Annotated in this window: 43 protein-coding genes and 1 pseudogene (1 of these 44 running past the window's edge); 16 read left to right on the top strand and 28 right to left on the bottom strand. The window is 61.4% G+C overall.

All coding sequences use genetic code 11. The annotated features are described in order from the left end of the window. The 5 genes from AC3WJE_RS14990 to AC3WJE_RS14970 form a co-directional block, all read right to left on the bottom strand. Positions 1–9 carry the beginning of a hypothetical protein gene (locus AC3WJE_RS14990; RefSeq protein ID WP_493731615.1) on the bottom strand. 645 nt of this gene lie to the left of the window's left edge, so 9 of the gene's 654 nt are visible here — the first part of the coding sequence; it begins with the start codon at positions 7–9; its stop codon lies off the left edge, out of view. 104 nt (positions 10–113) lie between these two features. Beyond that, complete coding sequence (locus AC3WJE_RS14985) at positions 114–989, bottom strand: peptidylprolyl isomerase (protein WP_493731614.1); 876 nt, start codon at positions 987–989, stop codon at positions 114–116. Between the two features lie 62 nt (positions 990–1051). After that, complete coding sequence (locus AC3WJE_RS14980) at positions 1052–2161, bottom strand: glycerophosphodiester phosphodiesterase family protein (protein WP_493731613.1); 1110 nt, start codon at positions 2159–2161, stop codon at positions 1052–1054. A 439-nt stretch (positions 2162–2600) separates the two neighbouring features. Next, entirely contained in the window at positions 2601–4262 is a 1662-nt protein-coding gene (locus AC3WJE_RS14975; RefSeq protein ID WP_493731612.1) for an MFS transporter, read from the bottom strand. Positions 4263–4395: 133 nt separating this feature from the next. Continuing rightward, positions 4396–5844 carry a hypothetical protein gene (locus AC3WJE_RS14970; RefSeq protein ID WP_493731611.1) on the bottom strand — a complete coding sequence of 483 codons (1449 nt, stop codon included), beginning with the start codon at positions 5842–5844 and terminating at the stop codon, positions 4396–4398. A 237-nt stretch (positions 5845–6081) separates the two neighbouring features. On the opposite strand from AC3WJE_RS14970, the gene acs reads away from it, so the two are divergent. The 8 genes from acs (at position 6082) to cas6f (ending at position 17377) form a co-directional block, all read left to right on the top strand. Continuing rightward, complete coding sequence (gene acs, locus AC3WJE_RS14965; RefSeq protein ID WP_493731610.1) at positions 6082–8025, top strand: acetate--CoA ligase; 1944 nt, start codon at positions 6082–6084, stop codon at positions 8023–8025. Between the two features lie 127 nt (positions 8026–8152). Next, positions 8153–8818, top strand: a complete 666-nt coding sequence (locus AC3WJE_RS14960) for a response regulator transcription factor (RefSeq protein WP_493731609.1) — start codon at positions 8153–8155, stop codon at positions 8816–8818. A gap of 184 nt (positions 8819–9002) precedes the next feature. Further along, positions 9003–9977 carry a type I-F CRISPR-associated endonuclease Cas1f gene (cas1f, locus tag AC3WJE_RS14955; RefSeq protein WP_493731608.1) on the top strand — a complete coding sequence of 325 codons (975 nt, stop codon included), beginning with the start codon at positions 9003–9005 and terminating at the stop codon, positions 9975–9977. Then, a complete protein-coding gene (gene cas3f, locus AC3WJE_RS14950; RefSeq protein WP_493731607.1) occupies positions 9974–13339 on the top strand; it encodes a type I-F CRISPR-associated helicase Cas3f in 3366 nt (1121 codons plus the stop codon). The genes cas1f and cas3f overlap by 4 nt, the downstream gene beginning before the upstream one ends. A gap of 70 nt (positions 13340–13409) precedes the next feature. Beyond that, on the top strand, positions 13410–14750 hold the full coding sequence (gene csy1, locus AC3WJE_RS14945; protein WP_493731606.1) for a type I-F CRISPR-associated protein Csy1: 1341 nt from the start codon (positions 13410–13412) through the stop codon (positions 14748–14750). Beyond that, the gene (gene csy2, locus AC3WJE_RS14940; protein WP_493731605.1) at positions 14747–15742 is read left to right on the top strand and encodes a type I-F CRISPR-associated protein Csy2; all 996 of its coding nucleotides are present in this window, start codon (positions 14747–14749) and stop codon (positions 15740–15742) included. Before csy1 ends, csy2 begins: the two co-directional genes overlap by 4 nt. Before the next feature lie 26 nt (positions 15743–15768). Then, complete coding sequence (gene csy3, locus AC3WJE_RS14935; protein WP_493731604.1) at positions 15769–16806, top strand: type I-F CRISPR-associated protein Csy3; 1038 nt, start codon at positions 15769–15771, stop codon at positions 16804–16806. A gap of 4 nt (positions 16807–16810) precedes the next feature. Next, positions 16811–17377: a type I-F CRISPR-associated endoribonuclease Cas6/Csy4 gene (cas6f, locus tag AC3WJE_RS14930; RefSeq protein ID WP_493731603.1), complete on the top strand. Its 567-nt coding sequence runs from the start codon at positions 16811–16813 to the stop codon at positions 17375–17377. A gap of 1225 nt (positions 17378–18602) precedes the next feature. Here the strand turns inward: cas6f and AC3WJE_RS14925 are convergent. From AC3WJE_RS14925 to AC3WJE_RS14840, 18 genes and pseudogenes are all read right to left on the bottom strand, one after another. Then, the gene (locus tag AC3WJE_RS14925) at positions 18603–18800 is read right to left on the bottom strand and encodes a hypothetical protein (RefSeq protein WP_493731602.1); all 198 of its coding nucleotides are present in this window, start codon (positions 18798–18800) and stop codon (positions 18603–18605) included. Positions 18801–18844: 44 nt separating this feature from the next. Next, a complete protein-coding gene (locus AC3WJE_RS14920; protein ID WP_493731601.1) occupies positions 18845–19084 on the bottom strand; it encodes a hypothetical protein in 240 nt (79 codons plus the stop codon). A gap of 345 nt (positions 19085–19429) precedes the next feature. Next, positions 19430–20113 carry a hypothetical protein gene (locus AC3WJE_RS14915; RefSeq protein ID WP_493731600.1) on the bottom strand — a complete coding sequence of 228 codons (684 nt, stop codon included), beginning with the start codon at positions 20111–20113 and terminating at the stop codon, positions 19430–19432. A gap of 1 nt (position 20114) precedes the next feature. After that, positions 20115–20423 carry a hypothetical protein gene (locus AC3WJE_RS14910; protein WP_493731599.1) on the bottom strand — a complete coding sequence of 103 codons (309 nt, stop codon included), beginning with the start codon at positions 20421–20423 and terminating at the stop codon, positions 20115–20117. Next, positions 20423–28081, bottom strand: coding sequence for a host specificity factor TipJ family phage tail protein (locus tag AC3WJE_RS14905; protein ID WP_493731598.1), 7659 nt, complete (start codon positions 28079–28081; stop codon positions 20423–20425). Before AC3WJE_RS14905 ends, AC3WJE_RS14910 begins: the two co-directional genes overlap by 1 nt. After that, entirely contained in the window at positions 28072–28242 is a 171-nt protein-coding gene (locus AC3WJE_RS14900) for a hypothetical protein (protein ID WP_493731597.1), read from the bottom strand. Before AC3WJE_RS14900 ends, AC3WJE_RS14905 begins: the two co-directional genes overlap by 10 nt. 224 nt (positions 28243–28466) lie before the next feature. Next, positions 28467–28931 (bottom strand): DUF1833 family protein, encoded by a 465-nt coding sequence (locus tag AC3WJE_RS14895; RefSeq protein WP_493731596.1) that lies wholly within the window; start codon positions 28929–28931, stop codon positions 28467–28469. Next, positions 28928–29284, bottom strand: coding sequence for a hypothetical protein (locus tag AC3WJE_RS14890; protein ID WP_493731595.1), 357 nt, complete (start codon positions 29282–29284; stop codon positions 28928–28930). The genes AC3WJE_RS14895 and AC3WJE_RS14890 overlap by 4 nt, the downstream gene beginning before the upstream one ends. Next, complete coding sequence (locus tag AC3WJE_RS14885) at positions 29281–31770, bottom strand: phage tail tape measure protein (RefSeq protein WP_493731594.1); 2490 nt, start codon at positions 31768–31770, stop codon at positions 29281–29283. The genes AC3WJE_RS14890 and AC3WJE_RS14885 overlap by 4 nt, the downstream gene beginning before the upstream one ends. Before the next feature lie 411 nt (positions 31771–32181). Beyond that, on the bottom strand, positions 32182–32529 hold the full coding sequence (locus tag AC3WJE_RS14880) for a hypothetical protein (protein ID WP_493731593.1): 348 nt from the start codon (positions 32527–32529) through the stop codon (positions 32182–32184). A 3-nt stretch (positions 32530–32532) separates the two neighbouring features. Beyond that, complete coding sequence (locus AC3WJE_RS14875) at positions 32533–32985, bottom strand: hypothetical protein (RefSeq protein WP_493731592.1); 453 nt, start codon at positions 32983–32985, stop codon at positions 32533–32535. A 339-nt stretch (positions 32986–33324) separates the two neighbouring features. Beyond that, positions 33325–33522 (bottom strand): hypothetical protein, encoded by a 198-nt coding sequence (locus AC3WJE_RS14870; protein WP_493731591.1) that lies wholly within the window; start codon positions 33520–33522, stop codon positions 33325–33327. Positions 33523–33936: 414 nt separating this feature from the next. Beyond that, positions 33937–34455 carry a hypothetical protein gene (locus AC3WJE_RS14865; RefSeq protein ID WP_493731590.1) on the bottom strand — a complete coding sequence of 173 codons (519 nt, stop codon included), beginning with the start codon at positions 34453–34455 and terminating at the stop codon, positions 33937–33939. Continuing rightward, entirely contained in the window at positions 34452–34868 is a 417-nt protein-coding gene (locus AC3WJE_RS14860) for a lysozyme (protein WP_493731589.1), read from the bottom strand. The genes AC3WJE_RS14865 and AC3WJE_RS14860 overlap by 4 nt, the downstream gene beginning before the upstream one ends. A gap of 58 nt (positions 34869–34926) precedes the next feature. Then, entirely contained in the window at positions 34927–35259 is a 333-nt protein-coding gene (locus tag AC3WJE_RS14855) for a hypothetical protein (RefSeq protein ID WP_493731588.1), read from the bottom strand. A 432-nt stretch (positions 35260–35691) separates the two neighbouring features. Next, positions 35692–36210: a hypothetical protein gene (locus AC3WJE_RS14850; RefSeq protein WP_493731587.1), complete on the bottom strand. Its 519-nt coding sequence runs from the start codon at positions 36208–36210 to the stop codon at positions 35692–35694. Between the two features lie 735 nt (positions 36211–36945). Further along, positions 36946–38115, bottom strand: a complete 1170-nt coding sequence (locus AC3WJE_RS14845; RefSeq protein ID WP_493731631.1) for a methyl-accepting chemotaxis protein — start codon at positions 38113–38115, stop codon at positions 36946–36948. Beyond that, positions 38089–38583 (bottom strand): annotated as a pseudogene (locus tag AC3WJE_RS14840) (HAMP domain-containing protein); the annotation flags it as partial. The pseudogene AC3WJE_RS14840 and the gene AC3WJE_RS14845, both read right to left, overlap by 27 nt. Before the next feature lie 1150 nt (positions 38584–39733). On the opposite strand from AC3WJE_RS14840, the gene AC3WJE_RS14835 reads away from it, so the two are divergent. The 5 genes from AC3WJE_RS14835 (at position 39734) to AC3WJE_RS14815 (ending at position 44797) form a co-directional block, all read left to right on the top strand. Beyond that, a complete protein-coding gene (locus AC3WJE_RS14835; RefSeq protein ID WP_493731586.1) occupies positions 39734–40789 on the top strand; it encodes an aldo/keto reductase in 1056 nt (351 codons plus the stop codon). Beyond that, positions 40786–41637: an amidohydrolase family protein gene (locus AC3WJE_RS14830; RefSeq protein WP_493731585.1), complete on the top strand. Its 852-nt coding sequence runs from the start codon at positions 40786–40788 to the stop codon at positions 41635–41637. The genes AC3WJE_RS14835 and AC3WJE_RS14830 overlap by 4 nt, the downstream gene beginning before the upstream one ends. A gap of 79 nt (positions 41638–41716) precedes the next feature. Next, positions 41717–42460, top strand: coding sequence for an SDR family oxidoreductase (locus AC3WJE_RS14825; RefSeq protein WP_493731584.1), 744 nt, complete (start codon positions 41717–41719; stop codon positions 42458–42460). A 27-nt stretch (positions 42461–42487) separates the two neighbouring features. Further along, positions 42488–43342, top strand: a complete 855-nt coding sequence (locus tag AC3WJE_RS14820; RefSeq protein ID WP_493731583.1) for a fumarylacetoacetate hydrolase family protein — start codon at positions 42488–42490, stop codon at positions 43340–43342. A 135-nt stretch (positions 43343–43477) separates the two neighbouring features. Then, positions 43478–44797 carry an L-fuconate dehydratase gene (locus AC3WJE_RS14815; protein ID WP_493731582.1) on the top strand — a complete coding sequence of 440 codons (1320 nt, stop codon included), beginning with the start codon at positions 43478–43480 and terminating at the stop codon, positions 44795–44797. Between the two features lie 132 nt (positions 44798–44929). On the opposite strand, the gene AC3WJE_RS14810 is transcribed toward AC3WJE_RS14815, so the two are convergent. Continuing rightward, entirely contained in the window at positions 44930–45325 is a 396-nt protein-coding gene (locus tag AC3WJE_RS14810; RefSeq protein WP_493731630.1) for an L-fucose mutarotase, read from the bottom strand. After that, positions 45309–46607: an L-fucose:H+ symporter permease gene (gene fucP, locus AC3WJE_RS14805; RefSeq protein WP_493731581.1), complete on the bottom strand. Its 1299-nt coding sequence runs from the start codon at positions 46605–46607 to the stop codon at positions 45309–45311. The genes AC3WJE_RS14810 and fucP overlap by 17 nt, the downstream gene beginning before the upstream one ends. Positions 46608–46805: 198 nt before the next feature. Between fucP and AC3WJE_RS14800 the strand changes: the two genes are divergently transcribed. Further along, the gene (locus AC3WJE_RS14800; protein WP_493731580.1) at positions 46806–47573 is read left to right on the top strand and encodes an IclR family transcriptional regulator; all 768 of its coding nucleotides are present in this window, start codon (positions 46806–46808) and stop codon (positions 47571–47573) included. Positions 47574–48163: 590 nt separating this feature from the next. Beyond that, positions 48164–48745: a manganese efflux pump MntP gene (locus tag AC3WJE_RS14795; RefSeq protein ID WP_493731579.1), complete on the top strand. Its 582-nt coding sequence runs from the start codon at positions 48164–48166 to the stop codon at positions 48743–48745. 163 nt (positions 48746–48908) lie between these two features. Here AC3WJE_RS14795 and AC3WJE_RS14790 read toward each other — a convergent pair whose 3' ends face one another. The 3 genes from AC3WJE_RS14790 to AC3WJE_RS14780 form a co-directional block, all read right to left on the bottom strand. Next, entirely contained in the window at positions 48909–52355 is a 3447-nt protein-coding gene (locus AC3WJE_RS14790; protein ID WP_493731578.1) for a hybrid sensor histidine kinase/response regulator, read from the bottom strand. A gap of 837 nt (positions 52356–53192) precedes the next feature. Next, positions 53193–55589, bottom strand: coding sequence for a GH36-type glycosyl hydrolase domain-containing protein (locus AC3WJE_RS14785; RefSeq protein WP_493731577.1), 2397 nt, complete (start codon positions 55587–55589; stop codon positions 53193–53195). Continuing rightward, entirely contained in the window at positions 55586–56971 is a 1386-nt protein-coding gene (locus AC3WJE_RS14780; protein ID WP_493731576.1) for an MFS transporter, read from the bottom strand. The genes AC3WJE_RS14785 and AC3WJE_RS14780 overlap by 4 nt, the downstream gene beginning before the upstream one ends. A gap of 112 nt (positions 56972–57083) precedes the next feature. On the opposite strand from AC3WJE_RS14780, the gene AC3WJE_RS14775 reads away from it, so the two are divergent. Next, the gene (locus tag AC3WJE_RS14775; protein WP_493731575.1) at positions 57084–57617 is read left to right on the top strand and encodes a gluconokinase; all 534 of its coding nucleotides are present in this window, start codon (positions 57084–57086) and stop codon (positions 57615–57617) included. Positions 57618–57671 lie beyond the last annotated feature (54 nt).

Genomic DNA, 57671 nt, shown 5'->3' with positions numbered 1-57671 from the left:
ATCCGGCATGCGGGCGGCTGCAGGCGGCTGCCCGGTACTTCCCCGCATCGCCAGCAGTCCAGCGATCGCCAGCCCAAGCAGGGCCATCGCCCCCCAAAGCAGCCGACGATGCATCACGGCGCCGACGTGCCGGGCGGGGCCTTATCGGTACTCCCGGGCGATACGACGATCGGATTCGCCTGTCGTAGCGCGGCCAGGGCGCGATCGCGTGCTTCCTCGCGCAACTGCGCTTCGATGAGAGGACGAGCGCGATCGAGCGTGGCGACGTGGCGTGCTTCGAGCCGGATCAGGTGATAACCGCTTGGACCGCGCACCGGCGCGGACACCTGTCCCGGTGCCAGGGTGCGTACCGCCGGGGCGAACGCATCATCCAGATACTGGCCGAACACGGCCGAGACGCGCCCGCCGTCCTCGGCACTGGCGCCATCGTCGGATTCCTTGCGCGCGAGCTGCACGAAGTCTTCGCCGGCATCCAGGCGATGTTTCAGCAGCTGCGCGCGTGCCAGCGCCTGCGCATCGTCAAGCGGTTGACCGCGCCGGGCATCGCCTTGCGGGTCGAGCGCGACGAAGATGTGGCTGAGTTCGTATTCGTCGAAGTCACCCGGGCGCTCGGCGAAGCGGTGCGCGATATCGGCCTCGCTCACCGGCGCACTGCGGAAAAGTCGCTCGCGCTCGGCGTCGGCAAGGACGCCGTCGACCGCCAGCGCCACTCGCGCTGCGACCACCGGGTCCGCATCCAGGTGCGCCTGTTGCGCCTGCCGTGCCAGCAGGTAGCGCTCGCCGAATTCCTGCAGCCGTTCCGGGTCATCGGTGAGCGACGCTGCCCCGGGAGTGCGTTGCATTGCCGCGTCCAGTGCTTCGACCTGCGCGGCGTCAAGCCGGTATGGCCCGATATTCAGCGACACCGGAGCGGCCGCGATGGCGCCACCGGCCCAGGCCACGCCCAGCAGCACCGGAAAGACGCGACCGAAAAACTTGATTGCTTGCATGGGACAACCTCAAGAACGCCGGCGCGCGATGCACGCCGGCGGAACCACGGGAAAGATGCGGATCAGCGCGGGCTGTAGTGGCTGACACGGCGGCCGTTGGTTTTCAGCGTCCGCATCGCCGCCTTCGGATCGTCGGTGGTGATCAGGCCGAATCCCTGCGACATCAGATAGCCCATGTCGCCGCGGTGATCGGCGGTGTCACGACCGCCGGAATAGCTGAAGTACAACTCCGACAGCTTGTAACAGCACGCGCCGGTGTTCTGGTAGAACTCACCCGCGCGCGGGCCATCCGGGATCGCCTGGAACACGCCGATGCGGCGGCCTGCGTTGTGCGCCTCGTTCATCTGCCCCTGCAGCAAGCCGTTTTCCTGCTTGACGTTGATCTCCAGCGTGTCGACATAGCCCTGCCAGGCGCGGCGGCTTTCGGCGACGTCGATCTTGGACAGCATGTTGGTGGTGTAGACCGGGATCGCGGTGATGTAACGCCCGTCGCCGACGAATGCGGTCGGGTGCGGGTACAGCGTGGCGTTGACCTTGACCGCGACGATCTGCCCGGGATTGTGCGGGAACGCCTTCAGCGCGGTGGCCTGGACGGCGCGCACCGCACCGGTGGTCTTGGTGTCGAACACCATCGGCGTGGTCATGCCCGACTGTTTCCAGTAAGCGAACAGGCCATCCAGGTCCGGCACGTGGTAGCCGGTGTCGACCGAACGGTCCGGCGTCAGCAACAACAGGCTCTGCACCACCGACCACGGCAGTGTGGATACCGCCGGATTGGTGCCCTGGTTGGTCATCGGGTTGTACTTGGCACCACCGCGCACCTGCCAGACGTTGGTGGTGCGGCCCAGGTTGAAGTCGTGCATGAGCACCGGCACGCCGTCGCTGGTGACCTTGATGTCCAGTTCGACGCCGTCCATGCACTGCACGTCGGCCTGGTTCAGCGCGCCACGGGAGTTCTCCGGCAGCGTTGTGTCGCCGGCGTACTTGCCCCACAGGCCGCGGTGCGCCAGCACCAGCGTGTCGGCGGTGTAACGGGTGTTGAGGATCTCCGCCATCTTGGTGGCGACATTGCCGCACGAGGCGGCGGCGAATTGCGGGGCGCAGGCGGCGGCCAGGGCCAGCAACAGCGCCTGCGGGAGGTGGCGGGATTTCGGGATCGGAGAAGTCGGCATTGACGAAGCTCTCGAAACAAGGGGGCGTGAGGGAACAGGACTCCCCCGCCACCGCCCGCGACGCGGTGGCGAAAGGGACAGGGGGAACACAGGCACCTGGCGCCGGTGCCGTTGACCAGCCAATGGCCGGAGCGTCGCCAGACTAATTACTAACTGTTAATGAATTATTTCATTGCCGGGGATTCCCGGGACTTCGCCATCAGGCCGGATCCGCAGGTTCAACGCGGCAGTGAGCGGATCGGCTCACCGGCGGGATCGGCCCGGTGCCTGCGCGGGCGACTGATCCCGGCGGACACGGCAAGGGATTCGCCAGGGCGTGTCATCAATTCCCGAACAGGCCGCGAGGCCACGCGACGGCACACGCAAAAAAAGCGCCGGCCCTTGTCGGGGCCGGCGCCTGGAGATGGCCGGATCGCTCCGGCCGCACATCTGTCCTCGCTTACTTGCTGATATCGACGTCCTTGGTCTCGCGCAGGAACAGCCCGCCGATCACGAAGGTCAGCAACGCGATGCCGATCGGGTACCACAGGCCGTAGTACATGTTGCCGGTGGCCGCGACCAATGCGAACGAGATGGTCGGCAGGAAGCCACCGAACCAGCCGTTGCCGATGTGGTACGGCAGCGACATCGAGGTGTAGCGGATGCGGGTCGGGAACAGCTCGACCAGGTAGGCGGCGATCGGGCCGTAGACCATGGTCACGTAGAGCACCAGGATCCACAGCAGCAGCAGCGTCATCGGCTTGTTGATGCGCGCCGGATCGGCCTTCTCCGGATAACCGGCGGTGGTCAACGCGCCCTTCAGCGACTTGCCGAACGCGTCGGCCTTGGCCTTCACCTCATCCTTGCCCAGGCCGGCGCCCTCGTAGGACGCGACCTCGGTGCCACCGATGCTGACCTGCGCCAGCGAGCCCGGCGCAGCCGCCTGGATCTCGTACGGGATACCGGCCTTGGCCAGCGCCGCGGCGGCGATGTCGCAGGAGTTGGTGAACACCTTCTTGCCGATCGGATCGAACTGGAACGAGCAGGTGGCCGGATCCGCGACAACCAGTGCCGGTGACTTCGCGCGAGCCTCCTCGACGCCGGGATTGGCGAAGTGGGTCAGGCCCTTGAAGATCGGCATGTAGGTGATCGCCGCCAGCAGGCAGCCGGCCAGGATGATCTTCTTGCGACCGATCTTGTCCGACAGCCAGCCGAACACCACGAAGAACGGCGTGGCCAGCGCCAGCGCACCGGCGATCAGCAGATTGGCGGTGGTGCCATCGACCTTCAGCGTCTGGGTCAGGAAGAACAGCGAGTAGAACTGGCCGCCGTACCACACCACGGCCTGGCCGGCGGTGGCGCCCAGCAGCACCAGCAGCATCAGGCGGAAGTTGCCGTCCTTGAGGCTGTCGCGGAACGGCTTCTTGGAGCCCTTGCCCTCCGACTTCATCTGCTGGAACAGCGGCGACTCGCTCAACTGCATGCGGATCCATACCGACACGCCCAGCAGCACGATCGACACCAGGAACGGGATGCGCCAGCCCCAGGCCTCGAACGCCTCGGTGCCCAGCGTCATGCGCGTGCCCAGGATCACCAGCAGCGACAGGAACAGGCCGAGCGTGGCGGTGGTCTGGATGAAGCTGGTGTACAGGCCACGCTTGCCCTGCGGGGCGTGCTCGGCGACGTAGGTGGCCGCGCCGCCGTACTCGCCGCCCAATGCCAGGCCCTGCGCCAGTCGCAGCACGATCAGGATGATCGGCGCAGCGATACCGATGCTGGCGTAGTTGGGCAGGATGCCGACGATGAAGGTCGACAGGCCCATCAGCACGATCGTCACCAGGAAGGTGTACTTGCGCCCGATGCGATCGCCGATGCTGCCGAAGAACGCCGCACCGAACGGACGCACCGCGAAACCGGCCGCAAACGCCAGCAACGCGAAGATGAAACCGGTGGTCTCGTTGACGCCGCTGAAGAACTGCTTGGCGATGATCGCCGCGAGCGATCCGTACAGATAGAAGTCGTACCACTCGAACACGGTGCCCAGGCTCGACGCGAAGATGACCTTCTTGTGGCCCTGGGTGAGTGAGGCCGGCTGGCCGGTATTGATGGTCGTGCTGGACATAAGGGGCTTCCCCTCCGAAGCATGGATGCGGCAATGGGATGACGGGCTGGAAACCCGGTGGGTGCAGTGGTGGCCGGAGCGGTGCGGCATCCCTCCCAGGCGCCGCGCCGGCTCCGACCGTGAAACGGGTCGATCAGAAGCTGTACTGGGCGCTGACGCTGACCTGGTTGCCGCTGATGGTCTTGGTCGTGACGCCGTCGCTGGTGGTGTCGAGCTTGTCGTGCATCGCCTCGATGCCGAACTTGTACGGCCCGTTGGCGTAGATCAGGTCGAGCGCGAGCTGCTCGTTGCGCAGCAGGCCCACCGCGGTGCCGCGCCAGGCCCGCACGTCGTCCTCGTCGGGCCGGTCGGTGGCATAGAAGGCACTCAGGCTCCAGTTCTTGTTGAAGTTGTAGCCCACCTGCGCGAAACCGCCGAACTCGGAGATGTCGCCGAACTGCGACAGCGCGCCGAAGTTCTGGCCCATGCCGTTGCCGCTGAACACGTAGGCCTTCAGGTTCCACGGGCCGGGCTTGACGATGCCGCCCAGCGCGAAGGCGGTGCTCTTGATCTTGGACTTGATCGCGGTGGAGCCGTTGCCGTCCACGCCACTCAGGTCGATCTCCGAGTAGTGGCCGGTGGCGTAGGCGATCCAGTTGCTGCCGGCCACCCGCAGGCGCGCCTCGAACTGCGGGCGGAACCCGGCATTGCCGGCGGTCAGGTAGTTGGTGGTGCTGTCGGTGCTGCTCCTGCTGGCCCAGTTGCCGCTGAAGGCCGCCATGTCCAGCCGCCACTTGGCCGACTCGGTGGCGCCGCGGTTGAGGTCCTGCATCACCACCACGCCCGGATAGCGCCAGCCGACGATGCCGGTGCCGAAGCCCAGCGGGAACGCCACGTGCGCGACCGAATCGGGCACGTTGTCGAGTGGGAACATCAGCGTCCACTGCTGACCGACACGGACCTTGGTGCCGGTCGCGGCGTTGTCCAGGTCCATGTAGGCCTGGCGCAGGCGCGGGATCGGCTGCTGCCCGGCGTAGGCACCGGTGCCGTTGTTGCCGCCGAAGAGGTCGAACTCCAGGCGACCGCCGCCGGTCCAGTTATTGCCCATCTTCGCGCCGGTGATGTCCAGCCAGAACCGGGTGTTGCGGATGTCCACGCCGCTCAGGCTGCCTTTCGAGCCGGGCGTGGGCCATTCCGCGTTCTGGCCGTTGCCGTAGTTGAACGGTCGCGACTGCTCGAAGGCCGTGGCATTGATGAAGCCGTGGAACGCGACCGACATGCCGGGGGCGGTGGTGAAGGTCGGGGTCGCAGCCTTGGCCGCGGTGACCTTGACCTGGTCCAGCTGCGCCTGGGTATCGGCCACCGCGCTCTGGGCCTGGGTGACCTGGCTCTGGGTCTGGCTCACCTGCGTCTGGGTCTGCTGCTGCGCGGACAACAGCAGATGCACCTGGCGTTCCAGCTCGGCCACGCGCGCTTCCAGCGCCTGCTCTCGAGCGGTATGCCCCTTCGCGGTCTCGGCGAATGCGGCTCCCGGGGCGATCAGGGCGAACAACAACGCGGCGGCCAGCGGCCGACGTGCACGCGATGCGATGCGGATGTTCATTACTCCCTCCCGAATAATGGCTCATCACCGCGCGGGGCGCGGCTGGACGGAGCGTGCGGCCCGTCCCGGTCCGCGCCTATTCGCCTTTGGTCGAAACAAACCCCGTCAGACCGCGCTTTACGACCAAGGTCTAACGACTTCTTCGCTCCGGCCCCGGGGCGATACGGCAAACTGAATGCCTGAGCCGGCCGCACAGCGGCCACCCGTTTTCCATAAAGCAGTGCGAGTGAGAGTGCCATGGCTGATCTGTTTCCCGTTCCGCCCGATTTCGCCGCCAAGGCACGTGTGGACAAGCCCCATTACGAAAAGCTCTACCGCGAGTCGGTGGAAGACCCGGATGGCTTCTGGGCCAGGGCCGCCGAGCGGCTGGACTGGTACGTCAAGCCGACCCGGATCAAGAACGTCAGCTACCAGCTCGACGACTTCCGCATCAAGTGGTTCGAGGACGGCGAGCTCAACGCCTCGGTGAACTGTCTGGACCGGCAACTGGCCACGCGTGGCGACAAGATCGCGCTGCTGTTCGAGCCGGACAGCCCGGATGCGCCGAGCTACGGCGTCACCTACCGCGAGCTGTACGAGCGCGTGTGCCGGCTTGGCAACGCGCTGCGCAAGCTCGGCATCAAGAAGGGCGACCGCGTCACCATCTACCTGCCGATGATCCCGGACGCGGCCGTCGCCATGCTCGCCTGTGCACGCATCGGCGCGATCCACTCGGTAGTGTTCGGCGGCTTCGCCCCCAACTCGATCGCCGACCGCGTGATCGACTGCGGCACCAAGCTGATCATCACCGCCGACGAAGGCCTGCGCGGCGGCAAGAAGATCCCGCTGAAATCCAACGTCGATGCCGCATTGAAGATCCCCGGCACCAACTCGGTCGAAACCGTGCTGGTCGTGCGCCACACCGGCGGCCCGGTCACCATGCAGGCACCGCGCGATCGCTGGTTCCACGACGTGGTCGACAGCCAGCCGTCCGAGTGCGAGCCCGAGCGCATGAACGCCGAGGATCCGCTGTTCATCCTCTACACCTCCGGCTCGACCGGCAAACCGAAGGGCGTGCTGCACACCACCGCCGGCTACCTGCTGTTCGCCGGCTACACCCACGAAACCGTGTTCGACCTGCGCGAGGACGACATCTACTGGTGCACCGCCGACGTCGGCTGGGTCACCGGCCACAGCTACATCGTCTACGGACCGCTGGCCAACGGCGCCACCTCGCTGATGTTCGAGGGCGTGCCGAACTACCCGAACGTCTCGCGCTTCTGGAACGTCATCGACAAGCATCAGGTCACCATCTTCTACACCGCCCCGACCGCGATCCGCGCGTTGATGCGCGAGGGCGAGGAACCGGTGAAGAAGACCTCGCGCAGTTCGCTGCGCCTGCTCGGCAGCGTCGGCGAACCGATCAATCCGGAAGCCTGGCGCTGGTATTACGAAGTGGTCGGCGACAGTCGCTGCCCGGTCGTGGACACCTGGTGGCAGACCGAGACCGGCGGCATCCTGATTTCGCCGCTGCCCGGCGCCACCGACCTCAAGCCCGGCTCGGCTACGCTGCCGTTCTTCGGCGTGCAACCGGCGCTGGTCAATCCCGAAGGCCAGATCCTCGAAGGCGCCACCGAGGGCAACCTGGTGCTGCTGGATTCCTGGCCCGGCCAGATGCGCAGCGTCTACGGCGACCACCAGCGCTTCATCGACACCTACTTCCGCACCTACCCGGGCAGCTACTTCACCGGTGACGGCTGCCGTCGCGACGAGGACGGCTATTACTGGATCACCGGGCGCGTGGACGACGTCATCAACGTCTCCGGCCACCGCATCGGCACCGCCGAAGTCGAGAGCGCGCTGGTCTCGCACCCGAAGGTCGCCGAGGCCGCCGTGGTCGGCTTCCCGCACGACATCAAGGGCCAGGGCATCTACGCCTACGTCACCCTGATCGCCGAGGAGCAGCCCAGCGAGGCCCTGCACAAGGAACTGATCGCCTGGGTGCGCAAGGAGATCGGCCCGATCGCCTCGCCCGACCACCTGCAATGGGCGCCCGGCCTGCCGAAGACGCGTTCGGGCAAGATCATGCGCCGCATCCTGCGCAAGATCGCCGAGAACGCGCCGGACCAGTTGGGAGACACCTCCACGCTGGCCGATCCTTCGGTAGTCGATTCGCTGGTCAACGAGCGACTGACGCGCTGACGCGCGCCGGGATTGGGGATTCGGGATTGGGGATTCGCAAAAGCGGTCTCCATCCCACCGCCCCTCCGCTGTTGCTGTTGCCTTTACGAATCCCGAATCCCGAATCACGAATCCCGGCTTCTCCCCCATGCCCACCCTGCTGATTGCCGACGATCACCCGCTGTTCCGCGAGGCCCTGCGTGGCGCCGTGCAGCGGGTCATGCCCGGTGTGCAACTGTTCGAAGCCGACACCGTCGATGCGCTGTACCTGCTCGCCGACGCGCATGCTGATGCCGACCTGCTGCTGATGGATCTCAACATGCCCGGCGCGCAGGGTTTCTCCGCGCTGGTGCACCTGCGCGCACTGCATCCGCAACTGCCGGTGGTGGTGGTCTCCGCACGCGAGGAACCGACCGTGATGCGTCGCGCGATCGATCACGGCGCATTCGGCTTCATTCCCAAATCAGCTGATTCGGACACCATCGGCCAGGCACTCTCCACCGTGCTCGACGGCGAACGCTGGATCCCCGCCGAAGCGCAGAACCTGCCGCCGACCGACCACGAAGAACGCGAAGTCGGCCAACGCCTGCGCGAACTCACCCCGCAGCAGTTCCGCGTACTGCAGATGCTCGGCGCCGGCCGCCTCAACAAGCAGATCGCCTACGACCTGGGCGTATCCGAAGCGACCATCAAAGCCCACGTCACCGCGATCCTGCGCAAGCTCGGCGTCACCAACCGCACCCAGGCGGTATTGATGGCAGGAAAATTAGCGATCGACGCCGACGGCATCGTGCTGCCGCCGGAAGAGGATTGAGGCAGCTCCACCGCAAAAAGCGCCGGAGTGCACTGTGGGAGGGACTTCAGTCCCGACACTTTGCCGGCAGCGCCTGTCGGGACTGAAGTCCCCCCACAAGAGCGGCGGGCGATTGCCCGATGTTCGGACGGTACTGTGCCGAGCTGCCGATGCCGGTCTATGATCGGCGGACAGGGGGAACATCATGGAAGATCTGTCGCCTTCGGATCTGAAGACGATCCTGCATTCCAAACGCGCCAACATCTACTACCTCCAGCACTGCCGCGTGCTGGTCAACGGTGGCCGCGTCGAGTACGTCACCGACGCCGGCAAGCGCTCGCTGTACTGGAACATCCCGATCGCCAATACCACGACGATCCTGCTCGGCACCGGCACCTCGATCACCCAGGCAGCGATGCGCGAGCTGGCCAAGGCCGGCGTGCTGGTCGGCTTCTGCGGAGGCGGCGGTACGCCCTTGTTCTCGGCCAACGAGATCGACGTGGAAGTCGCCTGGTTTTCCCCGCAGAGCGAGAACCGCCCCACCGAGTATCTGCAAGCCTGGGTCAGGTTCTGGTTCGACGACGACCTGCGCCTGTATGCCGCCAAGGCATTCCAACGCGCGCGTACCACACGCCTGCGTGAGCAATGGGCACACCGCCATCTGCGCGAAGCCGGCTTTGCAGTGGATCTCGCCCGCCTGGATGAGTTGTTGCAGCGCACGTCGCGACAGATCGATCTGGCCCAGGACAACACCGCGCTGTTGACCGAAGAAGCGCGCCTGACCAAGGCGTTGTTCAAACTCGCTGTGGACACCGTCGGCTACGGTGATTTCACCCGCGCCAAGCGCGGCAGCGGCGGCGACCCGGCCAATCGCTTTCTCGATCACGGCAATTACCTCGCCTACGGCCTCGGCGCCACTGCCACCTGGGTACTCGGTTTGCCACACGGGCTGGCGGTGCTGCATGGCAAGACCCGCCGCGGCGGTCTGGTGTTCGATGCGGCCGATCTGGTCAAGGACGCCAGCATCCTGCCGCAGGCATTCGTCTCTGCGATGCGCGGCGATGACGAACAAGCCTTCCGCCGCGCCTGCATCGAAGCACTGACGCGCAGCGAATCATTGGATTTCATGATCGACACGCTCAAAGCGGTGGCGCTGGAGACCGCAGGCAAGACCGCATGAACATCCTGCTGATCTCGCAGTGCGACAAGCGTGCACTGACCGAAAGCCGGCGCATCCTCGACCAGTTCGCCGAGCGACGCGGCGACCGCACCTGGCAGACGCCGATCACCCAAGCTGGCCTGGACACCCTGCGTCGGCTGCTACGCAAAAGCGCGCGCAAGAACACCGCCGTCGCCTGTCACTGGATCCGTGGCCTGGACCACAGCGAGCTGCTATGGATCGTCGGCGACGCCCGCCGCTTCAACGTCGAGGGCGCGGTCCCGACCAACACCACCGTGCGCAATGTGCTGCGGCGCGAGGACGAGAACGATTGGCATACCGCCGAGGACATCCGCCTGCTCGCGCAACTGGCCGCACTGCTGCACGACCTGGGCAAAGCCAGCGTCGCGTTTCAGGCACGCCTGCGCGGCGAGTTGCAGGAGAAAAACCTGTACCGCCACGAATGGGTTTCGTTGCGACTGTTTCTGGCCTTCGTGGGGCAGGACGAAGACGAAGGCTGGCTGCAAAGGTTGGCCGATCCGGATGTTTCCGATGAGCAGGCCTGGATCGCCCCCGACCGCTATCAACGCGATGGGCTCGATGCCACCTCCCCATACCCGTTCCGCGATCTTCCTCCGCTGGCCGCCGCCATCGCCTGGCTGGTCGCTACCCATCACCGTCTGCCGGTGGTCCCGGTCGAGGACAAGGAAAAAGGCACGCAAGCGTGGCTCGGCAAGCGTTCCCCCGGATTCAGCCAGACGTGGCTTGAAACTCCGCTGACGCAGGTCACGCACGCCTGGAACGAAATCCACCAACACGCCGAACGCGGCCGGATCGAGCCTTACTGGCAACTCGCCGGTCCACTCCCGGTGATCGAACCGAAGTGGCGCGCGCAGGCCGCGCGGCTGGCACGACGACTGCTTGAGCTGCGCCAACGTCGTAGCTGCAGCGGGCTCGACAATCCTTATGTGATGCATCTGGCCCGGCTCAGCCTGATGCTGGCCGATCACCACTATTCCAGCTTGGCAGAGGACTCACCCCAGCGCGTCCGTGGTGATGGCAACACCCGGCTATACGCCAACACCGATCGCGACGGCAAACCCAAGCAAGCGCTGGACGAACACCTGCTCGGTGTCACCCGCGATGCCGGGCTCATCGCCCACGCCCTGCCCGGCTTCGAACGCCACCTGCCGCGTCTGGCCAACCATCGCGGCCTGCGCAAACGCAGCGCCGACCCCAGATTTTCCTGGCAGGACAAAGCAGCCGATGCCGCCACCGCGCTGCGCGAAACTGCCCGCGAGCACGGCGCCTTCATCGTCAACATGGCTTCCACCGGCTGCGGCAAAACGCTGGCCAACGCCCGCATCCTCTACGCGCTCGCCGATCCTCAGCAGGGCTTGCGTGCCACCTATGCACTCGGTCTGCGCACCCTCACCCTGCAAACCGGCCGCAGCTATCGCACCGACCTGCATCTGGGCGAGGACGAACTCGCCATCCGCGTCGGCGGCTCCGCCAGTCGCGCCCTGTTCGAATACTACGAACACAAGGCCGAAGCACATGGCTCGGCCTCGGTACAGGATCTGATCGAGGAAGACAGCCACGTCCTGTACGAAGGTGTGGTCGCCGACCATCCACTGCTGTCGCGCGCGATGCACGACCCCGATATCCGCAACCTGCTTTCGGCACCCATGCTGGTGTGCACCGTAGACCACATGGTCCCCGCCACCGAAGCCCTGCGCGCCGGCCGCCAGATCGCCCCGATGCTGCGGCTGATGAGCGCCGATCTGGTACTCGACGAACTGGACGACTACGACCTCAACGACCTGCCCGCATTGACCCGGCTGGTGCACTGGGCCGGGATGCTTGGCACACGCGTGCTGCTGTCATCGGCGACGCTGCCGCCGGCACTGGTCGAAGGCATGTTCCTGGCCTATCGCGCCGGTCGCATCCAGTACTGGCGCAATCGCGGCGCGAATGGCGGAGAACGCGCGGTGCAGGTCGAAGTGCCTTGCTTGTGGATCGACGAATTTGGCGCGCAGACCGCCACATGCATCGACGAAGTGGCGTTCGCCGAACAGCACATGCAGTTCGTCGGCAAGCGTGCATCCAGGCTGGAAAAGGCCGAGCCGCTGCGACGGGCCGAGCTGGTTCGGCTAGACATCGCCAGAAATTTGCCGGAAGCGAAGGTCCGTATCGAATTTTCCCAGCACGTGCTCGAAGCCTGTACGCGTCTGCACGACTGGCATGCTGAAACCGACCCCGTCAGCGGCAAGCGGGTAAGCTTTGGACTGGTGCGCATGGCCAACATCGACCCGCTGTTCGATGTAGCGCAAGCGCTGTTCGCACTCGGCGCACCGGTGGATACCCGCATCCACCTGTGCGTCTACCACGCCCGCTTCCCTCAGCTGCAACGCTCGGCCATCGAGCACCAACTCGACACTACGTTCAACCGGCGCGACGACGGACAGGGTGTCTACCGCCTGCCGGTCATTCGCGGCGCGCTCGATGCCCACCCGGAACGCAACCATCTGTTCGTTGTCCTCGCTTCGCCCGTGTGTGAGGTCGGCCGCGACTGGGATGCCGACTGGGCCGTGGCCGAACCCTCGTCGATGCGTTCGCTAATCCAGCTCGCCGGTCGCGTGCAGCGCCACCGCGGCAAGCGCGCAGACAAGCCCAACGTGCTGGTTTTCGACACCAACCTTCGCCATTTCCTTCCCACTACCGGCCCCGATGGGAGACCGGCTGCGATCTTCGTACGCCCTGGCTTCGAGAAGGAACACGCAGCGGCCGACCACCCGTTCCGCTTGGTCGCGCACCGGCTGGGCAAGCTGATGTCGCCGGAGGAATACCGCGTTCTCACCGCGCTGCCGCGCATCCGCCCGCGGGTCACCGATGACTGGCAGCCCAAGCAACGCATCGTTGATCTGGAACAAGCGCGCATAGCTGATTGCATGTTGCCTCGCAGGTACCCCTCTGGATTGAACGCCACCAGCGGCTGGGGGCATCCACAAGCGGCCTTGACCGGCATACTCCCGCAGCAACTGCCCTTTCGGAATGCCTCCATACCGACGGAGACGCTGGTGTTTCTTCCCGACGAGGAACAAGAAGGCCTCATCCTACATCGCATCGAGAACGACAAGCTTCGACGTAGCCATGCCCTTTATATCCCCATTGATCGCAGTCAATGCCGCCACGTGAAACTGGAGGTCGGCAGACGCATCGGCCCATGGGGCCAGTCCGATCCGCTGACGCTGTTGTTGTTTGAGTACGCGGAACTACTCGACCTCTCAACACGTACATGTGCCGAACGATTGGCAACGGTGGAAGTTCCCCAGTACGAGCAAGGGTGGCGCTATCACCCTTGGCTTGGATTCTCCAGATGAGGGCTTGTCCGGCGCGAATGGACGCTGATATGACCGCAACAAAAAGGAGGCTTGACCATGGAGACAACCAATGACGCAACTAACTGACCGAGGGAAAGCTTTCCACTCGGCAATCGCTACCTTCATCGAAGCGCGGCGCGAAGCCAAGCTGAAGGGCATGCAAGACGATGCCAACCTGGCATCGAAGTACGACTACACCACTTGGCTGGCCGATGCCGCGCGCCGGGTCGGCCAGATCCAGGCCGTTACCCACATACTTAAGGCCACCCATCCCGACGCCCGTGGTAGCAGCCTCTACGCCCCCCCGCACAAGCTGCCGCAGCACACTGAGGTCGGCACCCACATCCTCGGCGACAACTACGCCGAGGATGTGGTCGGCAATGCCGCTGCACTGGACGTATTCAAGTTCCTCAAGATTAAGATCGATAATCGCCGACTACTGGACTGGATGCGGGCCGGCGATACTGATCTTCGCTGTGCCCTGCATCCGAATGCTAATGTCGCCGCGGGTTGGATGAATGCGTTCAGCCATCTGATACGTAACGACCCGATACCCAGTTCGCATGAGGCCGCTAAGCAGGTCTACTGGCTGGTTGGCGAACAACCTTCGAACGATTCCGACTACCACCTGCTGCAACCACTGTTCTCCAGCAGTCTCGTCCATGCGATCCATGCAGACATCCAGGATGCCCGTTTTGGCGAGACTAACAAGTTAGCGCAGCAGGCATTCCGGGCTAAGGAATCGTATGGCACCCCTTATCGATATTATCGTGATCTGGTTGTACGTAAACTCGGGGGAGCCAAACCACAGAATATCTCCCAGCTCAACAGTGAACGCGGTGGCGTGAATTATCTGCTCGCCTCCCTCCCGCCGAAACGGACCAACGAATCACCATTAAACCTACTTCACTTGCAATCAGTACTGGATAGATTTTCCAATTTCAAAAGCGTACGACTACTAGTGAAGACGTTGGCCGATTTCCTACTGGCCGATCCAAATCGGAACCTCAATACGCGGGACAGGCTCGAAGCCATCGAACAAGCGCTAGTATCTCTGCTCGTGGTATTCGCCGCAGACATCCAAGCTGGCCTTCAGCCCGGCTGGACCCGAGCTCGCGATTGTCGATTGCCGCTGTGCGAACAGCTCTGGCTCGATCCCGACCGCACCGAACTCCCCTCACGCAAAGATCACGAGCAGGAGGACGAGGACTTCAAGTCAGCGTACTATCGTGGCGACTGGCTGGACGGTGTGGCCACCCGCTTTGCCAACTGGATCAATGCACGATTGCGCGCAGCCGGGCTGACCACAGTCGGCGACAATGAGCACAAGCACTGGGCCAAACAGTTCATCGCCGATGCAGCTTGGTCAGTCCCTCTGCAAGGGCACGCATCCGCAGGATGTCGGGCATGAGCGCCTGCCCTCGCTTCGACCACTTACTGGTGTTGCCGCGTCTGCGCGTTCAGAACGCCAATGCTGTTTCTAGCCCCCTGACTCACGGTTTTCCTTCGATCACCGCCTTTCAGGGCCTGATGTGGGCTCTGCAACGCAAAACAAATACTGCCGATCTCGACCTCTCATTCAAGGCGATTGGCGTGATCTGCCACGGTTACCAGGAACAGGTCACCGGCAACCTCGTGAAGTCCTTCCGGCTGACCCGGAATCCCGTCGACAAAGATGGCGGTACTTCCGCCATCGTCGAGGAGGGACGCATCCACTTGGAATTGAGCTTGGTTTTTGCGATCCGTAGCCAGTGCTGGGACCGGGAGCCCGAAGCTCGTGCAGCCAATATCGCCACCATCGCCGAGCTGCTTTCCGGCATGCGTATCGCCGGGGGCACCGTGCTGCCCTCGGTGCAATCGGGGCGACTGCGTTACCGGCCCTGGAGTATCGACCTGACCGGCACCGAGGACGACCGACAAACCGAATTCCGTAAATCACTCGTACGCTTGCTTCCGGGCTTTGCACTGGTATCGCGGGAAGATCGGTTAACAACACGCCTGATCGAGTTGCAGACCGAAAACCCTGCCGCGACGCTACTTGATGCCTGGCTGTCACTGTCCCGTATCAACTGGCGTTGTCAGCCGAGCGAGAGCGTTGCCACGGATACATGGCTCAACGACCGCAAGGGCCAGGGCTGGATCGTGCCGATCCCCGTCGGCTATGGCGCGCTTAGCGAAGTGCACGCGCCCGGCAGCATCGCCAATGCGCGCGATGTCTCCACGCCGTTCCGCTTTGTCGAAAGCCTCTACTCGATCGGCGAGTGGGTCAGCCCACACCGGCTGCAATTGCCCCAACAGATGCTCTGGTACGCCGACAGCCGTCCCGGTGATGGCCTCTATCGCTGTCGCAATGACTACCGACCCATGGCAGACGCATTCGAGCAGCTCTACGACTTCGACTGACAGTCCACCACGACAAGGAACCCCATATGTCCAAAGAACTAAAAACCGCCTCCATCCTCGCTTTCGAGCGTAAGCTCGATCCTTCGGATGCACTCTTCTTCTTCGGTAACTGGGCGGCGCGCGGCGCGTCCGCTGATTGGTCACCGGTAAAGATCCGCGAGAAGTCGGTGCGCGGCACCATCTCCAACCGGCTTAAGACCAAGGACCAGGATCCTGCCAAGCTCGACGCAGCCATCGAGAATCCCAATCTACAGACTGTGGACGTGGCCGCTTTACCTCTTCACGCAGATACACTGAAAGTCCACTTCACCCTGCGTGTACTTGGCGGCGCCGGCCAACCGTCAGCCTGCAATGACCCCGAGTATCACAACAAGCTGGCCACCACCGTCGGCGGCTATGTGTTGCAGCATGGTTTCGGCGAGCTGGCACGCCGTTACGCGGCCAACCTCGCCAATGGCCGGTTCCTGTGGCGCAATCGTATTGGCGCCGAGCAGGTCGAAGTCGAGGTGTCGCATTTGCGCGCCGGTAAGCCAACCGCGCAATGGACGTTCCAAGCGCATGACCACTCCCTGCGTGGACTGTCAGCTCCGGACGCAGAAGCCTCCGACCTCAGGGCACTCGCTTCGCTGCTCGAATCTGGCCTGATGGGTACCTCGCATGTGCTTTTACAAGTCACCGCCTTCGTGCGGCTGGGCGCAGGACAGGAAGTGTTCCCATCGCAGGAATTGATCCTCAATCGCGGCCGCAGCGAAAAGAGTAAAACGTTGTATGCCGTTGGCGAAGCTAACGAGGCCGTAGCCGCCATTCACTCACAGAAGATTGGAAATGCCCTACGCACCATCGACACTTGGTATTCCGGCGCGGAGGAGAATGGCCCCATAGCTGTCGAACCCTATGGCTCGGTCACCACTCAAGGCAAGGCATATCGCCAGCCGAAGGAAAAGCGAGATTTTTACAGCCTGCTCGATAGCTGGGTCCTCAAGAACAAGACCCTGGAGACCGAGCAACAGCATTTCGTCATCGCCACATTGATTCGTGGGGGCGTATTCGGCGATGCGGGCTGACGCCATGGATCACTATTTGGACATACATCTTCGTCCCGATCCAGAACTGGCATCACACCATCTGCTCAGCGGACTGTATACCCGACTTCATCGAGCGCTGGTGCAGCTGGGTAACCAGGATATCGGCGTCAGCTTTCCCGGACACGACGAAATGAAACGGAGCCTCGGAAATCACCTGCGCCTGCATGCATCGGCGACCTCGTTGCAGGCACTCGCGGACACAGCGTGGCTCAGTGGCATGCTCGATTACCTAAGAGTTTCCGAACTCAAATCCGTTCCCGCCGATACACTCTATTGTCAGGTAAGCCGCGTGCAAGCTAAGAGCAGCCCTTCGCGTTTGCGCCGAAGGGCAATGCGCCGCCACGGATTGGACGCCGAGTCCGCCAAGCAACGCATCCCGGACTCGGTAGCGGAGCATCTCCAACTTCCTTTCGTTATTTTGGGTAGCCGCAGTACCGGCCAAGCCACGTTTCCATTGTTTATCCTCCACGGCCAGCTGCTCACGACTGCCGTGCCTGGCATCTTCAGCAGCTACGGTCTAAGTCAAAGAGCCACTGTTCCTTGGTTCTGATTAGTTCCCCAATCTGTTTTAACCGGTCCCAGAAAAACAAAGGCCACTTTCGAATAACGAAAGTGGCCTTTTCCCTTCTTGCCCTGTGATTACAAGAGCGTCCGGAGAGAACTTCCTAAACCCATCACCGCGTACGCGTATTACTAAGAAATACAATGACTTCCGTCTATGCAAAGCAGGTTTCATCACAGTAGCCACCCAAGATAGCTACATAAACGGGAGCTCACCGGCCAACTCATCTTTATCCGCTGAGAGATCAGAAAAGCAAATCCTGACCGTTAACTAATACTTTACTTCTCGCCCTGCTTACTCATAAGCACTAGTCCTTCCCGATCGAGTCGAGCAAAGTATTTGACTGCCGCAGAAGCAGCTCAAAAGATCTCCGTCCAGGTCTGCAAACGCAGCTGATTGCTAACTGCCGCACAGGCAGCTCAGAAAGTGCCGGCCAGTGCCTGGTCGGCCGGCACGATCTATACTGCCGCACAGGCAGACCCTTATGTTCGCTACTATGAATAAACCGTCCAGCAACATCGAGCGAATCAAGGCTTCAAAAGATGGTCACACGTTTACGCGCTTATGCTGTGACTTTGAAGAATTCGCATTTTTCGTTCGCCTGGACTCGCAATGAGCGCGCCGCTGGTCATCGCCCCTGCCCGCCCCCTCTAGCCGTATAGAAAGCGACGTCAACAATGCAACTCAAACGAAAACAGCGACCCGCATGGATGTGAGTCGCCGTTCCGTGCGGAGTTTGGTCTAGTTAGCCGAATTCGAACCGACCAATAGTCCTTCAGGTGGGTCAAATACTGGTGGCAACCCATTGATTTAAGATAATTACAGGCGAAATACACGATGCAAAACAACACCACATTCAGCTTATACGAATCAATGGATTGCAGATCAATAGGTTAGTGGGGGGCGCCGCGCCGACCTACAGGACGGTCTTACCTATGGCTCCGCCTCGTAGCCCAGACCCGAGCCATCTCATCTAGCCGCTCAAGATGCCGCGTGATCCATTCCTTGTAACCTCGCATGCCAAACTCGAAGCTGCTGCAGGGCTGGGTCACAAGCGGGCTGCCACTTGATCGCTGGCATTCAAACCTGGCAGGCCAGCTGCTGTCTACCCAATCCAGCAGCATTGCAATGGCCCTCTCGTCAAGATGCAGTGTGCTGCGGCGCGTGTCCGTACTGCCCGCGAGACTTCCGGCGCAGGGTGAGGCCAGCTCGGTCATGCTGCCTCCCAGCCGTAGCGCTGGGCGATCCCCCGCAGCCGCCAAGCTTCACGCCGCAGATGGACCCCTAAAGCTTGACGGTCTCGCCGCGCGCGCCAATCTCCGGACCGATCACGCTCGATGTCGAGCGCCTGCTGTTCCAGTACCTTGGCTTTCTTGGCTGCCCAACTTGCCTTATGAGGATTCGGGGTCATGTTGCGCAGAATCCCAGTTTCTCATCGCACCAGCCGAGACTCGGCTAAAGATTGAAGCCCAGGCCCAGAATCGTCGCCTTCGCCGCTGGCACTAGGTCCATCTCCCGTAGCACGTAAATAAGCAGATCATCCGGGCCGAGTGTGCCGGTGGATTCTTTGCTCACGAAAGAAGGCAGCCACCGGCTCGGCTTCATCAACTTGGGTCCGTTGATGGTGTCCACAAACACGCCTCCCGCATCGGCAAGGTGCGTTGCATTCAAATCGACCAAGTTCTCTTCGATCATCATCGCATCCCGGTTTTAGCATACGGACCGAAGATGCTGTGCATGCGGCCGGCCGTCAACAGGGCCGGCTCGGCACTGTCTAGGCGCCCCGGGGATGGACCGCCATCGCCCTCCATCCACTCAAGCAATCAGGCTTGCTGGCCGATTGCATATCGGGAATTTCTGATAGCCAACCCACCGCTTCACCGGAAAACTGCGTCTATGGACAGCTACAAGCCGAACGGACTCGCCCTCACGGCGCTTCTTGCAACGCTCTCGGTCCTGCCGCAGTTCGCCCAGGCCGGCCGCCTCTACACGGAGCCGGCCGCCCCGATGAAACCATTGATCGGTTCATCGTGCGCAGGGTCAATAGCCGGTAACGTCCACAACAACGATGTGTGTCTGACTGCGCGATTCGTAGGTGATGTTACCCGCGCTCGCCGGTAAATACGCGAAGTATGGCGAAAATCCACTCATCGTAAGTATATTGCTAGACCAAGACGCCGCCGGGCGCTGCCATTCGCTTTGGAAATAATTCGGCGAAGAGGAGGGCGCTCCGGTAGTTATGGTCCGCCCCCAAAACCCACCACTCACGATGGTGGCATACACCTTCCCGGAAGGGTAGGTAAAAGTTCCAATGTGTGTAGTGTCGGGCAAGACTTCGTACCCGACCACGCGCATATACTTTTGCAACGAATCGAACACAAGTTCACCACTGGCGTTTCGCACTTGCAGCCCATGGTTTTCGCTCGGCGCCGGCGTGTCCCCGAAAAAATAAACATCACACGTCGCACCATTGACCGTAGATATTACGATGTACTGCGTACTGCTGATCCAATGCACCAAGAATGGCGAACTTGACCGAAGCGCAACGACCGGGTTCATCACCCCGCTATAGCTCTGCGTGGTGGAAGCATAGTTGTTGAAGGTGCCGTTGCTTGTTGCGACATTGCAAGTCACGGTTTGCTTCGTTACATAGCAACGATTCTTGTACTCGCCGTCGATCTGCAAAATATTACTATTATTGAATACTTGTAGGCCTGCTGTCATTTCAGTACACCCCGTAGATGATGGTCGTTGGCGGCGGCGTGACAGTCACGCCCCCCCTTTTCACCACTAGCGGCGCGTAAGTGATCTGACGCGCAACATTGTCAACGGTTATGGTAGGTGTGTAGCCGTTATGAGCACTGCTATCCTGATTCAATACAAACCAAATGTTTCCATCATAAAACGCCGGATGCGTGATTGTTCCCGATGCTCCTGACTCGATTGTAAATATACCGAGAATCCTGGAAAGCCTGTCCGTCAGATCAACCGTAAGGTTCCCGCCCGCATCCCACGCTTGTAGTCCCTGCGGCATTACCAAACTCCCAATCGAACACGAAGCACGTTCCCACTATCGTAGATCCGCCAGTTGCCGCTACTGAACTCCGTTCGTTGCCCACTGCCATTCGACGGGCTGATGCTGAAGTTATCGGCGATGATGTCAAAGTTGCTTGTGGTGCCGTTATTGTCGATGTTGTAGCCGGTGATCTTCCCGTTGACGTTGAGTGCCAATGTGGCGCGTGCCATCGCTTCCGCACCGCCCGGTGACCATGGAGACGGACCAGTTGCAGCAGCGCTTATGCGCTCGATCATTGGGCGAGCCATCCAGCATGCACCCGCCCCCCCCGTATTGCTGTTCCCCCACATGCCGGCGTACATCTTCGTTGATCCTGCCGGAACAACCACTTTTACAAAGATGCGTGTCCAGTTGGCGACGTTACCCCAATCACTTGTAGTGTTGGTGTAGTAGTCGCTTACAGCGGCTCCCGTGTCACCATCACCGCCGTTGTAGAACTGGATTACCGCACGAACGCGAGCATTGGGTGAGGTGCGAATCCACATGCTCAGAATGACGGTGTCACCGGGAGTACACCCAAGCTTCTGGCTGTTGTAGACAACCATCGAACGATCGGAACTGCTAGATGCCCACGTTACACCAGCGACGTGTTCGTTGTTCTGATTTAAAACTATTCCGTTCGCATCCCGTCCCCAGCCGCCCCCCATATCATTGGCGGCCAGGAACCACCCGTCTGTATTCGTTGCAAACGTGGAATTGACGAACAGATTTCCGGAGCTGGCGAGATTCGCGTTTACCTTCGTTTCCAGCGTGTTGACGATCGACGCATCCACCTTGCCGGCGACGCTGCTGTTCAACGATGTGATGGACGACGTGTGCGAGCTGATCGTGTTTCCCTGGCTCGTCACGGTGGACTGCAAGGCACTGATCGCCGAGGCCTGGGACGTGATGCTCCCTTCAGCCGTCGTCACTCGGTTGCTCAGAGACGTGATCGAGCCGGCCTGCGATGTGATGTTTCCTTCGGCCGTAGTCACGCGCGATGTCAGTGCGGTAAGCGCACTGGACGTTGCAGAACCCGCGGCCGCTGTTTCAGCACCGCTTGGTGTGTATTGCGTAGCCGTGCTGCCGACTTGCATCTGGGCGTTATCAAATTCAATGAACACAGCTTGAGACGCAGCGTTAGAGAATATGCGCCCAATGTATGCACGAGCCGTTACCGCATTGCTAGGGGCTGCAGAGGCGACATGGATGTAACGAGCCCAACTAGCGGTTATTGTCAGGTTCGTTTGGGTTGTTGAAATTACAGAATTCGAAGAATCCAAATACTGGATATACATGGACAGCGTCATACTGGCTGTACCGCGCATCCATGCACTGAGGGTGTGTTGTGATCCAATAACCACTTTTGGCAAGGTGGCGCCAGTCAACAGCGACATATACTGATTTGCTGCGGTAGATGTCGAGTCAACACGAAACGCCTTGTTGCTTCCCGGCAACGGCGAATCGACGTAGCTAATAGTACGCGACGGAAGCGTTCCATCTACAGAGTAATACGTAGGCGAAACCGTATCGGACGCGCGAACCTCGAACGAGCTATTCAACAGCAGGTTGTCACCACCGATGTTCGCCACACTATTCTGAAGCGACGTGATTGAGGACGATTGCGATGTGATGTTGCCTTCGGCCGCAGTGACACGACTGGTCAAAGCAGTAAGCGCAGTCGATGTTGCGTTAGCGGTTGCCTGGGCGTTATAGCCCTCGGTCACGTCGCGCACGACGATGTTGTCCACCCACACGATGACGCCCGACTCGCGCGAGGCACCCGGCATAGAAATCCAAGGAACACCCTGGCTCGCGGTAGCGAACGAAGCCGTGACATAGCCGGACACCTTCACCCATGTGTCAGCAGTGAGGGCGGACACCGTTTGCGTTACTGCGGTGATCCAATTGTTGGAAGCGGCTGGATTCTGCAACCGTAGACCCAACTGCAATAGCGTTGTGCTTGGCGTAACACCCGTTGAGTCACGCCGCAGATACGCCTCCACATAGTAAGTACGCGTCGGCGTTGTGGTGAAATAATCGCCGACATGGATGTCAAGGTTGGTGCCGGTGACAGTGCCGGCCGTTATCTTCAATGACTTGGTTCCGGCATATGCCTGCGCAGATAGAACTTGTGCCGTGCCCAACGTGCCGTTCTGCAAGTACGCATTCAGATCGTAGAATTCGAATGTGCCCTTCGTCGCGAGGTTTCCACTACCAGCAAGCAAGCTGCTGGTAGTGTTGTTCAACGAAGTGATAGATGAGCCCTGCGACGTGATCGTGTTGCCCTGGCTTGTCACCGCAGATTGCAACGCCGACAGCGCGCTTGCGTTGGAGCTGATATTCCCTTCGGCCGTGGTGATCCGATTCGTTAGCGACGTGATCGATGTGCCTTGCGACGTGATAGTGCCCTCGGCAGACGTAACGCGGCTATCCAACGACGTAATCGCAGCGGAATTGGCTGCCGTTTCCTTGCCCGTGACACCACGGCAATAGGCCGACGGCGCAGTACCGGCACCGACTTTCTCCTCGATCATCACGCCACTGATGTTCAGTGACGTGCCGGAACCACTGTCGTTGTCGAATCGGAAAATTCCGGTGCTGGTGTTTGCGCTGGCCGTGTATATTCCGCTCAGGCGAATCCACGTATTTTCCGCAACCGTGACCACGCTGCTGTAAACAATGTTGTGAGCGCCCGTGGCGCCATCACGGATATACATCTGGATCGTGGGATTGGCGATACTGCTGTAGAAATACGCGCTGACGATGTATGACTTTCCCGACGTGAACTGCAGTCGCGTGTAGTCGGTGGAAGTCGAACCAAAGTACATGTAGGCGTCTGCACCGCTTGCCGTCACCTTCAGCGTCGGCAGCCCAAACAGAGTAACGGCGCTATCCAGCGATCCGCTTGCAGTTGCAGCGGGCGTAAGCGGCCGGCTAGTTGCCTCGAACACGCTATAGAGATCCGGCAAGATGTTCGCACCAGATCCGGAAATGCTGTTCGTTAACGTCGTCAGAGCCGTGCCCTGGGACGTGATGTTTCCTTCGGCTGCAGTGACGCGGGTAGTCAGCGACGTGATAGCGCTTGCGCTCGCAGACGCTACAGCACCAACTTCAACAACACTTGGCTCGTACTGAGTCGCTACGGCGCCAACTTGCAATTGTGCGTTGTCGAATTCAAACCACACAGCCGTTCCACTCGTTGCCACACGGCCCCTAATGTAGACACGGACGAAATAACTGTCGTTAGGAACAGTCGTCGTGAACGTGTAGCGTGTCCATGTTTCGGTGAGATTTACCGTCAACTGTGGCCCGGAAAGATACGTTCCGCCAGTTGAGTTGTACATTGCAATCACAAACAAACCCGTAGTGCCAGCCGTACCACGAGCGTAAACACTGAATGTCACACTCGATCCGGGTTGCACTTTCGCGTATAAGGCGGAATTTGCTGGCCGTGTAATTCCGAGCCAGTTGCTTGTAGCGTTAGACGTAGCATCGCCACGCCATGCCTTGGTGCTGCTGGCAAGCGGAGAATCCACGTAACTTTGCGTAACTGTTCCGAAGCCGCTTGCGTCAATGCCCCAATCAGTTGGCGCAACAGTATCCGATGTGCGAACCTCAAACGAGCTGTTCGTAAGCAGATTGTCGCCACCAATGTTGCTGACCTGATTCGTCAACGTCGTGATGGCAGAACCTTGGGATGCAATCGTCCCCTCGGCCGTCGTCACCCGTGTCGTCAGCGCCGTCACTGCGGATGCGTCGGCCTTGGTCGCCACTGTGTTCTGTAGCGACGTGATGGCCGAGCCCTGCGATGTGATCGTACCTTCAGCAGCAGTGACGCGCGCGGTCAATGCCGTCAAAGCTGATGCGTCCGCCTTCGTCGCCACCGCATTTTGCAGGGACGTAATCGCGGTTCCCTGCGACGTGATCGTGTTGCCCTGGCTGGTAACGGTCGTCTGCAAAGAACTGATGGCATTCGCACTCGCAGTGATGTTCGTTTCGGCAGTACCGATACGATTCGTCAACGACGTGATCGCCGAGCCTTGCGAGGTGATGTTCCCCTCGGCCGTAGTCACGCGAGTGGTCAGCGCATTGAGCGCCGAAGCGTCCGCTTTGGTGGCAACCGCACTTTGTAGCGACGTGATCGCCGTACCTTGGGACGTGATCGTTCCCTCGGCAGCAGTCACCCGGCTGGTCAACGAAGTAATAGACGCAGCTTGCGCCTGCACTTGGTCATTCAGCGCGGCATAGGTTCCCAGCGGCTGCCAGTACGTGGTGTTTGTAACAGGCGTGCCGGCAGGAACGTTCTGTTTGGCTTTGTAGATCGTGCCATCTTGGATGACCAACGCACCGGTGCTGTACGCAACGGTGGCACTCCAATCGGTAGCACCGAACAGATCACCGATTTCCTCGCGTAGCGCGTCGGCTTCGTCATTGATCTGGTCAACCTGAGAATTCAAGTCTCCGATCTGATTGTTGATTTCGCTGACCTGGGAGTTCAGCTCTCCGACTTGCGTATCCACCTGACCCTGCAGGGCTTCCACCTCGGCCTGTGCGGCGTCCGCGATCGCCTGGGCGGCGGCGGCCTGCGCTTGGGCTGCAGCCGCGTCGTTGGACGCCTGCTCGGCAAGATCGACCGCATGGCCGACGTTGGTATCAATGCCGGATATCACTTCGCCCAAGTTCGCCGACAACGTCTTCACAGCGCGCAGCGCACCGGTGCTGAGCGTGGCCGAGGTGTTCCGGCTGCGCACAAGGAAGGTGTACATGCCGGCTGCCGGAAGCGTCGATTCGAAGCTCGTGGCGTGATAGCCGTCGGAGCCAAGCTTCTCCATATCGTCCCAAACTGGGCTTGGGACATCAGCCGCGACGTACCGGATCTCTACTCCGGCAAAGTCCGGCGATTGGATCGTGGCTTCGTTGAAACCCCAAGAGTAGCGGCGCACCCCACCGGACAGCTCGTCCACATCAAAGTGATCGATCAGAACCGGTTCAGCGTCTGCGCGTTGTGTGGTGTAGCTGACCGTCGCAGCAATGCCGGCTAAACCATCCGGACTGAAGGGGCGCACGGTGATGGGATATGTACCTGCACCCGGGATACGCCAAGTTGCCGCGCGCGTGTTTGTATCGGCGACTTGTTCCAACTCACCGTTGCCATCGATATCCGACAGTACGATGATGCGACCCACTGGACCACTAATCTCGAACGAGGCCTGTAGTTCGGTGAAAACCGTGTCACCTTGCACCACCTGTCGCTCTGTAATCTTAACTTCGCTGGCGATCGGACGGGTTTGCAGCAGGGATTGATTCGGAGCGGGCAGATACTCACCCGTCAGAACATAGTTCCAGAACTCCGGTCCCTCGGGGACAACACTAACAGAAGCTCCCTTGAGGTCGCTTTCCGGCTGAATGCCAGTGACACGCACGCGGTATCCTGGCGTCTGCTTGAAATCGTAGATCCAGACCGTATCCCACGCTGGGTTGTCATCACTGTCACCCGGCAAGGCCGCATCGCTGGGCCACTGACCAGACAAATTGATTGACCTACTCGAGCCTGTGAAAGGCCGTACGCTGAAAATTCGATATACCTTCTCACCCGGGATACGTAGACCAATAAAGGAATTCCCGTTGGTGGGCGCAGGAATGGGTTCATCCAGCGTCAACGTGATCGTATTGTCCGCACCTATAGCGGCCGCACGCACACGGCCACCGTAGCCCCATTGAGTGAGATCGTGCTGGAGTGCAAGCACCGACAGACGGCGATAAGACAGATGCTCCAGATCTGTCGAGTATCCGATGCTCTTGTACTGATAAAGGCTCTGGGCAAGATGCCAACGCGCAAGAACGGCGGCATGCGCCTCGGTGGTTACGCCTTCACCCGTTACCTGCGCCGGATTGAGCATCGTCGTGATGCCGGGCGCGGCCACGCGCAGGGTCTTCGTCTCCCAGGTCTCACGATCCAGGTAGGTGTACTCGATACCATCGGCGGCATTCGCGAGGGTGTAATCGACCTGGAACTGTCCCTTCTTGATGGTCGCCATATTGACCACACCTGACAACGGCTGATCCTCGGCGGCCCATGCTACCGACAGGCGTCCCTTCGCCCAGGTGAGCTGGCCCATGCCCGCAAGTGCGATTGCCGTCAGTACGTCATCGTGGCTGCGTGCGTCGGTGATCCAGCTATCGTAGGTGTAATTATGTGCAGCACAATGAAGCGTGAAGCCTTGCAAAGCCTCGATGTCGATCTGGTGGTCAGGCAAGCCGATACCCGCTATACGCCTACCATTCTGATCAGTGATGCCGCGCGCGTAAGCAAGGATCTGCGCGCCAGGATTCGAGCTTTCCTGGGTCACCCATTCCGAGCCGCTCCATACTGGAATTGGGGTCGAATGCGCAATGCAGCGAATTTCATTGGGGGCACCATTGAACTGGCCAGTTGCCTTGGCTTTGATACCAATTCGCGGGATGCCCGCATAGTCGGCGATATCCTGCTGAACACTGGTGAGCGTCGTCCAATGGAACATGCAGTTTGCCCCGGAGCCGTCGGTATTCCGGCCAGCCACCCGCACCCGTACATCGTAGGTCCCTAGTGTTACATCACGACCGTAGCTGACGCGATGAGTCTTTTGGGTTTTGCTGTTTAGGATATAGCTTCCAAACACCTGCCAGGCACTCGAGCCCGCAACTCGATATTGAACTTGCAGGATCTCGGAATTGTTCTTGTCCTTGCCTTTAGTGCTCTTGTCCCAAAGCTGGTATTCAATACCAACGACAAGCCGCTCGGTATCGGCTGAACTCGTACGCTGCACCCATTCCCCTGCGGTATTCTTGGGATCGCTAGTCGTATCGATCAGAGTTCCGCCTTCCACGACATCGGCATTGCTGTATAGCGGAATACTTTGATTCGGCATACCTTCAAAGCCGTTGAACCAAGTCTGCACTCCCTCGTAGGAAGACAGTAGTGCGTCACCGTTGTACAAGTCATCAACACGGTCAACGTTTATACCCGGCGTCAAGATCATCGATAGGTATTGGTCGTCGCCCTCGTACCAGGTATACGTCGCGCTTGCGAGATCGGGTGCGATTCGCACTGTACCAAGCAATAAGCCCATTGGCTCATAAGAACGAGCCCGATTCTGAGGACTGCCTAGCGAGTATACAGTCTCCGGGCTGCTGGAAGATCTTGGCATCTTGGGTGCCAGCACTTTGTTGATCAGCATGCTACCCGCCATATGCACGCCGGTTGCGATCATTGATCCTGCGGCACCGCTGGCCAAGCTTGAAAAGTATCCAGCACCCCACATACCTTGTGTCGCGGCACCGAAACCAAAGGTGAAATAAGTGAGCGCCGCCATTGCCACTAATGCCACTGCCGACTTACCGACAACACCACGAACCTCGATAACCTGACCATGTTTCGGGCGTACGTGATGCCATAGATGTCGTGGCACATCAAGGCCACCAATTGCCACGACCCACGCTTCGCCGTCCAACTCGTCAACGTGACGGCTCAGAAACGCATAAAGCGTCTCTCCCGGACGCAAGTCAGCAGGCATACTGCGCATGCCGTCAGCAAGTAGCGGATGCGGATTGACGAGCAACATGCCTTCCTGCGGGAAATTTTCCATCAGATCCATTCGTAATAGCCCTCGATGCGCAGCCCCCACCCAGACAGCTCACGCGTCCTGTGCAATACGCTGCAGCCGTTCTTTTCGTTGGTGTGGAGCACCCAGCCTTCATGGGCCAGGAAAAAGAAAACCCCGGCATGGCCGGGGCGTCGTTGTCTGTGTTCGATCATAAGGACGAGGTCTCCGTTCTGAGGTAGTCCTTCTCGTCGTCGAGCGTAGGGTTTGGAGAGCTCCCCTATGGTGGCCTGACCTTCCAACCCACGTGGCCGCCGGCTCGGCACGCATACCTCACGTCCAAATAGCTCCCTCTGCACCAATACGACCAGATCTGCACAATCGAAGGAAGTCTCATCGTATGGAATCTGGGTATAACGCCCTACGTCGACGACAGTGATCAAGTGAAGATACCTGGCAACGTAAAGCGGTTGCCCCGCAAATTGACCGCCTGCTGGCGCATCAAATAATCGACGCCACATTGTGCGGTTGCCGTCTTTGCGGTCACCGTCACCTGGGTCATCGGCAAATATAATGTCTCCTCGATCGTGTCTGGATCTGCTCGATCGGTGATCATGATCTTGACCGTGATCAGCTCACCTGGTTGCAGCGCCTCCAGATCTTCGGTCATCGAGCGCCCCACGTTATCTATAACCAACTGCGTGCGTGGCGTCTGGCCGCTCACATCGTCAGGCAACTTGAACCCGAACGGAATGCCAACAAACTCCTTTCCGCCGCTGGTCCAGTTTCTCGTGTCGTTGACGATACGCAGGGCTTGAGCAAAAGAGGGGGCAGATAGTTCGGCCAGCACCAACGCTCCTGCCTCGTCCGTAACACGTTGGCGACGCTCGGTGAATGTGCTCATCGCATGTACTCCAGAACAAGATCTCGCTTTGCAAATCGAAACTGGGTATTTAAGGGAACCAACTTCCCAATACTTCCATTTTGAAACCGTGCGCTAATCATCTCGCCAGTCCGGGGATGCTCCATTGAGAACCACCCAATACGCCCAACCTCATCGAAGTACCAGCTTTCGAAGGCAGCTACGGCCTCAGTCGATCGAAACTGCACGGAGGCCTGGATCGATTGCAAGACGTCCGAATTGAGGATGCGTTGCTTAGGGACACCACGCTCCATTTCCGATCGCTCTACGGATGGGTCGAACTCTTCGCTGTAATCAGCAAATCGAACTTCCGCATAATCAGGCCATGTGATCATCCGACAACCTCCGACCATCCATAGCGCGCTCTACCCAAGGTACTCAGCTCACCTCCATCAAGGCTTTCCCCCACGATATCGATCACCAGCTTCCTGAGCGAACTACCATCCGGCATTTGCTGTGTGACTTGCCTTGTCTGCACCTTGTTACTCCCATAATTATTGACCTCGACCTTCATCCCGCCCGCGGACTCGGATGACAGGGATACGGTCCCACCGACCTGTCCCGCAATACCGCCGTTGGCATACCCTCTATGCAGAGCACGGCGTAAGGCATAAAACCCGGAAGGGCCGCCCAGGGCCGCCACGTCTTCCTTTGACAGCACCCCCTCATCGCGATGAACAATACCGGCTACCTCATACTTGCCGCCTCGTCCGGTGTAACCACCCCCATCGAAACCCTTCATCCCGATATTGACAAGATCCGAGGTCGAAATCTTGTCGAGGCTTTGAATTTGAATACTTTCTTTATTAACACCAGTAATAGTGTTACCGAGGATCGCGTTATATGCCATGTCGAATAGGCCCGTTACGGCCTGCTTGGCGATGATGCGAGTAAGGTCCGCTATCACGGAGTCAGCAAAACCGGAAAAAGATAGCTTTCCGGTCTGAACAAAAGACACAAGCGCATCCTCCGCTCCCTTGAACGCGTTGTTCATCAAACCATACACCTGACCGGCGAAATCTGCCGACTGAGCACGTAGGTCCTCGAATGCTCGGATGAATCCATAGCGCCAATCCGCCAGATTGCTGGTACGCAGCTCCTGGTAAGACGCCTCCTCCTCTAGCGCCTTCTCGTAACTTACGTCTATTTCCTTCTTCTGCTCGCCATATCCTGATGCGTTCTCATCTAACGAATTGATCCGCTTTTTATAATCATTATATATATTCAGCTGTCTGCGAAGGCTATCGACTGACGCTGAACCCATGGTCATGGGAAGTAGGTCATTCCTATTGGTACTCTTTTGACTATCCAGCGACTCGGCTAGCTGAGATTTGACGCGAGCCAAGTCCTCCGCCGCCTTCTTCGTGGCCTGATACTCAGCAGTCTCCTTGCTCTGAGCGATCATGCTATCCAGCTGAACCGTGATACGCTTCTTCTCAGCCTCAGTCAGCTTGCTCTTGGCAGAGTTCATCTCCTCGATAACGGCTACCTGCAGCTTCTGAGCGGCAGTCAGCGGGTTGGCCAATGCCATTTGCTCTTTGTCGAGCGAAATCTGCTTCTCAATGCGACCTATGATTCCGTCATATTGACCTTCGCTCTGTCTAACTATGGCGGGGGCCCCCCCCGCACCCTTAGAGTTATTTGATTTGCCGCTCAGCCTGTACTCTCTTCGAAGAGCTTCGCGGTCAGCTATAAAACCTTGCTTCTGGACGCTGCTCGCCTTATTCCAGGCCTTATTGAATGATTCACCGTCCATGCCACTTTGTCCAAATCCCCTGGAGAACTCGACTGCCATTTGAGCCATGGCGGCCATGTAATCTCCTTTCTCCTTCCTGATCCGATCTACCTGCAGGCCCCAGACTCTATCTTGGGCAGATACTCGCATCTTGGCCAGTTCATCATTGGCTACGATAGCAGCCCACTCTACGTTGCCGATCTGCGCTTTGAGCCTTTCGAACTTCACAGAGTCGACCTGAATAGCCGCCTGTCGAAGTTTTTCGAACATCTCGGGATCAAGAGTCCTTCTGAACTGGTCTTCCAGTTGGAGGAATTGCTCCTGAACAGGTTTCACGTTGTTACGTAGGCCCTCCAGTTTCGACTCGACCTCAGCGATTTGTGGGTCGTAAATGTAGACTTGCCCCTCACTACCTCTTCCGTACTCCGCTCTAGCAGCGGCCGAACGCCGCTTCCGCAGTTCCGTAAGCTGGTCTTCGTACGTGGCGATTTCCCTCTGCGTACTTCTGACCTTGACTCCATAGGAATTCCATTCTTCTATGCTTTCGGTTAGCGGCCGTGCCCCTGCCAGTCGCTTCATCTGATCTGCCGTCTCTGCGATCGAGAATCGCAGAACCTTGAGCGACTCGATTTGATCCAGATACTGCTGTTGAGCTTCTTTAGATTTATTTTCAGAATCTATCACGGCCTGCGCGAGCGTCTTAACACCGGTGATCGCCAGTCCCCAAGGACCTCCCAATGCTTTCAGTAATCCGCCGCCAGCCGACTTTAGTATCCCTCCAGTACTCGTATCTGACTCTTTCTTGGCATTTGCAGCGTACTTCTCAGCCTCCTGCAGTCCTTGTTGTAGCAGTTGGACAGATTTCAGCGCTTCCGTAAGAGCGCTCGTATCAAAGGATGCTCCTCGAAATCCACGGAATTCTAGCGATGCTCTATTAAGAGTTGCGATTGATACTGCTGTTCTATCTGCTTCTTTCCTAATAGCTCCAAAATTCTGACTTGCTAGGCGACTAGCCTCAGTCATGGCAGCTCGATAGACCGTCGTATCTACACGCAGTGTTACGTCGTATGCAGCGTTATTGTTCATAATTTCTCTGTGATTTTTTACTTGCGTTCGGCAAGCATTGTTGATATCGCAGCCTTCACAGCTATAAACATTATTCGCTGCACTTTTAGAATTAATTATTGTTTTTCTTTGATGCAGACTGAAACATTTCTATTAGCTGCTGGGATCGATCTTTTGCGTCATCACCTGACGAGACTTTCCGCTTTACCAACATGAAGTCCGAAGGACATGTTTGATTCCCGTGAACCCTTGCTAACACATCGGCAACTTGCGCAAGCATCCACTGTAATGGCTCATCCAATGGCTCAATGGATGCGAAGGCGTACATCTCGGACAGCTGGCGGGACGTGAGTCCCGCCAGCATATGGTCCGGATGCGCATAGCCGAGGCGCCACGCTATGCGGAACTGGAGCCGGCGCTCAGGCCGGCTTATTAGTTTTTTTCCAGTTCCTCGACGGCTGCATTACCCAAAGCGTTCAATTTCTGGGCCACTTTGAATACCCGATCTAACGCAGCAGCAGACTTCAGCGTCAATTGAGATACTTCTTTGTCGGAGAACAACCGCTCTCCCATCTCATCGACCAAGCACATAGCCACGAATCGCGCCCGAAAGTCCTCCACCTTGGGCTTATCGCCGCCATAGGTTTCCTGCTCCCACCTATCACGATCACTCGCTGTCATGCTGGATGTCCGCACCGTCCCCCCCCATTCGGGTACCGGAACGTCTTCCGTCTTACGATCGTTGAATGCCAGAATTTCGCTTTTGCTAAGTAGCGGCATGTATCAGCCCCCGACCGGGGAGTCGACGATAGTGAAGTCACGCGGCAGCAGGTCCGCGGTGAAGGTCAGTACCGCGTTGACACCAGGAGCCACGTTGAAGGCGGCTACCTTTGCAGTAAATGTGGCCTTGTCGCCCGTCGGCAGCACCATCAAGAAATGCAGATCGTCACTTGCGGCCGCATCGCGCAGGATCTCCTGCCCCTCGGATTCACCGACCGACCAGCGATGGCCGGCAACCTGGATCGTCTGCCCCCCTGAGAGACCCACGATGTTCTCTACCTGAGTTGAGCGCAGATTGGTGGCATCAAGCGTGTTCGCCTGACCGCGGCCGAAAGGGAAGGTGGTCAGGCCATCCACTTCCTTGTAACTGGAAGGATCGTTGATCGCTGTAGGGGCGGTGCCTGCCTTGACGTAAAGCGCGGAGTTCTGTGCGGAAATAGCCTTGTTATCTGACATATTAAGTTCCTTTAATTTAAATAAAAAAGCCGCCTTTCGGCGGCCGTTATTACTGCCTGATATCGGGCAATTTTTAGTAGCGATACAGAAGTTGGCCCGACACAACTTCTTGACGCGTCACTGAGAGTTTTTACTAACGCACCAATTTATACAATATTACAGAAGTGAACGCGGGTTCGCACTCTGCGCTCTCTCACGGCGAAAAATTCATATAAATTATTTAAATAATTAAAAATTGACGCACTAAAATTTCTTGATATCCAGTTTATTATTGACCGCACGCTATTTAAAAGTTAGCTGCCCGCCGATGTAATCATTGATCTTCCCATATTATATCTATTACGACTCCGCGACCCGCACGAGCTCCGGCGCGAAGCGGTATTTCGAACCTACGGTTAGATCGGCCGCATCGTCAGCCGGAACAGTCGTGATGATACGTGGCTCGCCGTTGTTATCAATTGCCGAAAAACTGAGCTGGATGTAGCCGGGACGATTTGCACCCTCATACTTCGACTCAAGAACCGTGATGATGTCCATTGTTATTTAATCCTTATTCCTTGTACGCAGACTTTCGTTTGTTGATGACTCTATTAACTAACTTTGACTTGATGCTCATTACGGCTTCTTGTAACTCGACGATATGCTCTCCAGCCGCATCGTCCACACGTTGCACATGATCCCGTGTGGAGGAAATTGCCTCCTCCTGCTTTACCAGGACCTCCCGCAAGTTGGACAGGGTAGTAAACAGATCTGTCACAGTCCGCTCGACGTCATCAATCCTTGCAGACAGGGTTGTATGCGCATCAATTCTTTCACCTATATCAATTTTGGAATTTTCTTTCACAGAACCAGGCCCCTATCACAGGTATCACTAGAATAATTTATAAATATTAATTAAATTAGAATAATTTTAATAACCCATTCGATCTCCTTTTTAATTGCCAACTTTATTCATTCAATATTAAACTCTTGCTCGTTCGTATCCGTCTTTCGACTTACGGCTGCTTGGTATCGATCGATACATTCGTCCCTTTCGGACTGGGTGAGCTCGACTGCTCGTACAATTCTTGCCGCACTAGCTCGGCGTAATCGGTCTTCTTCAGTAATTTTTGAGGCAACGATGGCGGTGCCATCGGACAACCGCTGAGTCTCACAAGCTGCCCACTGCTTGCGCATCCGACCAAGTTCACCAACGCGATCAGCAACAGCGGCATCCATACGCCTTTTGTAATCGTCATTAATTTTTTCTTCCCGTGTATCGGCAATGTCAGCTGCCTGCTGCATGGCTCGGATTTGTTTGTGCTCCGTCAACCGCACATCTAAAAGGGCTACTGCCTCCGCTTTTGCATCCGCGGTAGCGCTTGACGCCATGGAAAGCTCTGCGGAACGGCTACACCATTTCCACCCAGCCCAAAAGGCTCCAGTTGTCCACAGCGTGAAGACCAAGAATACGGCGATGATTCGATTCACTGGTTTCTCCATAGCGCGCGCCCTTCGCACAACGCACGCTCATCATCGCGGCGCAGTACCAAACCTCGCACTTCACGTCCCCCGGCATTCTTCCAACGATCCAACTCCGCACAAGCCGCTGGCCAGTCGTTCGCCAAGGCCTTGCGTTGTAATGTGCTACCGCACACCACCTTCGGTCCTAGATTGAACGCCGCGCTGGTAAGCGATGCCTCTACGTGCCGCAACATTGGGATGCTGATGCACCGACGCACGTGACTGTTCGCATCGGCCATATCGTCAGCCATAAGCGAGTTGCATTCGTCCAACGTATATTTCCTTCCTTGAACCACATCTTGCCCGGTATGCCCGTAGCACACGGTCAGCACCCCAACCGAATCCAGATACGGCGTATAGCGGACACCTTCCCATTTCATAATTAGTGGTGCCGTAATAGCGGCTACCCCCGTCGCCATAACTACCAGTACTCTGCCCTTAGCTGCCACGACGATGCCTCCACAGCGGAAGCCATTTCGTCATGACATGATGAGTTATAAGCATCAATGTATAGACAAGCGTCATTGCGTACACCCAATCCTGGAGTGAGAATCCCAAAATGGTGGCGCCAACTACCGTCGCTGGCGGCGATATTTTTGCCGCGCCGGCTGCAATGCTTTCTGTATAGGTATCTTGCACTGCTACTCTCCTCACGCCGGTATATCCGGCCAACTCATGCAGCATCCCGGGCTGCATGATAAATTTATATTCACCCACGGCTATTTTCCATGTGTGATCACGCTTTACCATCATGATATTGAATGTGATCATGGCGATAGTCGTATATAGGGCCGTCGCATCTTCACTTCGCTATGTTGGTAAATCTATCCGCTCAAGCGTCGGCCCTTCAAGCCGACATTATTATTTGTATTAACTCATTTTACGAAGTATCCGAGCGATGAATGCTCATTTATCTTGGAGGTTTGCGTCACCTTGTTGATACCAATGTCATATTTTATTAATAACGGCGCAACTATTTTCCCATTGGAATTGACGAAAACAAGGAATCCATATGGTATAAACAACTTCTTCAGCATCTCGAATAATTCCCGATGCTGGAGAATTTATCAATTTTAGTGTCGGCTCTTCAAGCCGACATTTACGTATTAATTCCTAAGATTTCAACAATAGTGAAAAGTAAGACCCGCCAATAAGCGGGTCTATCGTCATACTGACAAATCTATCGATGATAATGTCGGCCTTTCAAGCCGATAGCTCATCGCCTTGTCTTAGTGCTCGACGCAACGCGAGTACTGCGCCCGTCTCGGCGTCACCAAGCAGTGCCAGCATCCATGCGTAAGCGATTGCCCAATGACGGCGATAACTCTCCACATGACGTCCTATGGCTTCGGCACGGGATCGATCGCTGACGGCTATTACTCCACTTCCTCCGCATTTCCCGCACTTCACCACAACACCCGTATCAGCTTTCCTAACCTCTCTTCTTCCCATGCATTCTGGGCAACTGTTCCGCTTTTTGATCTCTAGCAACACGGCGATAACCATTCTTGGTAGCACGTTCGGTAGCTCTTTGGGCCAGCACTGGCTTCTTGCCTGCTCGAAAGCTTCACGTGCCCGTTGCAGCTCGTGGCGTTGCTCGGCGGTTACGACGCCGTGATAAACCGCGCGCACCTCAGCCATGCTCAGCAACAGACGGGCGTCTCTAACTTGATCTGCCTGCTGACTCCATTCTTTGCCCACTTCGGTCAACACATAGTTCATGAGAGCCCGCGTTGGCCGAACCACGTCTGAGCAATGGCAACATTCCAATACCTCGCGGCCCAGTCCCGCTGGAACGAATCCCAGAGCACCTGCAACATCGAGCCGGTCACGCGCATATCCACTCTCGATGCGCACATCGAAACGCATGCTCCCGGGTCCAAACCTCGCTAGAAGCTCTCTAACATCAGCCACGGCCTACCCTCCATATTGTCCCAGTAACCACTTGTCCATTCTCCTGGCCCACCGCCATACGAACCGAGGCGCGGCCAAACATTCGCTTTGGATTTGAGCCGCGTTTTGCACGGGTCACGGCATCCTCTAATTTGCCTTCGCACGGATCCCGCGAGACAGAAGCGCTACATCCCACCCATCGGGTTTGGATCCTATTTCTTGGACGTCTCAGGGACTGAGAGCGCGCTCGGCAGAGCGTCGACCGTAGACTTGTCGCGCCAAGACGGGTACTCCGATTCGGGTAGAACTCGACTTCGGGCTCAGGCCACAAAACGAGCAAAGGTGACAAGAATCATCGCGACGACCCGAGCGCTCAGTTCGTTAGTCAATGACCTGGAATACGTGGTGCGCATCCAGCAAATGGCGCTCCATGCGATGGGACGGTGTACCAGCCTGACTGAGACCGCTTCACCGCGAGCCCGCTCCCTCGCCCCGACAGACTCCGATCTAGCCGGTGGCCAGACACACGATCTTCTTCTGAAAACCGCCTCATAGCAGCCAGAATCAGCAGGCCGGACGTTCGAGCTCCAACCCAAGATCCGGCTCCGGTACAAGGGCGAATTCTGCCGCTTCATCTTCCGCCACGAACGCCTCTGCCGCGTCGGCCAGACGTGCAGCCTGCTCACGCATGTTGCCGGCAGCGGCGGATGATTCCTCGGCAAGAGCGGCGTTCTGTTCGGTGCTCTGGCCGATCCGGCGCAGTACGTGGCCGACTTCGGCGACGGCGCCGCCCTGGCGGCTGGAGGCGTCGCTGATTTCGCCCATCATGTCGGCGACTCGCTGCACCTTGCGCAGGATTTCGTCCATCGTCGCGCCGGTGCCGTCGACCAGCTTGGCGCCGGCTTCGACTTCCTGCAGCGAGTGATCGATCAGGCGACGGATCTCCTGCGAGGCGTTCGCCGAGCGTTGCGCCAGGCTGCGTACTTCGCTGGCGACCACGGCGAAGCCGCGGCCGTGCGAGCCGGCGCGTGCGGCTTCCACGGCGGCGTTCAATGCGAGCAGGTTGGTCTGGAATGCCAGGCCGTCGACGGTGGCGACGATGTCGCGGATACGTTGCGCCGATCCACGTGCGCCATGCATGCCGGCGATGGCGGCCTGCGCGACTTCGCGTCCGCGTTGCGCGGCGGCGCTGGCTTCTCCGCTCATCGCGGCGCTCTCGCGGGCACGTTGCAGGTTCTGCTGCGCCTCTTCCGATACCGAGGCGACCAGCGCGGTCACGCGCTGCACGTCGGCGGCCTGGCGTTCGTTGCGCGCGGACAGGTCGGCGGTGCCGGACGCCATTTCGTCGGCCGAGGCATGCACGCTGGTGGCCGAGCGCTGGATGTCGATCACGATCTGGCCGACCTGGCATATCGCTGCGTCCACCGCTTGCTGCATGCGTGCATACACACCCTCGCAGTCACCGTGCATGCGCTCGCGCAGATCGCCCTCGGCGAAACAGCCCAGCACGCGCGTGGCCTCGTCCAGATGCTGCTCCACGCTGCCCAGCAGCAGGTTCACGCTCTCGGCCAGGCGGTGCACAAAACCTTCCTTGTCGGTGAGGTCGATGCGTTGGTCCAGATGACCTTGCGCCGCACGCGCGACCAGCGCCGAAACCTCGTGCTCGATCACCAGCTCCAGGCGTCGATCCTGCCACTCGATCGCCGCGCCGAGCAGGCGGCCGTCGGCCTGCACCGGGCTGGTCTGCAGGACGAAGCGGGTATCGCCGAGCGCCAACTCGGCATGCTGCATCGCGCCGCTGTCGGCGGCGGCATCGAACTGACGCCTTAATTCTTCGTCCAGTCGCTCGGCCGGTGTTCCCATCAGCTCGCCAGCATCGATGCCGGCGCGGGCGAAGGTGGAGCACAGCGAGGCGTTGGCGTACACCACCACGCCGTCGGCATCGACCACCATGACGTTGGCCAGCGCGGCGTCCAGCGCCTGGCGGACGCGCTGGTTCTCGCGCGCGGCGCTGCGTTCGGTCTCGATGCGCTGGCGCAGGCTTGCCTGCATCTGCCCCAGCGCCTGGCCGAGGCGACCGATCTCGTCATGCGGGTTGCGCACGGCGAGGTGGCCGTCGAGACGGTCATCGGCGATCGCGCGGGCGAACACCACCGCTTCGTCCAGCGGTCGCACGATCGCGCGCAGCAACAGCAGCAACATCGAGACCAGCACGACCGCGACCGCCAGCAAGGTGGCACCGAAGATCACGTTCATGCGCGTGCGATCGGCGGCCTGGGCCTGGCGCTGTTGCTCCAGCAGCGCGGCCTGGCGTGTGCGCAGCGCCTCCAGTGCGGGCACGACCTGGGCGGCGGCCGCGTCCAGCGCTTCGGCCTCGCTGTCCATGCCGAAACGTGAGGCGGCGTAGGAGATGAAAGCGCCCTGATACTGCTGCATCAGTTCGCGGATCTGGTTCTTGTCCGCTTCCGGGATACGCGCCTTGCCCAGCAGCAGCTCGAACGGCATCGCCTCTTCGCCGAGGGCATCTGCGTATTTCTGTTCGCGACGCAGGATGAAGTCCTTCTCCGAGCGGCGCATCTTCAGCATCGAGACCTGCAGTTCCGGCACGTGGTACTTCGCCAGCATCTCTTCCATGCCGTGCACCGCCGTGCGCAGTTGGCCTTGCAGGCCCGCGTCTTCGTCATCTCCCAGTTCGGCGATACGCTCATCCAGCGCGCGTCCTGATTGGAGATAGTCCTGTACCGCGAGCTGCAGCGGCGTCTTGCCCGCGCCTGCCAGCGTGCGCAGGCGTTCCAGCGCCCGTTCGAACGCCTGCCCGCTCGCGGCGGAGAACGACATGGCATATTCGACCTGGCTGCGCCGGGCCTCGGCGAACGCCTCTGCCAGCGACTGCACCCGGGCGCTCTCGGCCTGGAAATGGCCGAGCCGCTGGTCCGCGAGCGCGTTGCCGGCGCTGACGCGCCAATAGGCGAAACCGATCAGACTCAACCCCAACACCAGGGCGACGAGGCTGAAACGAAGCTTGCGGGCGATGCCCATCGAGAACGACATACAGGGGGACCGGACAGAAATCCGCAGTATGTATCGGCCTGTTCCGGAGCTTCTTTAGGCCGACTTTCGAACGTTGTCGTTCGATGGGGGCACGCGGGTTTCGAGGGCCGCCACGTCGCAAGCACCAGGGGCGCGACCTGCCCATCTCAGCATCCGCGCGTGTCGATTCGATGACCGGCACCGGCGGCCGAGCCCGATCAGCGGGCCGTCGCGCTGCATCGCAACATGATTTTTACCTGTGACTCATATATTCATATGCGAACATAACGACAGGCCGAGCCTGTCTCGCGGAGTCTTATCCATGCATGCCAGCGCGCACGCGCTTCCCCCGCAGCCGCCCCATCCGGCGGACGACGCACGGCCACGCCAGATCGGCAACACGTCGGTGCGGCTGTCGCCGCTGGGCTTTGGCGCCGCGCCGATCGGCAATCTGTACAGCGAGGTCGACGAAGACATCGCGCTGGCTGCGGTACGCGCCGCGCACGCCGGCGGGATCCGTCATTTCGACAGCGCGCCTTACTACGGCTATGGCCTGAGCGAGACGCGACTTGGCCGCGCCCTGGCTGGCGTGCCGCGTGAGAGCTACACGCTGTCGACCAAGGTCGGCCGCCGCCTGATCGAGGATCCGGGCGCACAGGCCGGTCGCGACGGCTTTGCGGTGGCCGGTTGGCGCGCCGAGTTCGACTACAGCCGCGACGGCGTGCTGCGCGCATTCGAGTCGAGCCTGCAGCGGCTCGGCACCGATCGCATCGACATCCTGCTGCTGCACGACATCGGCCGGCTCACCCACGGCGAGCGGCATGCCGAAGTGCTGCGCCAGGCGCTGGACGAGGCGCTGCCGACCATGGCGGAGCTGAAATCGCAGGGCCTGTGCGGCGCGATCGGACTGGGCGTCAACGAGCAGGACGTCGCGCTGGACGTGCTGGCCGAGACCACGCTCGACTGCATCATGCTCGCCGGCCGCTACACGCTGCTCGAACAGCACGGCGCGCGCACGCTGCTGGATGAAGCGCAGCGTCGTGGCGTCTCGCTGCTGGTCGCCGGCCCCTACAGCTCGGGCCTGCTCGGCGATCCGCGCGGCCCCGGCCAGACCTACAACTACGCCCCAGCCGACGCCGACACGCTGGCACACGCGCGCCGCCTGTACGCCGCCTGCGCCGCGCACGACGTGGATACCGGCGCGGCGGCGTTGCAGTTCCCGCTCGCGCATCCGGCGGTGGCGGCGGTGGTGGCCGGGCTGCGCACGCCGGAGGAAGTCGCCATCGCGTTGAGCCGCCTGCATGCATCGCTGCCGGCGGCGCTGTGGGGCGAGCTGCGTGCGCAGGGCCTGCTTGAGGCCGATCTGCCCACGCCATGAAACGCGTCGATGCCCATCTGCATTTCTGGCAACTGTCGCGCGGCGACTACGACTGGCTGACGCCGGCGTTGGCGCCGTTGTACCGGGATTTCCTGCCCGACGACGTCGGCGCTGAACTGGATGCCGCCGAAGTCGATCGCGTCGTGGTGGTGCAAGCCGCCGCGACCGAGGCCGAAACCCGCTATCTGTTCACGCTGGCCGAGGTTGATCCGCGCATCGCCGGCGTGGTGGGCTGGGTCGATTTCGATGCCAGCGATGCACCTGCACGCATCGCTGCACTGTGCGCCGATGGCGGCGGATTGCTCAAGGGCCTGCGACCGATGGTGCAGGACATCGCCGATCCGAACTGGCTGGCGCGGCCAGTGCAGGATCCAGCCTTCGACGCGATGATCGAGCACGATCTGGCGTTCGATGCGCTGATCCGCAGCGTTCACGCGCGGGCACTGGAAACACGGCTGCATCGCCATCCGCAGTTGCGCGTGGTGATCGACCACGCCGCCAAACCGGACATCGCCGGCAGCGAGTTCACCGATTGGGCCGCCGCCCTCACCACGTTGGCACGCTATCCGAGCGTGCGCTGCAAGTTCTCCGGCCTGCTTACCGAGGCCGCACCCGGCGCCGGTATCGACATCCTGGCGCCGTACGCCGCGCACCTGTTCGCACAGTTCGGCCCGCAGCGCGTGCTGTGGGGCAGCGACTGGCCGGTGCTGACCCAGCGCGCGGACTACGCGCAGTGGCTCGCGCTCGCGCAGGCGCTGGCCGCGCGTGAGGCGCCTGGGCACGAAGCAGCGGTGTTCGCCGACAACGCTGCCGCGTTCTACCGACTCGCGCCGGCGATGTCGGCATGACGCTTTTCTGTGAGTCCTTCACAACAGCACCGCACATCCATGTGCGGGGTCCTCTTTCTTCTCCCCCACGAGGTCCACGATGAACCGTCTGCAAGGCAAGCGTTGCCTGATCACCGCCGCTGGCGCCGGGATCGGCCGCGAGAGCGCGCTGGCCTGCGCGCGCGAAGGCGCCCAGGTGCTGGCCACCGATATCGACGCCGCCGCGCTGGCCGCGTTGAGCGCCGAACATCCATCGATCACCGGGCAGACGCTGGACGTCACCGATCCGGCCGCGATCGAAACGCTGATCGCCACGCACGGGCCGTTCGACGTGCTGTTCAACTGCGCCGGCTACGTGCACGCGGGCAGCATCCTCGACTGCGATGCCGATGCGTGGCGACGTTCGTTCACGATCAACGTCGATGCGATGTACCACAGCTGCCGCGCGGTGCTGCCGGGCATGCTCGCTCAAGGGCGCGGCAGCATCATCAACATGTCCTCGGTCGCCTCCAGCATCAAGGGCGTGCCCAACCGCTTCGCCTACGGCGCCACCAAGGCGGCGGTGATCGGGCTGAGCAAGGCGATCGCCGCCGATTACGTTGCGCAGGGGGTGCGTTGCAACGCGATCTGCCCCGGCACGGTGAAAACGCCGTCGTTGGCGCAGCGCGTGGCCGCGCTCGGCGGCGACGAGCAGGCGGTGTGGAAGAGCTTCACCGATCGCCAGCCGATGGGCCGCCTCGGCGACCCGCGCGAGATCGCGCAGCTGGTCGTCTATCTGGCCTCGGACGAGGCGTCCTTCACTACGGGCCAGACGCACATCATCGATGGCGGCTGGTCCAACTGATCCCGACTCTGGAAAAAAGGAATCCCCATGAAACTCGTACGCTTCGGTGAACCCGGCCAGGAACGTCCCGGCCTGCTCGACGGCGAAGGCCGCATCCGTGACCTGTCCGGCATCATCGACGATGTCGCCGGCGAACACCTGACCGCCGCCGGCCTGGACAAGCTGCGCGCACTCGACCCGGCCTCGCTGCCGCGGGTGGAAGGCGAGGTGCGCTATGGCGCCGCAGTCGGGCGCGTCGGCAAGTTCATCTGCGTCGGCCTGAACTACGCCGACCACGCCGCCGAGTCCGGCATGGACGTGCCAGCGATGCCGGTGCTGTTCATGAAGGCGACCACCGCGATCAGCGGCCCCAACGACACCGTGGTGATTCCGCGTGGCTCGAAGAAGAGCGACTGGGAAGTCGAGCTGGGCGTGGTGATCGGCGACATCGCACGCGATGTGTCGCTGGAAGAGGCGATGCAGCACGTCGCCGGCTATCTGGTGGTCAACGACCTGTCCGAGCGCGAGTTCCAGCTCGAACATTGCGGGCAGTGGGTGAAGGGCAAGAGCGCCGACACCTTCGGACCGATCGGCCCGTGGCTGGTCACCGCCGACGAAGTGCCCGACCCGAAGAACCTGTCGATGTGGCTGGAGGTCAACGGCCATCGCTACCAGAACGGCAGCACCCGCACGATGGTGTTCGGCGTGGCCGAACTGGTCAGCCACATCAGCCGCTACATGACGCTGATGCCGGGCGACGTGATCAGCACCGGCACTCCGCCGGGCGTGGGCCTGGGCCAGAAGCCGCAGGTCTATCTGAAGCCGGGCGATGTGATGGAACTCGGTATCGAAGGCCTGGGCCAGCAGCGTCAGGCAGTGGTTGCGCATCCGCGTGACGCGTAGTTCGGCCTGATTTTTTGTGGGAGGGACTTCAGTCCCGACGAGGCCTTGCGCCGAAAGCGTCGGGACTGAAGTCCGTCCCTCCCACAGTCTCCCCCCTTTCGTTCTGCCCGCCTACGCACACCCACCTGGACCTCCATGAGCACCATCGTCGCCCTCGAAACCCACGACGTCCGCTTCCCCACCTCGCGCGAACTCGACGGTTCCGACGCGATGAATCCCGATCCCGATTACTCCGCCGCCTACCTGGTGCTGCGCACCGACGCTGCCGACGGATTGGCCGGCCATGGCCTGGTGTTCACCATCGGCCGCGGCAATGACGTGCAGGCCGCCGCCGTCGCCGCACTGGCCGAGCATGTGGTCGGACTGCGCGTGGAGGACGTGGTCGCCGATCTTGGCGGCTTCGCGCGCATGCTCACCAACGACTCGCAGCTGCGCTGGCTCGGCCCGGAGAAGGGCGTGATGCACATGGCGATCGGCGCGGTGATCAACGCCGCCTGGGATCTGGCCGCACGCAAGGCCGGCAAGCCGTTGTGGCGCTACATCGCCGAGCTGACGCCGGAGCAGCTGGTCGACACCATCGACTTCCGCTACCTCACCGATGCACTGACCCGCGACGACGCGCTGGCGCTGCTGCATGCGGCCGAGCCGCACAAGGCCGAACGCATCGCCGCGCTGATCGAACAGGGCTACCCGGCCTACACCACCTCGCCCGGCTGGCTCGGTTACTCCGACGAGAAGCTGGTGCGCTTGGCGAAGGAAGCGGTGGCCGACGGTTTCCGCACCATCAAGCTGAAGGTCGGCGCGAACGTCGAAGACGACATCCGCCGTTGCCAACTGGCACGCAAAGCGATCGGTCCGGACATCGCGATGGCGGTGGACGCCAACCAGCGCTGGGACGTGGGCCCGGCCATCGCCTGGATGCGCCAACTGGCCGAATTCGACATCGCCTGGATCGAAGAACCGACCAGCCCCGACGACGTGCTCGGCCACGCTGCGATCCGACGCGGTATCACCCCGGTGCCGGTATCCACTGGCGAGCACACCCAGAACCGGGTGGTGTTCAAGCAGTTGCTGCAAGCCGGCGCGGTGGATCTGATCCAGATCGACGCCGCACGCGTGGGCGGCGTCAACGAGAACCTCGCGATCCTGCTGCTGGCGGCGAAGTTTGGCGTGCGCGTGTTCCCGCATGCCGGCGGCGTCGGCCTGTGCGAGCTGGTGCAGCACCTGGCGATGGCCGACTTCGTGGCGATCACCGGCCAGATGGAAGATCGCGCGATCGAGTTCGTCGACCACCTGCACCAGCACTTCATCGACCCGGTACGTATCCAGCACGGTCGCTACCTGGCCCCGCAGGCGCCGGGTTTCTCGGCTGAAATGCATGCGGCCTCTATCGACGAGTTCCGCTACCCGGATGGGCGTTTCTGGGTGGAAGACCTGGCGGCGACGAAACGCTAAGAAGGCATTTTGATCGTCATTCCCGCGAAAGCGGGAATCCATGGACGTTGGCTCATTGAAAGCAAAGTCCATGGATTCCCGCTTTCGCTGGAATGACGAGTTCTGTTTAATGGCGGGTTCTGTTCGTCGCGCCTACTCCACCGTGCGATCGCCCTGCACCACCACCGCCTCACTCAAAGCAAAAATGCGCCCCGCCTCGCGCCACTTCTCCCCAGGGGCCGACCCCGGCAGCGGCTTCTGGAAGCGCCACATCAGCTCTTCCCACGCCTGCACCCGCGGATTGCCCGCATCAGCAGCCGCCTTGGCCTCAGGCGAATACCCCTCATCCACCTCCATCAGCATCACCAACCGATCACCGCTGCGGAAAATCTCCAGCTCGCGAATCCCGGCCTCACGCAACGAAGCCACGATCTCCGGCCACACCGTGTCGGCGCGATGCCAACGCTCGTACTCGGCGATCAGCGCCGCATCGTCATGCAGGTCCAGCACGTAACAGTGGCGAGGCACGGTCTCAGGCTCCGGAAGCAGCGGGCACAGCGCGGCGCACACGCAAGGCAAAGGCGAGGATCACCGCGAAGCACAACGCCGGCACCGTGATCGCCCAGTGGATGCCGGCCAGATCCGACACGCCGCCCATCAGCGCGGTCAGCAATGCGCCACCGATGATCGCCATCACCAGCAGCGAGGAACCGAGCTTGCGGCTGTCGTCGTCCAGCCCGTCCAGGCCCAGCGCGAAGATGGTCGGGAACATCACCGACATGAACAGGCTGGCCCCAACCAGCGCATACAGACCGATCCAGCCCGGCAACGCGATCGCGACCGCGCACAGCAGCAGGTCGATCAGCGCGAACACCGCCAGCAAGCGCGCCGGCGACACCACCCGCAGCAGCGCGGTGCCGATGAAGCGGCCGGCCATGAACAACACCAGCGAGAGCGTCAGGAAGCTGGCCGCGGTCTTTTCCGGCGTGCCCGGCACTGCGTCCTGCAGGTAGCGGATCAGGTAGCTCCAGATCCCGACCTGCGCGCCGACGTAGAAGAACTGCGCCACCACCGCGAACACGAACTGGCGATTACGCAACAACGCGCCGAAGCGCGAGCGGCCACTGCCGGTCGTGGCGACATCACCGTGCGTGGTCGGGAACTTGATGAAGGCGATCAACACCGCCCACAGCACCACCACCACACCGATCAGCAGATACGGCCCCTGCACCGCCGCCGACTCGGCCGCGAGATAGGCGTCGCGCGCGGCCGGCGCCATCGCCGCCAGCTCCTGCGTGCTGTGCTCCACGCCGGAGAAGATGAAGTGCTGGCCGATCAGCACGCCGGTGATCGAACCCAGCGGATTGAACGCCTGCGCCAGGTTCAACCGCCGCGCCGCGCCTTCGGCCGGGCCGAGCACGGTCACCAGCGGATTGGCGGTGGTTTCGAGGAACGCCAGCCCGCTGGCGATCACGAACAGCGCCAGCAGGAACAGGCCGTAGGTGTGCTGCTGCGCGGCCGGGTAGAACAGGAACGCGCCGGTCGCGTACAGCAGCAGGCCGAGCACCACCGCCGCCTTGTAGCTGTAGCGGCGCATGAACATCGCCGCCGGCATCGCGAACACGAAGTAGCCCAGGTAGAAGGCGCTCTGCACCAGCCCGGCCTGCAGGTCGGACAGCTCGAAGGCCTTCTTGAACTGCTTGATCAGGATGTCGTTGAGGTTGTTCGCCACACCCCAGAAGAAAAACAGGCTGACGATCAGCACCAAAGGCACCAGGGCCGTACGGACCAGGTTGCCGGGCGCAACCGTGGTGTTGTCGCTGTAGTGCATGCGGCCCACCCCTCCCAAGGTCTGCGACGCTGCGCGTGGATTGTTCGCTGGAGGGTAATGCGACCGGCGGAATCATGCAAATATAAAATGTTCGTTCATATGTGGACTTGTGCGGTTCCTTCTCCCGCAAGCGGGGGACGGGATTCAACGAGTGCGATCCCTGTACGCTATCGAGCAGATCACGACATCTCCTGGCGGATGAGCACCCCGACCCCCAAGTACCGCGCACCCGCCCTGGACAAGGGCCTGGACATCCTCGAACTGCTGGCGCGTCAGGGCCGGCCACAGAGCATGGGCGAGATCTCGCAGGGCATCGGCCGCTCGCGCGGGGAGATCTTCCGCATGCTGCAGGTGCTGGAGGAGCGCGGCTACCTGACCCGCGACGTCGAGGGCGGCTACGTCCTCACCAACCACCTGTTCATGCTCGGCATGCAGCAGCCGCAGGTGCAGAACGTCACCGAGGCGGCACTGCCGGTGATGCGCCGGTTGGCCCACGAAATCTCCCAACCCTGCCATCTGGTCGCCCCATCCGACGACCAGATCGTGGTGATCGCGCAGATGGACGTGCCCAGCGACCTCGGCATGGTGGTGCGGCCAGGCCATCGTCGGCCGCTGGCGCATTCCACCTCGGGTCTGGTGTTGTTCGCGTTCCAGCATCCGGACGTGCAGGCGCGCTGGCTGACGACCCTCGATGAAAGCCCGGTGCCGTACGACCGCGCCGCATTCGTGCAGGCCGCGCAAGCCGCGCACAGCGTGGGCTATGCCATGCAGGCCAGCGAAGCGGTGGTCGGCGTGATCGACCTCACCGCGCCGATCCTGCAGCACGACAGCGCGGCCTACACCCTGACCGTGCCGTTCATCGAACGTCGCCCCGAACTCGTCACCGCGCGCGCGGCACTCGAGGCGTTATGCGCCGCCGCCGCGGAGATCTCGCGTGCGCTGAGCTACGCACCGCCGCGCAGCTGAGCCACGCGTCGGCGCGCAATCTCTGGGAGCCCAGGGACGTCATTCCCGCGATGCGCTTTTCGGCAGCCGAATGGCTGACCAAGCGGGAATGACGAACAAAAGCCGGGTTATCTAGACCTTCAATAACCAGAACCATGAAGATCAGACCGGCCTTCGCATTGTGTCGAAGCGATGTGGCCGGGCGATACGCCGCGTGCATCGAGCTATCCGCAGGCGATGTGGATAGCAAATGCTATGAAGATCAGACCCACCTTTGCATTGCGTCGAAACGTTGCACGCAAGCATTGCGCCAGCACGCATTGGCGTATTCGCAGGCGTTGTGAATAGCCAAAGCTATGAAGATCAGACCGGCCTTCGCGTTGCGGCAAAACGCCCAATCGCGGCAATCGCACGAGTAGACTGCGCGTCCCCTCTGGGGAGTAGCCAGCTTCCTGCTGTATCCGGAAGCGCCCGTATCAACACACTCGGCCAATGCGCCGTGGTGCGGGCAACCATCCCGGTTGGCGAGACCAGCGACACGCGTGCGCAACGACGGTTGGGCGCGGGCGCGTGTCGTTGCCGCTCACGCCCGACCGAAGCAGCTCCCCCGCATGTCCCCCATTTCCATCCTGCTCATCGGCCTGGCGATGTCGACCGACGCGTTCGCCGCGGCGATCGGCAAGGGCGCCGCGATGCGCCGCCCGCAATTCCGCGATGCCTTGCGCGTCGGTCTCGTGTTCGGTCTGATCGAAGCGATCACGCCACTGCTCGGCTGGCTGCTCGGCCGCGCCGCATCCAGCTACGTCGCCTCGTTCGATCACTGGATCGCGTTCGGCCTGCTCGGTGCGCTCGGCATCCACATGATCGTGGCCGGGCTGCGTCCCGGCCACGACGACGAGGCCGAAGAAGCCAACTGCAAAAGTCGCCACGGCCTGCTGGCGCTGGCGACCACCGGCTTCGCCACCAGCATCGACGCGATGGCGGTCGGCGTCAGCCTCGCGTTCCTCAACGTGCACATCGGTGTAGTCGCCAGCATCATCGGCCTGTGCACGCTGGTGATGGTCACGCTCGGCATCATGCTCGGCCGCGTGCTCGGCGCCCTGGTCGGCAAGCGCGCCGAGATCATCGGCGGCGTGATCCTGGTGCTCGTCGGCAGCACGATTCTTTATGAGCACTTGAGTGGGGCGGCGTGAGTGCCGTGATTCGTGAATAAGCATCTTTGCCACGTTCTGGCTGTCAAGCGATCTGGTGCTTTTCTTGTGGGAGGGGCTTCAGCCCCGACAATCGGCCGGTAATGCCCGTCGGGACTGAAGTCCCTCCCACAAAAGCCATCCCGCCGAAGCAGGCTTTTACGAATCACAAGTCACGGCCCTTCAAACCATCATGGAAGGCCGTCAGGAACGCTCGCAACGAAGCCGGCTTCACCGGTTTGGTCAGCAACCGATAACCACGTTCGCGCGTCAACAGCTTGAGTTCGTCGCGGCCATCGGCGGTCAGCAGCGCGCCGGGGATGTGACGCGAGGCGGCGGCGTTGAGTGCATCGAGCGTGTCCAATCCATCTAGTCGATCGTGCAGGTGGTAATCGACCAGCAGCACGTCCGGCTGCTCGTTCACCTTCTCCAACGCCTGATCGACGGTACTGGCGGTGATCACCTGTACCTGCCAGCGACCCAGCAACGCGCGCATGCCGTCGAGGATTTCCTGGTCGTTGTCCACGCACAGCACGCGCATGCCGGCCAGGGATTCGCCGCTGCTCGCCGCGCGTGCCGGTACCGTCGCGACCACCGTGCGCACCACCGGCGCCACGCGCGGCAGCAGGATCGAGAACATGCTGCCCTTGCCGACCTGGCTGCGTGCGTTGAGATCGTGATCGAGCAGGCGCGAAATGCGCTGGCAGATCGACAGGCCCAATCCCAGCCCCTGCTCGCCCCAGTCGAACGGCTGCTGGTAACGATGGAACTCGTCGAAGATCTGCTGCATGTGATGCTCGGGGATGCCCGGGCCGGTATCCCAGACCTGCAACTCCACCTGCAGGCCACGTCCACGCACGCCGAGCACGATACGGCCCTGGCGCGTGTAGCGCAGCGCATTGGCGATGAAGTTCTGCATCACCCGACGCAGCAGGCGGCGGTCGCTGCGCACCCACAGCGTGCGCGCATGCACGTACAGCTTCAGCCCGCGGCTGGCGGCGACCGGCGCGTACTGTGCGGCCAGTTCCTGCAGCAGCATGCCGGCGTCGAAATCCTCGATGGTCGGACGCAGGCCGCCGGCATCCAGGCGCGAGACATCGAGCAAACCATCGAGCAATTCCTCGGCCGCACGCAGCGAGGCATCGACGCGTTCGGCCAGGTGACGCTGTTCCTCGTTGTTCTGATGGCTCTCGCGCAGCGCCGAGGCGAACAACCGCGCGGCGTTGAGGGGCTGCAGCACGTCATGGCTGATCGCGGCCAGGAAGCGGGTCTTGGACTGCTGCGCCAGCTCCGCCTCGCGCGAGCGATCGGCCACGCGCTGCTCCAGCGTCTCGTTGGCTTCCAGCAGCGCCAGCTCGGCGCGCTTGTAATCGGTGATGTCGTTGTAGCTGGTGACATAGCCGCCACCGGGCAGCGCCTGCCCACGCATCTCGATCACCTTGCCGTCGCTGCGGGTACGCTCGAACACATGCGGCGTACCGGCGCGCATATGGTTGATGCGACGGCTGATCTGCGCCTCGGCATCGCCCTCGCCCAGCTCGCCGCGCTCGGCGTTGTAGCGGATCAGATCGGCAACCGGGCGACCGACGTAGAGCATGCCGTCGGGATAGCCGAACAGCTGCTGGTAGCGGCGATTCCAGGCGGTCAGGCGCATGTCCGGATCGACCACGCTGACGCCGCCGCTGATGTTCTCCAGCGTGGTGGAGAGGATCTCGCGATTGAAGCGCAGCTCCTGGCCGGCCTCGTCCAGCACCGCCACCACTTCGCCCAGTTCCATGCCCGAGCCGCGCAGCAGGCTGGTCAGCACCAGTCGCGCCGAAGCCGCGCCGATCGAAGCGGCCAGCAGGCGCTCGGTGAACTGCACCCAGGCGCGATCGGCCGCCGCGCTGGAGTGCAACTCGCGGCCCAGCAACTGCGCCTGCTCGACGAAGGCACGATGCGCGTGACGCTCGCCGACCACGCGCTCGGCCAGGGCGAGCAGGTCATCCACGCGCACGTGACCCGGCCAATCACCCGCCACCGCCGGCCGCTGCGCATATGGATCGAGGAACGGTGCGGCGCGCAGGCGCTCATCGACACCCGGCCGCCAGCGCGCGGACACCACCATCATCGCGCCGGTGTTGATCAGCAGCGACCAGAAGGTGCCGTGCGCGATCGGATCCCAGCCGCTCATGCCGAACAGTTGCTGCGGCTGCAGCCAGCTGATGCCGAACGGACCGCGCTGCAGCCATGCCGGATCGAACACACCAGCACCGGTCATCGCCGGCAGCAGCAGCGTGTACACCCAGGTCGCAAAGCCCAGCACCATGCCGGTCTCCACGCCCTTGCGGCTGGCACCGCGCCAGTACAGCCCACCGATCACGCCCGGCGCGAACTGCGCCACCGCCGCGAACGCCATCAGCCCGTAGGACGCCAACGTGCTGTCGTTGCTGGAACTGCGGTAATAGGAGTAGGCGATCAGCGCCAACAACAGAATCGCCAGGCGGCGGATCCACAGCACGCGATCGGCGGCGGCGGCGCGGCCACCTTCGCGACGCAGCAACACCGGCATCACCAGATCGTTGGACACCATTGTCGCCAGCGCGATCGAGGCCACGATCACCATGCCGGTGGCAGCCGAAAATCCGCCAACGTAAGCCACCAGTGCCAGCAACGTGTTGCCTTCGGCCAGCGGCAGCGCCAGCACCATCGCATCGTCCACCACCTGGCTGTCGCTGCCGAACAGCGCGATGCCGGCCGAGGCGATCGGCACCACCATCGCCGAGATCAACACCAGATAGATGCCGAACAGCCAACGCGCACGGCGGATGTCGCCGACGTCGCTGCACTCGACCACCGCCACATGGAACTGACGCGGCAGACAGACGATGGCGAGAAAACTCAGCAGCGTCTGCGAGATGAACCCGACCGACGGCGTATGCGCGAACAGCGTGCGTGCCGAATCGACGATATGCAGCTGGCGATCGTTCAACCATCCCCAGGCGAACAGCCCGACCGCCAGCATCGCGCCCAGCTTGACCACCGATTCCAGCGCGATCGCCAGCATCATGCCGTGGTGGTGCTCGGTCGCATCGACCTGACGCGTACCGAACAGCGTGGCGAACAGCGCCATCAACAGCGCCACGTACAGCGCCGGATCGGTAAAGAACCCACGCTCAGCACCGGTCTGCCCGGTCAACACCTCCAGGCTCATCGCCACCGCTTTGTATTGCAGCGCCAGATACGGAACGATGCCGACCAACGCGATCACCGCCACCAGCGCGGCGAGCCGCCGCGAACGACCGTAGCGCGAGGAAATGAAATCGGCGATGGAAACGGTGTTCTCGCTGCGCGCGATCAACGCCAGCCGCTCGATGATGCGCCAACCGAAGATCAGCAGCAGCAGCGGCCCCAGGTAGATCGGCAGGTAGCCAATGCCATTGCGCACCGCCGTCCCGACCGCGCCATAGAACGTCCACGACGAGCAATACACCGCCAACGCCAGGCTGTAGACCGCCGGCCGCAGCCAAGGACGATCGGGATACAGCGGACGACGGTCACCCCACCACGCCACCCCGAACAGCAGCGCGGCATAGCCAACCGAGACCAGCAGCAGGATCCAGCTTGAGACCAAGGCCCCTCCGGCAATGCGTGAAGTGGCGAGTGTAGCGGCTGTGAGGCCGAGTCCGGGATGGACACGGCCGAAGGCCGGCCATCTGATGGGCCGGGGTGTGGCCTGCTGGCTGGGGTCGGATACCACACGGAGGCTTCACCGACTTCCTCACAGATCGTCATTCCCGCCTACGCAGGAATGACGGCTTTGGCCGTTGCCGTTGCTCGTGATTTTGCCTTTGCAGTGGTCTTGGACTTTGACCTTCCCGGGGCCCCCATCCGCAGCGACGAAGTCAGCGGGCAAAACCCGAAGGGCGACGTGCATGGATGCACGTCGTTTTCTGCCGCGGCATGGATGCCGCGTCAGAAAATCCCGCCGGCGCAGTGGACCCGTAGCGCAGCGAAGGGCGCGAGGAGTGGGGCGTGCTTTCTTTGGGTTACGTTTCTTTGCACGAGCAAAGAAGCGCTTTACAGCAGCCGAATGGCTGATCAAGGTAACTCGCTCCGAAGGAGCGAAAGCCTTTGAAGTTGCTGTTGCTGTTGCTGTTGCCTTCAACAGCAAATCAAACGCAAGAGCAGCGGAGCCCCGAAAAAGGGATGCAAGCACAAGCTCCGCTCTGCAAGGTCACCGCCACCTGCACGAACGTCCATGGATCCCCGCGTTCGCGGGGATGACGGTAGAGAGATGGCATGGAAAGCGCCAGCCCCCTGCCTTCGTGTAGATGACGGTAAAAGGATGGCGCAAAAGGCACTGGGTCCCGCCTGCGCGGGGACGACGATGGACGGATTACAGATAGAGCTCTATCGCCGCCGAATCACGACCGGTGACCCGCCGGCAGTAAGTCCACACCGCCTACACCTACGGAAACTCACCCACCCCCACAACCGGCAACACCACCTCCACCCGATAAACCACACCCGCCACAAACCCAACAATCCGGCCCCCCGCACACACCACCCCATCCACCCAAACCTGCAAACCCGCACACCCCAGCTCCCGCCGATACTCAACCTCAAACCGCGCCCCACGAAACTCACGCACCGCACCAGCCCGATCCCAATGCGAGGGCAACTGCGGCGCCACCACCAACGCATCACCCTCGCCACGCAGGCCGAACAGATCCTCCAGCACACTGCGATACACCCACGCCACAGTGCCGGTATTGAACAACTGACTGGAGCGCCCAGCCGTGCGCGGAAACTCGCGCCAGGCGCCCCGGTAGTAGTTCGGCACGAACACCGGCAACTGGCCACGCTGCAGCGCGTCCTCGTATGCAGGACCCGGAATCATCGCCCGTAGCACCGACCACGCACGATCGCTCTCACCGACCGCATACAGGCTGTGCAGATAGAACGCCGCAGCGTGGTTGTAGACCGCGCCATTCTCGGCCGAACCCGGATGCTTCTGGGTCAACCGGCCAACGTCCTCGCGCATGCCGGTATAGGCAGGCGCCAGCATCACCGGCCCATAAGGCGTGTGCAGTTGCTGCTCCACCGCCGCAAGCAGACGCGTGCGACGCGGTGCATCGGCGGCGCCGGACAACATCGCCCAGCTTTGCGGATTCAGATAGATGCGACCTTCGACGTCGGCCGCAACACCGAAACGCACATCGTCATCGGTAATGCCACGCGCGTACCAGTCGCCATCCCACAGCTCGCGATTCGCATCGGCGTTGACCACCTCGACAGCCGCCGCGAAATCCTGCGCCTGCGCGCTGCGCCCATACCGCGCGCACAGCGTCGACCACAGCCGCAACGCGTACGCGGTGGCCAACGTCAACCAGCCCGACACGCCCGTGCCGCGCCAGCCGACCATGTTCATCGGATCGCACCAATCGCCCTGCGCGATGTAACTCAGACCGCGTGCATCGCGCGCCTGCAACAGATGGCGCATCGCCGCGTCCACGCGCTCGGCGACGCTGCGACGTTCTCCGGAAGCATCGGTCACGACCTCATCGAGTAGCGCGACATCGCCGGTCTCGCCGAGATAGGCGTCGAGGAAGATCGGCAGCCACACACAATGATCGGTGTGCGGCACCTGGTTGATGTACTTCAGCTCGGCGCCGGCCTCCAGCAGGATCCCATCCGGCATCGCACCGCCCGGCTCCTGCTGCGACAGCGCGTGCAGCAGCGCGGCGCGTGCTACCTGCGGTTGCAGGTAGCTCATGCCCAGGTGGTCCTGCAGGTAGTTGCGGGTCTGCGGGTCGGTGGTCAGGCGGTTGACGTCACCGTGATAGAACACCTGCCGTGGCAGCCAGTGATTGACCAGGTTGTCGAGCGCCGCATCCGGGGTCTGGATGCGCAGACAACCGGTGCCGGCCGCTTGTCGTGCGATCTGCTCACGCTGCGCCTGCGCGAAGCCTTCCGCCGAGAGGTAACGCGCGCGCAGCTCGGCGATTTCGGTGTCGTCACGCGCAGGGCCGAACAGGAAACGATGCTCGGCCGATTCGCCGTCGGCCAGCGTCAATCGGTACTGCAGCACCGCGGTCGGCATTTCATAACGCGCATCACTATTGCCAAGCCGCTCACTGGCCAGCGCGGAAGGCGCATGCAATCCACCCTCGCCTTCGAACGCATTCTGGCGCGCCTCCCACGCCACCGGCGCACGCTCGTGCAACAGGAACGTGCAGTCCTTGAAATCTCGCTGACGGAAGTAATCGGCCACCTTCTGGTACGGCGCCACACTGCGGCAGATGATGCCGCCCAGATCGGGGCGATACTCAGCAGATTGGTTCATCCACGACATGTAGCCGACCGGGAAATACGGATACAGCGACAGCCGACGCGGCCGCCCGGACCGGTTGCGCAGCGTGCACGTCCACAGTTCGAGCGGATCCTCGGCCGGCAACGCCAGCCGCAGCTCGATCACGATCCCGTCGTACTCCACTTCCCAGACGATATCGTGCTTGCCGGGCGCAAACACGAAGCGCTGCGGCTGCGCACGCACCGGTTCGTAGGGCGCCGAGTACAGCGCGCCACTTTCCTCATCCTTGAGATAAAAGAAGCGCCCCGGATGATGCGCGTAGTACGGCTGCTCCGGCTGCATGAAGGTGCGCGCTTCCAGATTCGGGGCATGCGCGTACTTGGCCGGCTCGGGCTGCATGAATTGCGCGGTCGCGTAGCCGCGGCAGGTCGCCTGGATCATCATCCGGCGATTCCACAGGAACGCGCCGGCCTGCGGCATCGCGGTGGGGCTGTGCAGCAGATAACGCTCGCCATCGGCACTGGGCGCGAGCAGATCATCGATATCGGTCATGTAACGCTTTCCTGGGAATGCCGACGCGCTGCCAATGCCTGCTGGATCTCGGCCAGGCGCGTGTCGTCGAGCGGATAGAAATGCATGGTCGCCGCCGCCAGCAGCGCGATCAGGCCGGGGATCACCGTCATCAGCAGCACGATGCCGTGCTGCGAGGCATCGCTCTGCGACTGGTTGGCAACGTAGCCCATCGCCGCCAGCATCCAGGCGATCGCGGCCGAGGCCAGCGCGCCGCCCAGCTTCTGCGAAAACGTGGCCGCGGCGAAGTTGAGTCCGGTGGCGCGCCGGCCGGTGCGCCATTCGTTGTAGTCGGCGGTGTCGGCGTACATCGAGAACGCCAGCGGCGACTTCGGACCGAGTGCGAGCCCGACCAGCACGTTGAGCGCGAACGCCGCTGCGATCGCGTCAGGCGGCAACAGGTACATCGCACAGCTGAGCACGGCGACCAATACCATCAACACCATCATCAGCCGACGCTTGTCCAGCCAGCGCGTCAGCAATGGCGTCGATGCCGCACCCACCGCGAGCGCCACCGAATAGCTGCCAAGGAACCAGCCGGTCAGTTCCGGCCGCGCCAGGTAATACTTGAAGTAGTACACGCCGGCACCACCGCGCATCACGATCGTGATCATGATGATCAGCGCCAGCACGAACAGCACCAGCCACGGCCGGTTGCCGAGCAGATCGACCACATCCTGGCGCAGCGGCGTGCGCTGCGTGGACACCGGCACCACGCGCTCACGGGTGCTCGCGAACGCGGTGGCGAACAACACCATCGCGATCACGCCATACAGCATCAGCGTGCGCTGCCAGCCCAGCGCGTCATCACCGGCGCCCAGCCAGCGCACCAGATCCAGCGTTGCGTAGTTGACCAGCGTGGTGCCGGCAAACGCGGCGATGAAGCGGAAACTGATCAGCGTGGTGCGCTGCTGCCCGTCGGCGGTGATCACGCCCGACAGAGCCGAGTACGGAATGCTCACCACGGTGTAGGCCAGCATCATCAGCGAGAACGTCGCATAGGCCCAGATCAGCCGACCGCTCTGATCGAGATCCGGCACCGTGTAGGTCAACACGCCGGTCACCGCCATCGGCAACGCACCCCACAGCAGCCACGGCCGGAACCGTCCCCAGCGCGTGCGGGTGCGGTCGGCCAGCATGCCCATCAGCGGATCGCTGATCGCATCGCCGATCTTGGCAACCAGCATCATCGTGCCGACCGCCGCCGCCGGCAGCCCCATCGTGTCGGTGTAGAAGATCAGCAGGAACGCGGAGATGTTGGCCCAATAGAAGTTCAACCCGAGATCGCCGAGCGCGTAGCCGGTCTTCTCGCGCATCCGCAGCCGTGCGGCGGCAGGCGGTTCCGAATGCGGCGCTGTCGGCATACGATTCTTCCTGGCGCGTGACGGCGGCTTCCGCCGGGACGCAAACCCTACACCAGCGGCCGCGCACAGCGCCGCACCATGCCGAATCGATTCGTACCTATAACGCTTTGTGATGAACCCGACCCAGCTCCTCCAACCTTGCGCCATCGTGGTGATGGGCGTCTCCGGCAGCGGCAAGTCCACCGTGGCGCTTGCGCTGGCCGAACACTACGGCTTCGGGTTCCTTGATGCCGACGACTTCCACAGCGAAGCAGCCAGAGCGCAGATGGCCACCGGCGTGCCACTCAGCGATACCCAGCGCGTGCCCTGGGTGTTGCGACTGGGCGAGCAACTGCGCCAACGCGCCGACGCCGGCCAATCATCGGTGCTGGCCTTCTCCGGCCTGCGCCGTGAACATCGCGAGCTGCTGCGCGCTTGCGGCGTACCGATGCGCTTCGTATTCCTGCATGCGGCTCCGGCGGTGATCGCCGCGCGCCTGGCTGCGCGCGGCGGGCATTTCATGCCGGCTTCGTTGCTGGACAGCCAGTTCCAGACGTTGCAGCCACCGGCGGACGAGCCTGACGTGATCGCGGTGGACGTCGCGGCGCAACCGGACGCGGTGCTGGCCGAGTCCATCACGAAGCTTGACGCCCTCATTTCTTCGTAGGAGCGGCTTCAGCCGCGATGGGGCTTTCCAGGGGAAGCCCCATCGCGGCGGAAG

The organism is Pseudomonas sp. GW821-FHT07E12 (assembly GCF_058986605.1).
The sequence above is the reverse complement of the archived record's forward strand: the minus strand, read 5'-3'. Positions and strand labels throughout refer to the sequence as shown.

Bases quoted from the DNA above. Each gene is read 5' to 3' on its own strand.
- AC3WJE_RS14985 (WP_493731614.1), bottom strand. From the start codon at position 989: ATGCAAGCAATCAAGTTTTTCGGTCGCGTCTTTCCGGTGCTGCTGGGC.
- AC3WJE_RS14980 (WP_493731613.1), bottom strand. From the start codon at position 2,161: ATGCCGACTTCTCCGATCCCGAAATCCCGCCACCTCCCGCAGGCGCTG.
- AC3WJE_RS14975 (WP_493731612.1), bottom strand. From the start codon at position 4,262: ATGTCCAGCACGACCATCAATACCGGCCAGCCGGCCTCACTCACCCAG.
- AC3WJE_RS14970 (WP_493731611.1), bottom strand. From the start codon at position 5,844: ATGAACATCCGCATCGCATCGCGTGCACGTCGGCCGCTGGCCGCCGCG.
- acs (WP_493731610.1), top strand. From the start codon at position 6,082: ATGGCTGATCTGTTTCCCGTTCCGCCCGATTTCGCCGCCAAGGCACGT.
- AC3WJE_RS14960 (WP_493731609.1), top strand. From the start codon at position 8,153: ATGCCCACCCTGCTGATTGCCGACGATCACCCGCTGTTCCGCGAGGCC.
- cas1f (WP_493731608.1), top strand. From the start codon at position 9,003: ATGGAAGATCTGTCGCCTTCGGATCTGAAGACGATCCTGCATTCCAAA.
- cas3f (WP_493731607.1), top strand. From the start codon at position 9,974: ATGAACATCCTGCTGATCTCGCAGTGCGACAAGCGTGCACTGACCGAA.
- csy1 (WP_493731606.1), top strand. From the start codon at position 13,410: ATGACGCAACTAACTGACCGAGGGAAAGCTTTCCACTCGGCAATCGCT.
- csy2 (WP_493731605.1), top strand. From the start codon at position 14,747: ATGAGCGCCTGCCCTCGCTTCGACCACTTACTGGTGTTGCCGCGTCTG.
- csy3 (WP_493731604.1), top strand. From the start codon at position 15,769: ATGTCCAAAGAACTAAAAACCGCCTCCATCCTCGCTTTCGAGCGTAAG.
- cas6f (WP_493731603.1), top strand. From the start codon at position 16,811: ATGGATCACTATTTGGACATACATCTTCGTCCCGATCCAGAACTGGCA.
- AC3WJE_RS14925 (WP_493731602.1), bottom strand. From the start codon at position 18,800: ATGACCCCGAATCCTCATAAGGCAAGTTGGGCAGCCAAGAAAGCCAAG.
- AC3WJE_RS14920 (WP_493731601.1), bottom strand. From the start codon at position 19,084: ATGATCGAAGAGAACTTGGTCGATTTGAATGCAACGCACCTTGCCGAT.
- AC3WJE_RS14915 (WP_493731600.1), bottom strand. From the start codon at position 20,113: ATGACAGCAGGCCTACAAGTATTCAATAATAGTAATATTTTGCAGATC.
- AC3WJE_RS14910 (WP_493731599.1), bottom strand. From the start codon at position 20,423: ATGCCGCAGGGACTACAAGCGTGGGATGCGGGCGGGAACCTTACGGTT.
- AC3WJE_RS14905 (WP_493731598.1), bottom strand. From the start codon at position 28,081: ATGGATCTGATGGAAAATTTCCCGCAGGAAGGCATGTTGCTCGTCAAT.
- AC3WJE_RS14900 (WP_493731597.1), bottom strand. From the start codon at position 28,242: ATGATCGAACACAGACAACGACGCCCCGGCCATGCCGGGGTTTTCTTT.
- AC3WJE_RS14895 (WP_493731596.1), bottom strand. From the start codon at position 28,931: ATGAGCACATTCACCGAGCGTCGCCAACGTGTTACGGACGAGGCAGGA.
- AC3WJE_RS14890 (WP_493731595.1), bottom strand. From the start codon at position 29,284: ATGATCACATGGCCTGATTATGCGGAAGTTCGATTTGCTGATTACAGC.
- AC3WJE_RS14885 (WP_493731594.1), bottom strand. From the start codon at position 31,770: ATGAACAATAACGCTGCATACGACGTAACACTGCGTGTAGATACGACG.
- AC3WJE_RS14880 (WP_493731593.1), bottom strand. From the start codon at position 32,529: ATGCCGCTACTTAGCAAAAGCGAAATTCTGGCATTCAACGATCGTAAG.
- AC3WJE_RS14875 (WP_493731592.1), bottom strand. From the start codon at position 32,985: ATGTCAGATAACAAGGCTATTTCCGCACAGAACTCCGCGCTTTACGTC.
- AC3WJE_RS14870 (WP_493731591.1), bottom strand. From the start codon at position 33,522: ATGGACATCATCACGGTTCTTGAGTCGAAGTATGAGGGTGCAAATCGT.
- AC3WJE_RS14860 (WP_493731589.1), bottom strand. From the start codon at position 34,868: ATGAAATGGGAAGGTGTCCGCTATACGCCGTATCTGGATTCGGTTGGG.
- AC3WJE_RS14855 (WP_493731588.1), bottom strand. From the start codon at position 35,259: ATGATCACATTCAATATCATGATGGTAAAGCGTGATCACACATGGAAA.
- AC3WJE_RS14850 (WP_493731587.1), bottom strand. From the start codon at position 36,210: ATGAACTATGTGTTGACCGAAGTGGGCAAAGAATGGAGTCAGCAGGCA.
- AC3WJE_RS14835 (WP_493731586.1), top strand. From the start codon at position 39,734: ATGCATGCCAGCGCGCACGCGCTTCCCCCGCAGCCGCCCCATCCGGCG.
- AC3WJE_RS14830 (WP_493731585.1), top strand. From the start codon at position 40,786: ATGAAACGCGTCGATGCCCATCTGCATTTCTGGCAACTGTCGCGCGGC.
- AC3WJE_RS14825 (WP_493731584.1), top strand. From the start codon at position 41,717: ATGAACCGTCTGCAAGGCAAGCGTTGCCTGATCACCGCCGCTGGCGCC.
- AC3WJE_RS14820 (WP_493731583.1), top strand. From the start codon at position 42,488: ATGAAACTCGTACGCTTCGGTGAACCCGGCCAGGAACGTCCCGGCCTG.
- AC3WJE_RS14815 (WP_493731582.1), top strand. From the start codon at position 43,478: ATGAGCACCATCGTCGCCCTCGAAACCCACGACGTCCGCTTCCCCACC.
- fucP (WP_493731581.1), bottom strand. From the start codon at position 46,607: ATGCACTACAGCGACAACACCACGGTTGCGCCCGGCAACCTGGTCCGT.
- AC3WJE_RS14800 (WP_493731580.1), top strand. From the start codon at position 46,806: ATGAGCACCCCGACCCCCAAGTACCGCGCACCCGCCCTGGACAAGGGC.
- AC3WJE_RS14795 (WP_493731579.1), top strand. From the start codon at position 48,164: ATGTCCCCCATTTCCATCCTGCTCATCGGCCTGGCGATGTCGACCGAC.
- AC3WJE_RS14785 (WP_493731577.1), bottom strand. From the start codon at position 55,589: ATGACCGATATCGATGATCTGCTCGCGCCCAGTGCCGATGGCGAGCGT.
- AC3WJE_RS14780 (WP_493731576.1), bottom strand. From the start codon at position 56,971: ATGCCGACAGCGCCGCATTCGGAACCGCCTGCCGCCGCACGGCTGCGG.
- AC3WJE_RS14775 (WP_493731575.1), top strand. From the start codon at position 57,084: ATGAACCCGACCCAGCTCCTCCAACCTTGCGCCATCGTGGTGATGGGC.